Origin of the sequence: Nostoc sp., assembly GCF_036916735.1 — a bacterium.
Lineage (GTDB): Bacteria > Cyanobacteriota > Cyanobacteriia > Cyanobacteriales > Nostocaceae > Nostoc.
On the sequence record NZ_JBALFV010000072.1, the window covers coordinates 1 to 57,671 of the forward strand.

General features: G+C 40.9%; 47 protein-coding genes, 5 pseudogenes and 2 riboswitches. Of the genes and pseudogenes, 27 read left to right on the forward strand and 25 right to left on the reverse strand.

Going from position 1 to position 57,671, the window contains the following annotated elements; all coding sequences use genetic code 11:
• Positions 1 to 337: 337 nt before the first annotated feature.
• Positions 338 to 586, forward strand: a complete 249-nt coding sequence (locus V7L20_RS17475) for a hypothetical protein (RefSeq protein WP_334745306.1) — start codon at positions 338 to 340, stop codon at positions 584 to 586.
• 98 nt (positions 587 to 684) lie between these two features.
• On the opposite strand, the gene V7L20_RS17480 is transcribed toward V7L20_RS17475, so the two are convergent.
• The gene (locus V7L20_RS17480; protein WP_334745307.1) at positions 685 to 1,299 is read right to left on the reverse strand and encodes a TetR/AcrR family transcriptional regulator; all 615 of its coding nucleotides are present in this window, start codon (positions 1,297 to 1,299) and stop codon (positions 685 to 687) included.
• Positions 1,300 to 1,716: 417 nt separating this feature from the next.
• Here V7L20_RS17480 and V7L20_RS17485 point away from each other — a divergent pair, with 417 nt between their 5' ends.
• The 4 genes from V7L20_RS17485 to V7L20_RS17500 all read left to right on the forward strand — a co-directional run bounded on the left by V7L20_RS17485 (position 1,717) and on the right by V7L20_RS17500 (position 6,711).
• A complete protein-coding gene (locus tag V7L20_RS17485) occupies positions 1,717 to 3,027 on the forward strand; it encodes an HlyD family efflux transporter periplasmic adaptor subunit (RefSeq protein WP_334745308.1) in 1,311 nt (436 codons plus the stop codon).
• A complete protein-coding gene (gene devC, locus V7L20_RS17490; protein ID WP_334745309.1) occupies positions 3,024 to 4,199 on the forward strand; it encodes an ABC transporter permease DevC in 1,176 nt (391 codons plus the stop codon). The genes V7L20_RS17485 and devC overlap by 4 nt, the downstream gene beginning before the upstream one ends.
• Before the next feature lie 119 nt (positions 4,200 to 4,318).
• Positions 4,319 to 5,047, forward strand: coding sequence for a DevA family ABC transporter ATP-binding protein (locus V7L20_RS17495; RefSeq protein WP_334745310.1), 729 nt, complete (start codon positions 4,319 to 4,321; stop codon positions 5,045 to 5,047).
• A gap of 134 nt (positions 5,048 to 5,181) precedes the next feature.
• A complete protein-coding gene (locus tag V7L20_RS17500) occupies positions 5,182 to 6,711 on the forward strand; it encodes a YifB family Mg chelatase-like AAA ATPase (RefSeq protein ID WP_334745311.1) in 1,530 nt (509 codons plus the stop codon).
• A 27-nt stretch (positions 6,712 to 6,738) separates the two neighbouring features.
• Here the strand turns inward: V7L20_RS17500 and V7L20_RS17505 are convergent, their stop codons facing one another.
• Together V7L20_RS17505 and V7L20_RS17510 are read right to left on the reverse strand one after the other, a co-directional pair.
• Positions 6,739 to 7,155: a hypothetical protein gene (locus V7L20_RS17505; protein WP_334745312.1), complete on the reverse strand. Its 417-nt coding sequence runs from the start codon at positions 7,153 to 7,155 to the stop codon at positions 6,739 to 6,741.
• Positions 7,156 to 7,195: 40 nt separating this feature from the next.
• Positions 7,196 to 7,516, reverse strand: a complete 321-nt coding sequence (locus V7L20_RS17510; RefSeq protein WP_334745313.1) for a hypothetical protein — start codon at positions 7,514 to 7,516, stop codon at positions 7,196 to 7,198.
• 377 nt (positions 7,517 to 7,893) lie between these two features.
• On the opposite strand from V7L20_RS17510, the gene V7L20_RS17515 reads away from it, so the two are divergent.
• The 4 genes from V7L20_RS17515 (at position 7,894) to V7L20_RS17530 (ending at position 11,859) form a co-directional block, all read left to right on the forward strand.
• Positions 7,894 to 8,910 (forward strand): YihY/virulence factor BrkB family protein, encoded by a 1,017-nt coding sequence (locus V7L20_RS17515; protein ID WP_334745314.1) that lies wholly within the window; start codon positions 7,894 to 7,896, stop codon positions 8,908 to 8,910.
• Between the two features lie 156 nt (positions 8,911 to 9,066).
• Positions 9,067 to 9,618, forward strand: coding sequence for a DUF421 domain-containing protein (locus V7L20_RS17520; protein WP_334745315.1), 552 nt, complete (start codon positions 9,067 to 9,069; stop codon positions 9,616 to 9,618).
• Positions 9,619 to 9,658: 40 nt separating this feature from the next.
• Positions 9,659 to 10,954, forward strand: coding sequence for an adenylosuccinate lyase (purB, locus tag V7L20_RS17525; RefSeq protein ID WP_334745316.1), 1,296 nt, complete (start codon positions 9,659 to 9,661; stop codon positions 10,952 to 10,954).
• 356 nt (positions 10,955 to 11,310) lie between these two features.
• Positions 11,311 to 11,859: a DUF4126 domain-containing protein gene (locus V7L20_RS17530; RefSeq protein WP_334745317.1), complete on the forward strand. Its 549-nt coding sequence runs from the start codon at positions 11,311 to 11,313 to the stop codon at positions 11,857 to 11,859.
• A gap of 124 nt (positions 11,860 to 11,983) precedes the next feature.
• On the opposite strand, the gene hemH is transcribed toward V7L20_RS17530, so the two are convergent.
• Complete coding sequence (gene hemH / locus V7L20_RS17535; protein ID WP_334745318.1) at positions 11,984 to 13,150, reverse strand: ferrochelatase; 1,167 nt, start codon at positions 13,148 to 13,150, stop codon at positions 11,984 to 11,986.
• 93 nt (positions 13,151 to 13,243) lie between these two features.
• Here hemH and V7L20_RS17540 point away from each other — a divergent pair, with 93 nt between their 5' ends.
• Complete coding sequence (locus V7L20_RS17540) at positions 13,244 to 13,867, forward strand: class I SAM-dependent methyltransferase (RefSeq protein ID WP_334745319.1); 624 nt, start codon at positions 13,244 to 13,246, stop codon at positions 13,865 to 13,867.
• Positions 13,868 to 14,113: 246 nt separating this feature from the next.
• Positions 14,114 to 14,635: a DUF29 family protein gene (locus tag V7L20_RS17545; RefSeq protein ID WP_334745348.1), complete on the forward strand. Its 522-nt coding sequence runs from the start codon at positions 14,114 to 14,116 to the stop codon at positions 14,633 to 14,635.
• 173 nt (positions 14,636 to 14,808) lie between these two features.
• On the opposite strand, the gene V7L20_RS17550 is transcribed toward V7L20_RS17545, so the two are convergent.
• Entirely contained in the window at positions 14,809 to 15,705 is an 897-nt protein-coding gene (locus V7L20_RS17550; protein ID WP_334745320.1) for a WD40 repeat domain-containing protein, read from the reverse strand.
• 313 nt (positions 15,706 to 16,018) lie between these two features.
• Between V7L20_RS17550 and V7L20_RS17555 the strand changes: the two genes are divergently transcribed.
• Positions 16,019 to 16,849 (forward strand): dienelactone hydrolase family protein, encoded by an 831-nt coding sequence (locus tag V7L20_RS17555; protein ID WP_334745349.1) that lies wholly within the window; start codon positions 16,019 to 16,021, stop codon positions 16,847 to 16,849.
• A 10-nt stretch (positions 16,850 to 16,859) separates the two neighbouring features.
• Here V7L20_RS17555 and V7L20_RS17560 read toward each other — a convergent pair whose 3' ends face one another.
• From V7L20_RS17560 to V7L20_RS17575, 4 genes are all read right to left on the reverse strand, one after another.
• Positions 16,860 to 17,735, reverse strand: a complete 876-nt coding sequence (locus tag V7L20_RS17560) for an extracellular catalytic domain type 1 short-chain-length polyhydroxyalkanoate depolymerase (RefSeq protein WP_334745321.1) — start codon at positions 17,733 to 17,735, stop codon at positions 16,860 to 16,862.
• 184 nt (positions 17,736 to 17,919) lie between these two features.
• Complete coding sequence (locus tag V7L20_RS17565; protein ID WP_334745322.1) at positions 17,920 to 18,162, reverse strand: hypothetical protein; 243 nt, start codon at positions 18,160 to 18,162, stop codon at positions 17,920 to 17,922.
• A 274-nt stretch (positions 18,163 to 18,436) separates the two neighbouring features.
• Positions 18,437 to 18,709, reverse strand: coding sequence for a hypothetical protein (locus V7L20_RS17570; protein WP_334745323.1), 273 nt, complete (start codon positions 18,707 to 18,709; stop codon positions 18,437 to 18,439).
• Between the two features lie 460 nt (positions 18,710 to 19,169).
• The gene (locus tag V7L20_RS17575; RefSeq protein WP_334745324.1) at positions 19,170 to 22,295 is read right to left on the reverse strand and encodes an MFS transporter; all 3,126 of its coding nucleotides are present in this window, start codon (positions 22,293 to 22,295) and stop codon (positions 19,170 to 19,172) included.
• Between the two features lie 485 nt (positions 22,296 to 22,780).
• Here V7L20_RS17575 and V7L20_RS17580 point away from each other — a divergent pair.
• The 3 genes and pseudogenes from V7L20_RS17580 to V7L20_RS17590 all read left to right on the forward strand — a co-directional run bounded on the left by V7L20_RS17580 (position 22,781) and on the right by V7L20_RS17590 (position 24,231).
• A pseudogene (locus V7L20_RS17580) lies at positions 22,781 to 22,984 on the forward strand (high light inducible protein).
• Positions 22,985 to 23,025: 41 nt separating this feature from the next.
• Positions 23,026 to 23,238, forward strand: coding sequence for a high light inducible protein (locus tag V7L20_RS17585; RefSeq protein ID WP_334745325.1), 213 nt, complete (start codon positions 23,026 to 23,028; stop codon positions 23,236 to 23,238).
• A gap of 465 nt (positions 23,239 to 23,703) precedes the next feature.
• Positions 23,704 to 24,231, forward strand: coding sequence for an adenylate kinase (locus tag V7L20_RS17590; RefSeq protein WP_334745326.1), 528 nt, complete (start codon positions 23,704 to 23,706; stop codon positions 24,229 to 24,231).
• A 269-nt stretch (positions 24,232 to 24,500) separates the two neighbouring features.
• Here V7L20_RS17590 and V7L20_RS17595 read toward each other — a convergent pair whose 3' ends face one another.
• The 4 genes and pseudogenes from V7L20_RS17595 to ntrB all read right to left on the reverse strand — a co-directional run bounded on the left by V7L20_RS17595 (position 24,501) and on the right by ntrB (position 28,393).
• Positions 24,501 to 25,121, reverse strand: a complete 621-nt coding sequence (locus V7L20_RS17595) for a universal stress protein (RefSeq protein WP_334745350.1) — start codon at positions 25,119 to 25,121, stop codon at positions 24,501 to 24,503.
• 244 nt (positions 25,122 to 25,365) lie between these two features.
• Positions 25,366 to 25,582: riboswitch (cyclic di-AMP (ydaO/yuaA leader) on the reverse strand.
• 38 nt (positions 25,583 to 25,620) lie between these two features.
• On the reverse strand, positions 25,621 to 26,481 hold the full coding sequence (locus tag V7L20_RS17600; RefSeq protein ID WP_334745351.1) for an ABC transporter ATP-binding protein: 861 nt from the start codon (positions 26,479 to 26,481) through the stop codon (positions 25,621 to 25,623).
• Positions 26,482 to 26,881: 400 nt separating this feature from the next.
• Positions 26,882 to 27,463: pseudogene (locus tag V7L20_RS17605) on the reverse strand (ABC transporter substrate-binding protein); the annotation flags it as partial.
• Positions 27,464 to 27,541: 78 nt separating this feature from the next.
• A pseudogene (gene ntrB, locus V7L20_RS17610) lies at positions 27,542 to 28,393 on the reverse strand (nitrate ABC transporter permease).
• 97 nt (positions 28,394 to 28,490) lie between these two features.
• Positions 28,491 to 28,708, reverse strand: a riboswitch (cyclic di-AMP (ydaO/yuaA leader).
• A gap of 411 nt (positions 28,709 to 29,119) precedes the next feature.
• Here ntrB and V7L20_RS17615 point away from each other — a divergent pair.
• Entirely contained in the window at positions 29,120 to 30,298 is a 1,179-nt protein-coding gene (locus V7L20_RS17615) for a sensor histidine kinase (protein WP_334745327.1), read from the forward strand.
• Between the two features lie 75 nt (positions 30,299 to 30,373).
• Here V7L20_RS17615 and rnc read toward each other — a convergent pair whose 3' ends face one another.
• The 3 genes and pseudogenes from rnc to V7L20_RS17630 all read right to left on the reverse strand — a co-directional run bounded on the left by rnc (position 30,374) and on the right by V7L20_RS17630 (position 33,155).
• Positions 30,374 to 31,060, reverse strand: a complete 687-nt coding sequence (rnc, locus tag V7L20_RS17620; protein WP_334745328.1) for a ribonuclease III — start codon at positions 31,058 to 31,060, stop codon at positions 30,374 to 30,376.
• Between the two features lie 846 nt (positions 31,061 to 31,906).
• Positions 31,907 to 32,335 (reverse strand): hypothetical protein, encoded by a 429-nt coding sequence (locus V7L20_RS17625; RefSeq protein ID WP_334745329.1) that lies wholly within the window; start codon positions 32,333 to 32,335, stop codon positions 31,907 to 31,909.
• A gap of 278 nt (positions 32,336 to 32,613) precedes the next feature.
• A pseudogene (locus V7L20_RS17630) lies at positions 32,614 to 33,155 on the reverse strand (Uma2 family endonuclease).
• An 89-nt stretch (positions 33,156 to 33,244) separates the two neighbouring features.
• On the opposite strand from V7L20_RS17630, the gene bchD reads away from it, so the two are divergent.
• On the forward strand, positions 33,245 to 35,269 hold the full coding sequence (gene bchD / locus V7L20_RS17635; protein ID WP_334745352.1) for a magnesium chelatase ATPase subunit D: 2,025 nt from the start codon (positions 33,245 to 33,247) through the stop codon (positions 35,267 to 35,269).
• A gap of 43 nt (positions 35,270 to 35,312) precedes the next feature.
• On the opposite strand, the gene V7L20_RS17640 is transcribed toward bchD, so the two are convergent.
• Positions 35,313 to 36,098, reverse strand: a complete 786-nt coding sequence (locus tag V7L20_RS17640) for an RNA polymerase sigma factor SigF (protein WP_334745330.1) — start codon at positions 36,096 to 36,098, stop codon at positions 35,313 to 35,315.
• Positions 36,099 to 36,435: 337 nt separating this feature from the next.
• On the opposite strand from V7L20_RS17640, the gene V7L20_RS17645 reads away from it, so the two are divergent.
• Both V7L20_RS17645 and V7L20_RS17650 read left to right on the forward strand, forming a co-directional pair.
• On the forward strand, positions 36,436 to 37,164 hold the full coding sequence (locus tag V7L20_RS17645; RefSeq protein WP_334745331.1) for a Bax inhibitor-1/YccA family protein: 729 nt from the start codon (positions 36,436 to 36,438) through the stop codon (positions 37,162 to 37,164).
• Between the two features lie 529 nt (positions 37,165 to 37,693).
• Positions 37,694 to 37,864 (forward strand): hypothetical protein, encoded by a 171-nt coding sequence (locus V7L20_RS17650; RefSeq protein ID WP_334745332.1) that lies wholly within the window; start codon positions 37,694 to 37,696, stop codon positions 37,862 to 37,864.
• A 239-nt stretch (positions 37,865 to 38,103) separates the two neighbouring features.
• Here the strand turns inward: V7L20_RS17650 and V7L20_RS17655 are convergent, their stop codons facing one another.
• Positions 38,104 to 38,415 carry a threonine dehydratase gene (locus tag V7L20_RS17655; RefSeq protein ID WP_334745333.1) on the reverse strand — a complete coding sequence of 104 codons (312 nt, stop codon included), beginning with the start codon at positions 38,413 to 38,415 and terminating at the stop codon, positions 38,104 to 38,106.
• Between the two features lie 507 nt (positions 38,416 to 38,922).
• Between V7L20_RS17655 and V7L20_RS17660 the strand changes: the two genes are divergently transcribed.
• Entirely contained in the window at positions 38,923 to 41,253 is a 2,331-nt protein-coding gene (locus V7L20_RS17660; protein WP_334745334.1) for a glycoside hydrolase family 10 protein, read from the forward strand.
• Positions 41,254 to 41,307: 54 nt separating this feature from the next.
• On the opposite strand, the gene V7L20_RS17665 is transcribed toward V7L20_RS17660, so the two are convergent.
• Both V7L20_RS17665 and mnmG read right to left on the reverse strand, forming a co-directional pair.
• Entirely contained in the window at positions 41,308 to 42,828 is a 1,521-nt protein-coding gene (locus V7L20_RS17665; protein ID WP_442943572.1) for a hypothetical protein, read from the reverse strand.
• Between the two features lie 72 nt (positions 42,829 to 42,900).
• Complete coding sequence (gene mnmG, locus V7L20_RS17670; RefSeq protein WP_334745335.1) at positions 42,901 to 44,823, reverse strand: tRNA uridine-5-carboxymethylaminomethyl(34) synthesis enzyme MnmG; 1,923 nt, start codon at positions 44,821 to 44,823, stop codon at positions 42,901 to 42,903.
• Positions 44,824 to 45,274: 451 nt separating this feature from the next.
• Between mnmG and V7L20_RS17675 the strand changes: the two genes are divergently transcribed.
• The 4 genes from V7L20_RS17675 (at position 45,275) to V7L20_RS17690 (ending at position 49,051) form a co-directional block, all read left to right on the forward strand.
• The gene (locus V7L20_RS17675) at positions 45,275 to 46,147 is read left to right on the forward strand and encodes a D-alanyl-D-alanine carboxypeptidase family protein (RefSeq protein ID WP_334745336.1); all 873 of its coding nucleotides are present in this window, start codon (positions 45,275 to 45,277) and stop codon (positions 46,145 to 46,147) included.
• A 63-nt stretch (positions 46,148 to 46,210) separates the two neighbouring features.
• Positions 46,211 to 47,545 carry an NYN domain-containing protein gene (locus tag V7L20_RS17680; protein WP_334745337.1) on the forward strand — a complete coding sequence of 445 codons (1,335 nt, stop codon included), beginning with the start codon at positions 46,211 to 46,213 and terminating at the stop codon, positions 47,543 to 47,545.
• 8 nt (positions 47,546 to 47,553) lie between these two features.
• A complete protein-coding gene (locus V7L20_RS17685) occupies positions 47,554 to 47,751 on the forward strand; it encodes a hypothetical protein (RefSeq protein ID WP_334745338.1) in 198 nt (65 codons plus the stop codon).
• 538 nt (positions 47,752 to 48,289) lie between these two features.
• Positions 48,290 to 49,051: a DUF2996 domain-containing protein gene (locus V7L20_RS17690; RefSeq protein WP_334745339.1), complete on the forward strand. Its 762-nt coding sequence runs from the start codon at positions 48,290 to 48,292 to the stop codon at positions 49,049 to 49,051.
• A gap of 145 nt (positions 49,052 to 49,196) precedes the next feature.
• Here the strand turns inward: V7L20_RS17690 and V7L20_RS17695 are convergent.
• Both V7L20_RS17695 and V7L20_RS17700 read right to left on the reverse strand, forming a co-directional pair.
• Positions 49,197 to 49,690, reverse strand: a pseudogene (locus V7L20_RS17695) (TM2 domain-containing protein).
• Between the two features lie 283 nt (positions 49,691 to 49,973).
• Positions 49,974 to 50,126 carry a hypothetical protein gene (locus V7L20_RS17700; protein ID WP_334745340.1) on the reverse strand — a complete coding sequence of 51 codons (153 nt, stop codon included), beginning with the start codon at positions 50,124 to 50,126 and terminating at the stop codon, positions 49,974 to 49,976.
• A 46-nt stretch (positions 50,127 to 50,172) separates the two neighbouring features.
• On the opposite strand from V7L20_RS17700, the gene acsF reads away from it, so the two are divergent.
• Positions 50,173 to 51,249 (forward strand): magnesium-protoporphyrin IX monomethyl ester (oxidative) cyclase, encoded by a 1,077-nt coding sequence (acsF, locus tag V7L20_RS17705; protein WP_334745341.1) that lies wholly within the window; start codon positions 50,173 to 50,175, stop codon positions 51,247 to 51,249.
• Between the two features lie 328 nt (positions 51,250 to 51,577).
• On the opposite strand, the gene V7L20_RS17710 is transcribed toward acsF, so the two are convergent.
• The 3 genes from V7L20_RS17710 to aroA form a co-directional block, all read right to left on the reverse strand.
• Positions 51,578 to 53,167, reverse strand: a complete 1,590-nt coding sequence (locus tag V7L20_RS17710) for an alkaline phosphatase D family protein (protein WP_334745342.1) — start codon at positions 53,165 to 53,167, stop codon at positions 51,578 to 51,580.
• A gap of 221 nt (positions 53,168 to 53,388) precedes the next feature.
• Complete coding sequence (locus V7L20_RS17715) at positions 53,389 to 53,919, reverse strand: PEP-CTERM sorting domain-containing protein (RefSeq protein ID WP_334745343.1); 531 nt, start codon at positions 53,917 to 53,919, stop codon at positions 53,389 to 53,391.
• Between the two features lie 793 nt (positions 53,920 to 54,712).
• Positions 54,713 to 55,993 carry a 3-phosphoshikimate 1-carboxyvinyltransferase gene (gene aroA, locus V7L20_RS17720; protein ID WP_334745344.1) on the reverse strand — a complete coding sequence of 427 codons (1,281 nt, stop codon included), beginning with the start codon at positions 55,991 to 55,993 and terminating at the stop codon, positions 54,713 to 54,715.
• 595 nt (positions 55,994 to 56,588) lie between these two features.
• Between aroA and V7L20_RS17725 the strand changes: the two genes are divergently transcribed.
• Complete coding sequence (locus V7L20_RS17725; RefSeq protein WP_334745345.1) at positions 56,589 to 57,263, forward strand: carbonic anhydrase; 675 nt, start codon at positions 56,589 to 56,591, stop codon at positions 57,261 to 57,263.
• Between the two features lie 22 nt (positions 57,264 to 57,285).
• Positions 57,286 to 57,438 (forward strand): hypothetical protein, encoded by a 153-nt coding sequence (locus V7L20_RS17730; RefSeq protein WP_334745346.1) that lies wholly within the window; start codon positions 57,286 to 57,288, stop codon positions 57,436 to 57,438.
• Positions 57,439 to 57,671: the final 233 nt, after the last annotated feature.

Genomic DNA, 57,671 nt, shown 5'->3' on the forward strand with positions numbered 1-57,671 from the left:
GTGCTGGTGATCCACTCACAGAATCTATCCCATACGTTGGCGCTTGAGCGCTGTTGTAAGGTTGCTGTCATGGTTTTATAAGTGCGATTGGTTGTGAATAAATTAGGTAGGTTTGACTACCTGTTACATATCTTAAATAATTTATTGCGTTTTGTAAAGTACTTTTATAAAAAATTTTCTCTTGGGATTTACACACTAAGAGTGAAAAATCCCCAACTCATTGAAAAAGGAGGCTTTACATAATCAACACTAGTGATAAGAGCGATATCTAAGATGGTCACTGAGTGGTTGGTGAGCATCTCGGCTTACTTCGACTAGCGAGCGTACAAGTCGCTCGATGGAGCCGGAGTCGAACCATGCCCAAGTACACCCGAATTTCTTACCACATCTCTCAAAGCCTGCACCTCAAGCTTGTGAGAAATATGGGTACAGGCTACCCCACCACCTTTATCATCTAGGTGCTTTTTCCCAAAATTCTCACACTTCCTCTTGGCATTGGGTGGAGTCGATGGTGGGGATTATTCCTGTAGCGACGAGCAATATCATCGCCAAGGATTGTCGGGAAAAAAAGACAGTCGCAGACTAGGAACGAGGCGACGAGGCAATCTTTTAAAGCCCTGTCTAGACTGGTTTTTATGTTAAGTTGACATCTCCTATGCAATGCCTTGCGCCCCTACTAATAATCTAATCAGCGCATTTATTGATTAGGTGTGTTAAGGCATCAATTAGGCGATCGCTTTCCATTGGTACAATGTCCTGTCCATGCATCACATTTTGAGTAATATGAAAATGCACCAATGCTCCTAAGAAAATTCTTGCTGTTGCCTCTGGGTCAGGTATGTTTAATTCAGGAGCCGCCAAGTATTGAGTGAGAGTTTGGGCTACTGGCTTAATCATCGCTTGAACACAAATTTGAGCTAACTCAGGAAAACGCCCAGATTCCCCAATTAGTACTCGCATAAATGCACTATGTTCTTTGTCGTTAAGCATCTGCTCTAATGCTTTGGTTGCTACTTGGTGCAGTATGACGCCTGGTTCTCCCTCAATCGGTTCTGTGCCAAAAATGGAGCTATTCTTTTTGCTTGTCAGTTGCTCTAACAGTACTTTAAAAAGTCCTTCTTTATCTTGAAAGTGGCTGTAGACTGTCGCTTTAGAAACACCTGCTGCTACCGCTACCCGATCCATGCTTGTACCAGCATAGCCATGTTGAAGGAATTCTTGCATTGCCCCTTGCAGAATTTGCTCCACTTTATCAACGGAATTGTCTCGATCCACTTCGCCAGCTTTAATGCGTACCATTTATTAATCATCCTTTCTCATAAACAATATTAATAGATGCTGCAAAATGCCCAGTACAAAATGGCGAAAATAAACATAAATAGGTCGGCGGAAAAATTTATCGTTAGAATAAGGCAGGAGGCAGGAAGGAAGAGGGTTTTAGTGTAGTTTATCGTTCTTCACATAGTTTAGTTTAATTGTGCCAACTTACTACCCTTCGATAAAGCTCAAAAGCCTCTATTGTCAACTCTTTTCTGTTCTACTTTCTTGTAGTAGACAATCAATCCTAATAGGGAATAACATTCCGCTGCATGATGCCTTTGCAAATTGATGACAAGTTTAGTTATATCATGTTGACTAAACTAGCCCGTTTAGTTTAGCATAAATTGAACTGTACAGTTTAGTACAAGTTGCTACTGGTGGTCAGGGGAAAATAGTATGGAGCAATACAGGAATTCAGAGGGTTTAAGGTCTTCTCAGAATCTTTTGCGATCGCCTCTTCTATTTGCAATAATTGCAGCTTTTGCCATAGGCGGGTTCAGTGTTTATACAGTAATGAAGCTTCAGGCTACAGGTAATGAAAAGCAAAAAGCACCAGTAGCAGTTGTGCCTGTGGTAAAAACAGTAACAGCATTAGGGCGGTTGGAACCAAAGGGAGAGGTAATAAAACTGTCAGCGCCTTCTTCAATGGGTGAAGGAAATCGGGTAGAGCAACTATTGGTGAAAGAAGGCGATCGCGTCAAAGCTGGGCAGGTAGTTGCGATTATGGACAACCGCGCTCGCTTACAAGCTACTTTGGGTGAAGCACAAAAACAAGTTCAAGTTGCCAAATCTCGCCTTAACCAGGTAAAAGCTGGAGCTAAACAGGGAGAAATTGGAGCGCGTCAAGCTACAGTGAATCGTGTACAAGTAGAACTACAAGGAAACATTAAAACTCAGCAAGCTACAATTAATCGTCTAGAAGCAGAACTCCTTGGGCAACAACGCAGCTTGCAAGCAACAGTGGCTCGCGTCGCAGCCGAGAAAGGTAATGCCCAAGCTGACGTGCAGCGCTATGAGACTTTATACAAAGCAGGAGCAATTTCTAGCGAAGAAGTTGATAAAAGACGCCTAAGCGCTGAAACTTCTACTCAAGCCTTAATTGAAAGCCAAGCCACCCAGACAAGAACTGTAGCGACCCTACAACAGCAGCTTAACGAAGCAAAAGCTAACCAAAATCAAACCCTCGCCAGCTTGCAACAGCAGATTAACGAAGCAAAAGCTAACCTAAATCAAACCACTGAAGTTCGTCCTACAGATATAGCAAATGCCCAAGCAGAGATAGACAGTGCTCAAGCCACTGTGGAAAAAATTAGAGCAGAACTGGCAGAGGCATACGTTCTGGCTCCTAAAGCCGGTCGAATTTTGGAGATTAATACCCGAGCCGGAGAAACTGTTGGCAATGAAGGAATTGTGGCTCTAGGTCAAACCGACCAGATGTATGCAGTAGTAGAAGTTTACCAAAGTGATATCAAGAGAGTGCGTCCGGGACAATCGGTACTAGTAAGCAGTGATTCCCTCCGCAATCAATTAGGGGGAAGAGTCGATTGGATTGGTATGCAGGTAAAGCGGCAAAATCTGATCAATGCTGACCCCTCTAGCAATATTGATGCCAGAGTAGTGGAAGTCCATGTGCAACTAAATAAACTATCCAGCCAAAATGCTTCTAACTTAACTAATTTGCAAGTCAAGGCGGTGATTGAACTGTGATTGGATTTATCCAGCAACTGCGGCGGCGAACGCCTTTAGGATGGCTGCAACTGAGTCATGAAAAAGGTCGTCTTTTGGTGGCATTGTCAGGTATTGCCTTTGCCGATGTTCTAATGTTCATGCAGCTAGGGTTTCAGAATGCCCTGTTTGAAAGTAACACAATGCTGCATCGGAGTATGCAGGCTGATATGTTTGTCATTAGCCCCCAAGCACGTAACCTAGCATATATGTCTAGCTTTACGCGGCGGCGGTTGTATCAAGTAATGGATGTACCAGGTGTAAAGTCGGCAGAAGGAATGTATGTCAACATTGTTGATTGGAAAAATCCCCAAACACATCAGAAAACGACAATATTAGTTATGGGGTTCAATCCTGATCGGCAAGTGTTGAACTTAGCAGATGTGAATCGCCAGATAGATGCTATTAAGCTACCAGATACTGTTCTGTTTGATCGCGCCTCTAGAGGAGATTACAACGAAGCGATCGCCAAAATTGAACAAGGTAAAACTGTCACAACCGAAATAGAACGGCGGACAATTACCATTAGCGGCTTATTTTCAGTCGGGGCTTCCTTCATAGCCGATGGTACTTTGATCACCAGCGACCAGAACTTTCTGCGACTATTTCCCAGACAAGAAGCCAGCAGTGTCAGTCTAGGTTTAGTGCAGCTGCAACCAGGCTATGACCCACAACAGATGAAAATAGCTTTAAAATCTCATTTAGATGATGATGTTAAAGTTTTAACCAAAGCAGAATTTCTCGAATTTGAAATAAATTACTGGAAAACAAATACGGCTATCGGGTTTATCTTCAGCTTGGGTGTAGCAATGGGATTTCTGGTGGGCGTGATTATTGTCTATCAAGTTCTTTCTACAGATGTGAATTCCCATATCAAAGAATACGCCACTTTTAAAGCAATGGGATATAACAATCTCTACTTATTAGGTGTAGTGTTTGAAGAGGCGATAATTTTGGCAGTTTTAGGTTTTATCCCAGGAGCGATCGCACCTTTAGGACTTTATCATTTAACTCGTAATGCCACCAATTTGCCGGTTTACATGACTGTAGCACGAGCCTTGACGGTATTAACACTGACAATGATTATGTGCATAATTTCTGGTACGATCGCCACCCGGAAATTACAATCTGCCGACCCCGCAGATATGTTTTAGAAAATGGGCTTTGGGCATCCCTTCGGCTTCGCTCAGGGCAAGTGGGCATTGGGCATCGGGCATAAAGATACTTACCCAATTCCCAATCTAAAATCTAAAATTTAAAATTTAAAATTGGTATGCCTCCTGTAATCTCTGTTAAAAATCTTGACCACTATTTTGGTCATGGTCAACTTCGCAAGCAAGTTCTCTTTGATATCAACCTGGATATTTATGCCGGCGAAATTATTATTATGACTGGGCCTTCTGGTTCTGGTAAAACTACACTTCTGACTTTAGTCGGCGGCTTGCGTTCTGCCCAATCTGGCAGTTTGCAGATATTAGAACAAGAACTGTGTGGCGCTAACAAAGCACAACTTACCCAAGCACGACGCAATAACGGTTATATTTTCCAAGCCCACAATTTGCACGGTAGCCTAACAGCGCTCCAGAACGTCAGAATGGGTTTGGAAGTGCATAAGAATATTTCGGCGGCAGAAATGAAAACCCGGTCAGCCCTAATGTTAGAGGAAGTAGGATTAGGAGAGCGCCTGAATTATTATCCTGATGATTTATCTGGGGGACAAAAACAAAGAGTTGCGATCGCTCGTGCATTGGTCGGTCGTCCTAAAATTGTCTTAGCGGATGAACCCACCGCCGCCCTTGACAGTAAATCGGGACGAGATGTGGTTAACCTGATGCAAAGCCTAGCTAAAGAACAGGATTGTACTATTCTCTTAGTTACTCATGACAACCGCATTTTAGATATTGCCGATCGCATCGTTTACATGGAAGATGGCAAGTTAATAAATGACCAGAATGAAAAAGGTACAGAGCAAGTATCTTATCAGGCCAGGCTTTCATATTAATTTGACACCGCATGGTCTATTTATTTGAAAATTGATGTAACTACTTTACTCAAAAAATTGTCTCTGTAATTTCACTAATGCCAATGTAGGGACTCATCTGCTAAAGATTTGAAAGGTTTACTGTTATATAATAAATGCTTGCCAGAGTTTGGAGTGCATCAATTGTGGGCATCGATGCCGTCAAAGTCGGCGTGGAAGTCGATGTTTCAGGGGGATTACCGGGAATTGTTGTCTTGGGATTGCCAGATTCAGCGATTCAAGAATCAAGAGAAAGAGTCAAAGCAACGCTGAAGAATGCAGGTTTCGCCTTCCCCATGCGAAAAATTGTGATCAATTTAACTCCGGCAGATTTACGCAAAGAAGGCCCCTGTTTCGATTTGCCTATTAGTGTGGGAATTCTGGCAGCTTCTGAGCAAGTTAGCGCTGATTTGTTGGGGGATTATCTATTTTTGGGTGAAGTCTCTTTAGATGGCAGTTTGCGTCCGGTGGCTGGTGTCTTGCCGATCGCAGCAGCTGCTCAAAAGATGGGAATTGCAGGTTTAGTTATCCCTGCTGATAATGCCCAAGAAGCGGCAGTGGTTCAAGATTTGGCTGTTTATGGCTGCAAACATCTGTCTGAGGTGGTAGATTTTTTAAATAATCCGGGGCGTTACAAGCCTGTGCAGATAGATGGCACAACGGAGATAGCAACAGTATCCTACCCTGGCGCAGATTTGCATGATGTTAAAGGACAAGCTCATGCGCGTCGTGCTTTAGAAATTGCTGCTGCTGGCGGGCATAATTTAATTTTTGTTGGGCCACCTGGTAGTGGGAAAACCATGTTAGCACGGCGCTTACCAGGAATTTTACCGCCTCTAAGTTTTGCCGAATCTTTAGAAGTGACTCGCATCCATTCGGTGGCTGGTTTATTGAAAAATCGCGGTTCGTTGGTACGCGATCGCCCTTTTCGCAGTCCTCACCATTCAGCATCCGGGCCTTCTCTGGTTGGTGGCGGTAGCTTCCCTCGTCCTGGGGAAATCTCATTATCTCACAGAGGTGTGCTATTCCTTGATGAACTCACGGAATTTAAACGAGATGTGTTGGAATTTCTCCGCCAACCTCTAGAAGATGGCTACGTCACAATTTCCCGCACCAAATTATCAGTAATGTTTCCCGCGCAGTTTACTTTGGTGGCGAGTACCAATCCTTGTCCTTGCGGTTATTATGGCGATACCATCCAACAATGTACTTGTTCTCCTCGTCAACGTGAGCAATATTGGGCAAAACTTTCTGGGCCGTTGATGGATCGTATTGATTTACAAGTTGCGGTGAATCGCTTGAAACCAGAAGAGATTACCCAACAACCTACCGGAGAAGCATCAACATCAGTACTACAACGAGTGCAACAAGCAAGCGATCGCGCAATTACTCGTTTCCAAGCAGAAGCGAATCTGCGTTGCAATGCCCAGATGCAAAGTCGTCATCTCCAGAAATGGTGCAAGTTAGATGATGCTAGCCGCAGTTTATTAGAAGTAGCCATTAGAAAATTAGGTTTATCGGCAAGAGCAAGCGATCGCATTCTCAAAGTGGCACGAACTATTGCAGATTTAGCGGCAGAAGATGAGGTAAAAACCAATCATGTAGCAGAAGCAATCCAATATCGCACAATCGATAGAATGCAGTAAGAATCTTGTGATGATGGCTTAAGTCTGTTAATAAGGGTTGAGGTTTCTGACTTTCAAAACTAGGCACAAGGGTTCAGTGAATTCATAGCCCACTTGCTCTATTGAACTCGGCAGTTGAACCTTTTTACTCGGCAGTTGAGCCTTTTTACTCGACACTTGAGCCTTTTTACTCGGCAGTTGAGCCTTTTTACTCGGCAGTTGAACCTTTTTACTCGGCAGTTGAGCCTTTTTACTCGGCAGTTGAGCCTTTTTACTCGGCAGTTGAGCCTTTTTACTCGGCAGTTGAGTCTTTTTACTCGGCAGTTGAGTCTTTTTACTCGGCAGTTGAACCTTTTTACTCGGCAGTTGAACCTTTTTACTCGGCAGTTGAACCTTTTTACTCGGCAGTTGAACCTTTTTACTCGGCAGTTGAACATTGACGGGGCTAAGTCTCTGACTTCTCAAACTAGGCAGAAGGGTTTAGTGAATTCGTAGCGCACCTGCTCTATCCTTCTCTACCTGCGATATTACACCTATTTTCAAGGAGAATATCCTGACGACCACTTAAGAGGATGTTTAAAGGTCTAAACCCACGGAGGTGGGTAAAGTCTTGTGTAGCCGCGACTTCTAATAAATCACCTCCGGCACGGTGATAGAGATATCTGCGCCGCACGACATCCACAGAGACTTTATCCGCTTCTGTAATTTCAGACAATCCCTCATACCACTCTGGGAAAAATTTCTCGTCTTCAACATGAACAAAACCGAATCGATTTTCTGCATCCTGAAGAGTGGTAATCGCTTCTGTAATTCTATCGTTAAACACCCTACGTAGTTTAGAACAGGCAGGAGAATCGGTTACTGAATCGGAACCCTTATATGAGTAAGTATAAATTTTCAATAGGATGCTTTAGATAGCTAACCAATGAATAAATCCCAAATTTTAGCGAAACGATATTAGAGAAATCAATCAAGGGATTATGCGATCACTCTCAATGTATTTTATATACTAAAGCGATCGCACTACCTATTGTTTAGAAAAAAGCAAATTATTTATAGATATTTCTGTCAAGTAAATTATCGACTCTGCTAAATTCCTCCTTCAGGACGCTTTAAAAACTCCCTTGGATGGATGCTGCTACTTATGAAATCAGTATCCAATATATCAGGAAGTAACCGATACCTTTTAAGGAGACTGATTGGATGAATTTGCAGGCAATTTGGAAGTTATTACAAGAGACGTTCAAAGAATGGAGTGAGGATAAAGCCTCACGGTTAGCGGCGGCGTTAGCTTATTACACGATTTTTTCTATTGCACCGTTGCTAATTATTGTAATTGCGATCGCAGGGGCAGTATTTGGAGAAGAAGCGGCAAGAGGGCAAATTGTTGGACAAATTCAAGGCTTAGTCGGCAGAGATGGGGCACAATTTATCCAAACAGCTATTAGCAATGCTAATAAACCACAAACAGGAGCGATCGCTTCTATCATTAGTGTCATAGTTCTACTAGTGGGTGCTACTGGTTTATTTACCGAGTTGCAAGATTCCCTCAACACGATTTGGGAAGTGAAACCGAAACCCGGACGCGGCATAACTAACATTATTCGTCTACGCGTTTTGTCCTTTGCAATGGTGATCGGGATTGGCTTTTTACTTTTAGTTTCTCTAGTAATTAGCACGGCATTAGCAGCATTAGTAACATACTTTAGTAACTTGCTGCCAGGTGTCGATTTCCTCTGGCAGATTCTCAATTTCATCCTTTCCTTTGCCATCACTACGTTCCTGTTCGGACTCATTTTTAAAGTACTACCAGATGTCGAAATTGCTTGGAGTGATGTTTTAATTGGAGCTATGCTCACCTCCTTTTTGTTTTCTATCGGGAGATTTTTGTTAGGACAATATTTAGGTAATGGCAGTTTTGGTTCAGCTTATGGTGCTGCTGGTTCACTGGTGGTAATCTTAGCTTGGGTTAACTATGCCGCGCAGATTCTTTTCTTCGGTGCGGAGTTTACTCAAGTTTATGCCAGAAGGTACGGTAGCGGCATAACCCCATCTAAACATGCCATACCTTTATCTGATAACAGGGAATATAATGGTAAAGCTCCAACGGGGCAATCGTCCACTAATAAAAAGCCTCCTTCTAATTTTATTAATCGCTTATTCCAGTCTTTCAAGAAGCCCAAGCGCTTAAAACAGAGAAGAAAAAATCAGCGATTTTAATTCCTGATTGTTAGGAATTTAGTTTTATAAATCTGATAGATGTTGAAGTATTTAACCTCTAATAGAAGTTAGTCTTATGAAATAAGACCACAGATAAATAACCTGATACTGGATTTTTTCCAGAAGTCTATTGAGAAAGGAAAAAAATCAGTGCTAATGGAAAAATGGTTTTTTATCAATTGGCAGGCAATCTTTGTTCCTAGCATCAGCGTCTTTGAGTTAATTATCCGTGGTTCACTGGTTTATTTAGCGCTGTTTTCAGTGCTACGTTTTCTTCCTAGCCGGCAATTAGGAACACTAGGAATCACTGATTTACTCGTAGTTGTGTTATTTGCTGAAGCGGCCCAAAATGCTATGGCAAGTAATTATACATCGATTACTGAAGGCGCAATCCTGGTAGGAACTGTGATTTTTTGGAGTTACTTGTTGAACTGGTTGGGCTATAAAATACCTCAGTTCCAACGTTTTATAAATCAGCCACCATTGCTACTAGTAAAAAATGGTCGGATGATTGAGCGTCATTTGCAACGAGAGTTAATTACAGACGATGAGTTGATGAGCAAGTTACGCCAGCAAGGTGTAGAATTTTTAGCAGATGTGAAGTTTGCATATATGGAGGCTGATGGCAGCATTAGTATCATCACTTTTAACTCTAAAACTAGTCCTGTCCCTGAGCAAAAAGCAGTACTAAAAAGCGATCTACATTAATTAAACTGTAAAATATGACGGTTGTATTCTGTGCCGAACTGTGATTGAGCGTTATACTTTGCCCGAAATGGCTAATCTGTGGAGTGAAGCCTATAAGTTAAAAACTTGGCTGCAAGTCGAAATTGCTGTTTGCGAGGCTCAAGCTGAACTGGGTTACATTCCATCTCAGGCGGTTGAGGAAATTAAAGCCAAGGCAGATTTTGACCCCAATAGGGTGCTGGAAATTGAGGCTGTAGTCCGCCACGATGTTATCGCTTTCTTGACAAATGTCAACGAATATGTAGGTGATGCAGGACGCTATATTCACCTGGGTTTAACTAGTTCGGATGTTTTGGATACAGCTTTAGCACTGCAATTAGTTGCCAGCCTAGATATATTATTGCAACGTCTAGAAGATTTGATTCAGGTAATTCGCCAAAAAGCACGGGAACATCGTCATACAGTGATGGCTGGTCGATCGCATGGTATTCATGCTGAACCGATTACTTTTGGTTTCAAGCTAGCTGGCTGGTTAGCAGAAGTGTTGCGACACCAAGAACGCCTGAAAATTCTCCACGAAACGATCGCTGTGGGTAAGATTTCTGGTGCGGTGGGAACTTATGCAAATGTTGAACCGCGTGTAGAAGTGATCGCTTGCCAAAAACTCGGACTCAAACCCGATACGGCCTCAACGCAAGTTATTTCCCGCGATCGCCACGCTGACTATGTGCAACAATTAGCTTTAGTAGCGGCATCCATCGAACGTTTTGCTGTAGAAATTCGTAATCTACAAAAAACAGACGTTCTGGAAGTTGAAGAATTCTTCTCCAAAGGTCAAAAAGGTTCCTCGGCAATGCCACACAAGCGCAATCCCATTCGTTCAGAACGGCTGACAGGAATGGCGCGACTTGTCAGAAGCCATGCAGGTGCAGCTTTGGAAAACGTTGCTCTCTGGCATGAAAGGGATATTTCCCATAGTTCTGTAGAACGGGTGATTTTGCCAGATGCTTGTACTTTGACGCATTTTATGTTGATAGAAATAACCGACTTGGTGAAAAACTTGTTGGTTTATCCTGAGAACATGGAAAGAAATCTCAATTGCTACGGCGGCGTTGTGTTCAGCCAAAAAGTGTTACTTGCCTTGATAGATAAGGGAAGCAGCCGAGAAGATGCTTATGCGATCGTTCAAGAAAGCGCTCACGCCGCTTGGAACAAGCCAGAAGGTAATTTTCAAGACTTGATTAGCCAAGATCCTCGCGTTACCGAAAAGTTGTCCTCAGCAGAATTAGAAGTCTGTTTTGACCCCCAGCAGCATCTGAGCCATTTAGAAGAGGTTTATCAACGGTTGGGAATTTAGGATTAATTTACTTGTAGTGAGCGCTTAAGCGCTTACTATAAACCCGTTACTCAAAAAATACGCAAACTTTTTCAAAAAAGAATATTTGAAGAAGAATTCAGAAGTCACAATTCAGGAGCAAAGCTAAAGACGCTCCTCCTTCGGTCAGAATCAAGACACTGTGTACCAGACGCTATCCACCACTTGCACAGAATTCAAAATTGAATTCTGGCTCCTGAATTCTTTTCTGATAAAAATGCCAAAAATCTTTAGTATTGCATTACTGAAAACTGTTAGTTTGGTGCTGGAATTTTTATCATTACTGGGTAGTATAAATAACACAGATTTACTTATTTATTAGTGCTTCGAGTGCCTTAATGATTGAAATCCTAGCCACACTTTCAGCCTCGGCGGCAGCAGGAATGAGAATAGCTACACCTTTGCTGATTATTGGATTGTTGCAGGGTAGTAGCTTGTGGTCGCAAGTTCCAATTTTATCTCACATTTCTCCACCAATCTTGTTAGCCTGCCTCAGCTGTTGGTCTTTAGTTGAATTATTCGCCTCAAAAAAGCTATGGGGGCAAAGATTGCTACAACTAGTTCAATTACTCATGTCTCCTATTGTGGGGGCAATTATGGGGTTAGCAGTAGCTAGTGCAACAGCACCAAACTGGATGATTGCGTGTATTGGGGGTTCTTTAGCTTTAGTACTCCAGCTAGTTCAAGTTGGTTGGTTCTATCGGTTACGCGGTTTACCGTTGTGGGCAGTCTTTCTTCAAGATACCTTGTGTGTTGCTTTAGTACTTTTTGCCTTTGACGCTCCCTGGCAAGGAGGAGTAATTGCTTTAATACTGCTCTGGTTTGCAGTTCGTAGTGCGAAGCATTGGTATGACTGGTATCGGCAGGGATTGGGGGCTGGGGATTAGGGACTGGGGATTGGGGAAGGTGGGACTTTCTCTGGGGATAAGAGGTAATGGGGATTGTAAATTATTCTTCCCTTGGCTCCCCTACTCTTATCCCCTCTCCCTCTTCCTTAGTCCCCAGTACCTTTTACTGCAAAAGTCCAATCATGTGCAAGAAGCCATGACCAGTAATTAACTCAATGATTAAGGCAATAAAGCCCAGCATGGCGATCCGCCCATTCCATACTTCAGCGCTAGTAGTCAAACCCCATTCCCAACGTTCTTGGGGGTACATTTTCACCCTTTTTTTCATTTGGGCAGCTTGCGAAAGCTTGAAACTAGGATTTTTTAGCGCATCAATCACCAAATCTGCAAGTGCATTAATAAATACTGGGTGGGTATTGGGAGCAGGAACGCGACGGAAGTTGTGAATTCCTGCTTCTTCTGCTACTTCCCGATATTCAATATCAATTTCTTGCAGTGTCTCGATGTGTTCTGAAACAAAACTGATTGGCACGACAACCAAATCTTTCACGCCTTTTGCACCTAGTTCTTTGAGGGCATCCTCTGTATAAGGTTGGAGCCATTCTACCGGGCCGACACGACTTTGGTAAGCTAAGGTGTGGGCATTAGGTCGATTGAGCGTCTGCATAATTAGGGCAGTACATTCCTCAATTTCTTGCTGGTAAGGGTCGCCAGCCTCTTTAACGTAGCTTTTAGGAACGCCGTGAGCACTGAAGAATATATGAACCTCATCCGGGTTCGGATACTGTTCGAGTTCTTGGGCGATGAGTTCCGCCATTGCTTCCAGGTAGCCTGGTTGTTTGTACCAGGAAGGAATGACGGTGTATTCAATAGGTTGAAGCTTTGGGTCTTCTTGCCAAAGTTTTTCTAAAAGCCGGAAGCTAGAACCACTCGTGCTGATAGAAAACTGGGGATACAGTGGCAAAATTACCAGGTGTTCTATATTATCTTGGGTGATCTGTGCGATCGCCTCTTCTGTATAGGGATTCCAATAACGCATTCCCACGTAGATATTGGCTTCTTGCCCTAAATAACTCAACTGTTCTTTTAAAGCTTCCCCTTGGGCTTCTGTGATCCGTCGCAGTGGAGAACCACCACCGATTTGCTTATAATTCTCTTGAGATGTTCTGGTTCGCCGCGAGGCAATAAACCAGGCTAGGGGCTTTTGCAACCAGCGAAATGGTAGGCGAATAATTTCCGGATCGGAAAATAGGTTGTACAAAAACGGCCCGACATCCTCTAGCTTATCGGGGCCACCGAGATTGAGTAATAAGACGCCTACACGACCCATAGCAGTTACTTTCCCCCAATCTTTTCAGGTTTTTTACTAATGTTAACAATATATCTTTATTAAATATAAAGCTTAATAGCAAGGAAATATGCAATGGCAACAATTTTAAGGGATTGGAGTTACCGTTATCAGTGGCTGTATGATGGTATCTCTCGTTTAGCAGCCTTAAGTGTAGGTGGTGAAGCCCGTTTTCGGCAACTTGCTTTGCAAGGCTTAACAATTCACTCAGATACTCAGGTCTTAGATTTATGTTGTGGTAGTGGTCAAACAACGCAATTTTTGGTAAAATTATCACAAAATGTAACAGGATTGGACGCTTCACCCAAATCTTTGCAACGGGCCCGGCAAAATGTACCATTAGCAGTCTATCTCGAAGCTTTTGCAGAGAAGATGCCATTTGCAGATAATCTATTTGATGTGGTGCATACCAGCGTTGCATTACACGAGATGCAGCCTGAGCAATTGCGAAAAATTATTAGTGAGGTTTATCGGGTGTTGAAGCCAGGAGGAGTGTTTACACTGGTGGATTTTCATGCTCCTACGAATCCGATATTTTGGCCTGGGGTATCAGTGTTTTTGTTATTGTTTGAGACAGAAACAGCTTGGCAATTGTTGAAAACTGATTTGCCTGGATTGTTAACTGAGACTGGGTTTGAAGCAAGTGAGCCAACTTTATATGCAGGTGGTAGTTTACAAGTGATACAGGCTCATAAGTGAACAATACTGCTTTATTAATGGCAGGTAAAATACTCTGCTATTAATAAAATATAGGCGATTGTTATATATCACTTTTGATTTACATGCTACTGAAATGTTAGATATAAACCAGGTAATTCAGACTGCTTTGAAGTTTTTGGCGCTAACTTATTCTTATTCAGCTAAGGAGTTACCCACAGTTTTAGCTGAAAACTTAACTCAGCTACAACTGTGGGTAAGATTGAAAATCAAGTAGGCGATGAAAAAATGACACAAGAATTAATAGACCTCAAAAAGAGCATTTTAGAAGGACGTTATACAGATGCCTTAGTAATTGTAGATGAACTAGAAGGCATGAGTAAACAAGCTATTTTGCGGAATATCCAAGCTTATTTAAACATTCTACTGATTCATTTAATTAAGAACCAAGTAGAACAAAGATTAACTTGTTCATGGGCGGCTTCTATTCGTAATTCAATTCGAGAAATTAAAAAGTTGAATATCAAAGATAATAAAACATCTTACTACATTAATTTAGATGAATGGGAGAATTTCATAGAAGAGGAAGTAATTGAAGATGCGATCGCTGATGCTAGCGAGGAAGTGATGAACAGCAAATTTACTCGTTCTCAGTTGTCTGGAATGCTAAATAAAAGCCAGATTTTGACTACAGCTACTAGTTTATTGGCTTTAACATATACTTATTCGCCAAAGGAATTACCAGCGATTATGGATGATTATCTCAGTCAGTTAGCTGGTGGTGAAGATTGGATAAATCGGGGAAAATAAAGTGATCGCTCTTTGTTCAACAGTGATGTCAAGTGTTAAATTCAGATTATTACTGTCAACTTTTGAAGGTAATACAAATTACAACAGATTATACTGTGAAAATATCAAATCTTCAAGACAGTAGAGGAGATGCCCCAGGATGTTAATTTTGAGGAAGTGATGGAATATTTTTATTAGATTTCATTAAGGGTTGCCGCTGCCCTATTTTTGAATGCTTCTCCCTGAATTTGATCTAATTCTATCTCTTGTTGAATTTCTAGATTTTGCAGTTGAATTTCTTGAGGACTTAAATCAAGTAACGCCCAACCATTGCTTGGAGTAAAAGCTATATTTATTAAACGGTATCCTGCCTTAGAATCGTTCACAATTGTACTAGTAGCAAGTTGTGAAATACCGGAACTATAAGCATAACCAGTATTGCCATAGCCATTTGCATAGAAAATTACCCACGCTCCATTGGGAGTGAACGCAATAGTCTTGATATATGGATATATTTTATATATAGCCTTTATTTCATTAACAGCATCTTTGGGAAAATTGGTACTCCAATTAGCAGTGTTACCACCGTTAGAGAGAATTATCCACTGTCCATTAGGTGTAAAGGCAACAGTGTTGATAGTTGATTTGTTTTGATTTAGAGTCTTTAGTTGATTAACAACATCTTTAGGAAAATTGGTACTCCAAGAAAAAGCATTACCGTCATAGATAATTACCCACTCTCCACTACGTGTAAAGGCAATAGTGTTGATGGTTGAATTTTGTTTATTTAGAGTTAGAGTAGAAAGTAGCTTCGTAGCCTCTTGTGGAATATTTTCAGAGTTCCAACCATTGTTACCATTGAGAATTACCCACCCTGCATTGGGAGCGAATGCAATAGTTTTAGGAGTTATACCTTGATTAGCTAGAGTTTGAAGTGCGGTAGCTGCTCCGGTGGGAATACCAATCTGGCTAGAAGCAGCCAAAGCCCGTGAAGAAGTAAAAATTATAGGAGATAAAATTCCTATTGATGCACCTACAAAAAAGCTAGTGGTAACTTTTTTAAATTTCCCTAGTGAAAGAATATTAAACATGGTGAAAATTTACATTTTGCTATTTTAAACTTCAAGTAAAATACAATTTTACTTGAAGTTTGTCAATTGCCTAAAATAAAATATTTAGACAGTCTAAGGAGAAATTAAATAATTCGTAATTAATTTTTGTAACGGTTTCAAATCCTGTGAATGGTTACTTTTTATATAGTGATCGCTATTTCTATACAGGCGAAAACTGAGGTAGCAAACAAAGCCAATATCGCGGTAAATTGATTTATAAACCGTAATATTACATTGTAGTATTATACGGATAAGCAATAATAAAGTTTTCGCCAATTGTAAAGTAGAGATGATGCAAGAAATAACACGTCGTAAATTTATTGCAACAGCCACTGTGGCGGCGGGTTTTGCCCTCGCAGTACAACCCATTTCTGCCGAAGTCATCACCACTGATGCCAAAGGGTTGATAGCTGGTGCGGTGAAAATTCCCGTCAAAGATGGCGAAATCCCTGCCTATAGAGCAGCACCAGCCACCGGTGAAAATTTCCCAATTGTTCTGGTGATCCAAGAAATCTTTGGAGTACACGAGCATATTCAAGATATCACCCGTCGCTTTGCCAAGTTGGGGTATTTAGCGATCGCACCGGAATTATTTATCCGTCAAGGTGATGTCTCGAAGTTAAGCAACATAGACGAAATTCGCCCAATTGTCGCCAAAGTGCCAGATGCCCAAGTGTTATCTGATCTTGATGCCACGGTAAACTGGGCTGTGAAATCAGCTAAGGGGAATGCCAGTAAATTGGCAATTACAGGCTTCTGCTGGGGTGGTCGCATTACCTGGTTATATGCTGCACATAATCCCAAAGTGAAGGCTGGTGTGGCTTGGTATGGACGACTTGCAGGCGATGCTACCCAACTTCAACCCAAGTATCCCATCGATATTGCATCAAAACTGACAGTCCCCATTCTCGGACTCTATGGTGGCAAGGATACGAGTATTCGCCTTGATACAGTAGAACAGATGCGCGATCGCTTAAAGTCCAGCAAAAGCAAATCTGAAATTATCGTCTACCTTGATGCACCCCACGCTTTTTTTGCCGATTATCGCCCCTCCTACCGCGAGAAAGATGCTAAGGACGGTTGGAAACGTCTTTTGGCGTGGTTTAAGCAAAATGGTGTTTAACGGTATCGGTTTACGAACTGTGACTTTCAAAAAAGTTCCAAATTGTTTCACTGGCATTCAGCCTCAGATTTGCATTAAATTTGTTTAGACTTTTGTCAGTTGAGGAACCACCAGGCCAGAAATGTCCGCCGTTTATTACCGCTAGCTGCCAGACTTCTGAGTTGTCACTACAACCTGTGTAGATAGCGGTTTTCACTTTATCTTTAGAAAACTCAGGAGATTCATTTGATGAAGTACATTGATCGTGCGATCGCCAAAAATCTACCATCTCTGAGATAGAAAGCAGCGCTCCTCGTTGAGTGCGATCGTCACCTTTATAAAGGACATCGCGATCATTTGTACCATTGATCGTTAACATCGATATAGAAGTTCGAGGCTGGCAATTAGGTTTGAGTCTAACTGGGAGCGAACCAGCTACTGATGCAAAACTAGAAATTTTATCAGGTAATTTACAAGCCAGTGCTTGGGTAAGTATCGCACCTCTAGAAAAACCGGTGGCATAAACTTTATGGTTATCAATATTGATTTGCTGCTGAAGATGATTAATTAAAGCATTGACAAACGCAACATCATCTACCTTTCCTTGAGCGTTACCTCTAAGGCTCCATTTTTGGTTAATTCCATCTGGATAAGCAACAATAAATCCTTTTTTATCTGCTAATTCATTGAAGCGAGTCACATTACTGATAGACCGACCACTACCATCATCTCCGTGAAACACTAAAACTAACGGCATTGGGCGGTCTGGATTATAAGATTTCGGAGTATACAAATAGTAAGTACGTAACTTTCCTTGGTCATATAGTTCTCCATAATTATCACCACTCAATATTTTTGCTTTAGTTATACTTTTTTCTTCAGCCTGAATGGAATCCCAACTTGTCAATAAAGTAATGCCAAGTAGAACTATTATAAGTTTTTTTAATATCCGATAATTTTGATATATATTCATATTAATTAAATTGACTTATGTCAAATACTTTTATTTTTTTATAAGTTTTATTTAGCAAAAAACTTATACCTAATAGAGGTTAACAACCTTACTTGAGTTGTTAGCCTCTATTTAGATATTAAACTCTTACATATACATGACGAGCAGGAACTCTAACCTTAACCCATCTGTTACCGCGTCGTACTGTTTCCCAATGTGCAGGAATGAACCTTTGTTTATATCGGGCAACAACAGGTCTATGCACAAAAGCAGTTCTGTGAACATTGGGTCTGACAAGAATTTCTGCTGCCGATGCCTGTGATGGCAAGGAGGAAATTGCCAATGGGAGAGCAAGTAATGTACCTAATAAAATACGTTTCATGTTCAAATGTCCATCAATCTAGTTTAGTTTTCTACGGCATTTATCAATAATTTATGAACAAATCCTCTTACTTCTACGTTTTATGTAAGTTTAGTTTGGTACATATCTTAATTGATTTGCTGTATTGCTCTCAGTTTAAAATATTAAACAAGGATGCACATTGTAAAAAAGTCATAATTCAAGCATGACTTTATTCACATTTCGGACTTTGAACAAAAAAATATAATTTAGTAATCTTTCGTATTATCCGTATTATTTGCTACTCGACCGTTACTCACAAAATTTTTGATGCAATAAGACCAATCAACGCGGCAAGACCTAGCGCTCTGCGAAAATAATTAACACCTTGAAATAGTTCGAGCCACGCCCAAGTAAACAAGGAACCAGTTGCCAAAACGTCTAATACTGTATTAATTTTACCACTTGGAAAAATTAAAGTCAGTAAACTAGCTCCTATCCAAAGAATAAGTGGTGGGTTTGGCATTTGAGCTATAACAATATTCCCATTGCTGTCACGGAAGGTTTTATCAACTAATGTATTTTCCATGATTTGAAATTGCCACTTAGGTAAAAATTATTAACTTGCAAAAATTACGAGGCGCTCTATTGAGAATAGGCTCAGATTTTATTGCAAGTTATTTAATCACATTAAAGCATTAAAGAAATCTATTTTCACCCATCTAATTGCTGAGATTAGAGTGGTAAAGGATATTCATATATGACTATATTTAAAGGCATAGTTATAGTAATTACAGATTCCAAAAGCCTTATTTAATCTGGGTTTATTCGGTTTTAATAAGCTAATACGCTTGGGTTAAAGATTTTTGGCATTGATTTTAGGTATGTAGAGACGTTGCAATGCAACATCTCTTGCATTGGATTTGGGGCTGAACCCAAGCGTATTGTATTGTTTAATAAGCAATCAAGCAGACATAATATGATATCCCAAATATAAAAAAGCCTCCTAGTATAGGAGGCTTAAAATTTAGCGGAGAAAACTTGTTAAATTACTGCGTAACTACAGCGATTACTCCTCCTAATGCTGAGAAAATCGCGGAAACTGATGCTGTAGCAAATAGCCACCAAGCTGCTGTCGCTGCGGCTTTGCGGGTTTCTTCTGCTTGACGCTGTGCTTGATGTTTTACCTGTTCTAGGCGGCGTTGGGCTTCTTGCTGTATGCGTTCTGCACGTTGCAATACTGTGTTGCGGGCCCGTTCAATTTGATCAATGATCCGGTTGGCATCTTCCTCAGAGATGTCCTCACGAGAACTCATTATTGCCACCAGGGTATCACGGTCGAAAGAGGAGAGGCGATCGCGCAGGGCATCAAACCCCGCTTGCGGATCGTCAAAAAATGTGCGGACATCGCCCTTGATACTATCATAGTTAAGTTCTGGGCGATCCAAGGAGTTGAGATAGTTACGGATGCGGGCAAAAACCCCATCAATCGCATCTTGAATACCTCTTTGGATATTCCGCACTTGTTCTACAAATTGCTCCCTTACGGATACGATGTTATCGGCAATCCGCGCTGCTTCTTCATCGGAAATATCTTCGCGAATTTTCAGCAGAGCGATGATCGTAGAACGGTCAAAATGCGAAAGGCGATCGCTAAAACTTTCTACCCCAACTCGCGGATCGTGCAAAAGTAGTTGTAAGTCGCGTTTAATACCTTCAGGATTAAGTTCTTCTTTACCAGTTTGGCGTAGATACTCTTCCACATTATTTTTGAATGTTTCCACTCTTTGCTGTGTGCGGGTAGCTAAACGACGAGGCGCACGTACAAAGTTGCGAATCGAATTTTGGGTAGAATCAATGATTTCATTGACTTGTTCTTCACTCAAGTCTTGACGTTGACTGAGCAACTTCACCAGTGTATCCCGGTCTACCTGCGATAATCGACGGCGCAGTGCTACGGCTCCCTCTTGGGGATTTTCAAACAATCTGGTCAAATCTCGCTGGATACCTTCTGGGTTCAATTCTTGTTTACCAGTATTCCGCAGATAATCTGCGATCGTGGTAGTAACAGAGTCGTATTGCTCTTTGGCTTTATCCACTACAGCTTGGGGTGTGTGGCGAATGTTATACCACGACTCCTCAGCAGTATTGATGATTTGATTAACTTGATCTTCACTCAAATCTTCGCGCTGACTCAACAATTGCACCAAGGTATCACGGTCAAAGCGAGACAACCGCGCCCGAATTGAGCTAATTCCAGCTTGCGGATCTTCCAGTAGCTTTTTGAACTCTGCGCGGATAGCATCAGGATTCAGTTCTGATTTCCCAGTATTACGCAGATATGATTCTACATTCAGCCACAGGGTTTCTGCTTGATATTGCGCCTGTTCTGCTAGCCCTTTGGATTCTACCAAAACGCGATCGCGTTGTTTTTCCAACTCGTCGAGAATGCTATCTACTTCATATAGCTGGACATCATTACGTTGCAGCAATATTGACCGCATTTCCTGACGATCAAGGTGGGCTAGCCGCAATGTCAGAGTTTCATAATCTGCATCTGGATCTTGGATCAGTGGTTTGAAATTCTGCTCAATGCCTTGTACTGTCAATTCTGCTTTCGGGGTAACCAGCAGATAACTTTCCACTGCCCGTTGCAAGTCTTGGACTATTTCTCTTTCTTCAATACCTGTGACTATCACTAGCACATCTTTGCGAACAGTTTCTAACTGATCTGCAATGCGCCGAATTTGGGCTTGGGTAAGGAGTCCGCGTTGTTGCAAGATATTGGCGAAATCGTTACGGGATAATCGTTCTAGTTCCCTGCGGACTATTCCTGGGTCACCTGCTGGGTCGTAGAGGACATCACGAAATTCTTGGGCAATTTTTTCCTGGCTTAGTTGCCAAGCATAAGTGTTATGTAGGTAGTTTTCGACATCAGCCCGAATTGGGCTATAGGGTTCTGATGGTGTTGGCAACCCTAGCTTATCTGCTTGTTGGGTGACTTTATCTTTGGCAGTAGTGAGACTACGCAAGATTTTTTCCACATCCAAATCAGGCAAATCTGCCCGTCCCAGCACAGTGGCGGTTAAAGCGGATAGTCCTTGCTGGATTGTACTTTGTATTGGGCCTGCGGCTGCCTTTTGGTTTTGGTCAGCTTCTTTAGAGCCACCCTTTTCTGCTAATAACCTATCCAGTTTGGCGTTGAGTTCATCTGTCTTGTTTTGTCCTGCTGGAAGTGATTTCAGATAATCCATTAACTCACCCAGGCGGTCTTCGGTGGGTGATTGCTGACTCACTACTTGCTGCCAAACTTTATACAACGTATCAGCAATGCGGCTAACATCTTTTTTGGAAAGGTCGGTGCGACTGCTGACTAACTCGATAAACTTTTGACGGTCGATGTTGCGAATATCTGAAGTCCCCGCGATCGCTTTTAATTGCGGATCGTTGAGTAAATTTTCAAAGTCACTCCGAATCTTTGACAAATCTAGCTCTGGAGGACGCAACTTGTCTAAATAATCTTCTATATTCTCCCGGATACTTGAAGGGTCGATGGCGCTTCCTAGTTCCCGGCGAACGGCAGCTGCGGCGGCTTCAGCTGTTGCTACAACTTGGTTATTAATAGCCTTTGCGCCCAGTGCGGCGGTGGCTGTGCCCATAATCGCCTGAAAACCAGAAGTTGCCGTATTGACAACTGAACCAATTAAGGAACCTACGGTAGTGGAACTAACCCAGACCAGGAGTAAAAAGTAAGCACCCCAAATTACCAAACCGAGAATCGCTCCCAATGCTGGGTCTAAGATTACCAGGCTCAATTTTACTGCAAGAAAACAGGCAATTAATAAGGCGATCGTCACAGTGACTAATGTCCAAATCCCCACTGCGGTGCCAATTTTGCGAATGTTACCGCCCAAACTTCCAGCTTCCCCACTATCTGAATCCGACTCAGATGAGTGCCCCAGGTAGGAAATACCGGCTGCAAGGGAAAGATTAGTTAGAACTAATTGGAAAGCAAAGGCTAAAATCACGCCGGAGATTAAAGCCACAAAAAAGCGCGGCCCTGAAGTGAGAACCGATGCCTGTGCTGGGGTGACGTTTGAGGATTCTCCTGGAACCTGTGCCAACCACAATAGTGGTTTGTAGAGTCCCAGGATGATTTCCGTACTTTGGAACATTGTATTTCCTTCTTCTAAGGTTTAAGTTTGGGGATTAAGATTTTGTTGAGAAGCAACTCTTAGTATTTATGTATGTTTGTACCTATGGCAATACCTAACTCATTAGCTCAGAATCCTGGAAGTCCCCTATTTAAAGCATCTCTCTAAAGATTGAAAAGTGTATCCAGCGAAAGATATAACTTTTATGATCTTCAGTGAGAATCTTATCAAATTACCACCTAATTTTAATTATGTATAGCTAATTTTTACTTTTTTATTGCTGATTTGTAGCGATTGATTCTATTTGAATTATAGTTTTCTTTTCAGGTCTTTACATTTGTTTACATATTTGTTTTTGGTCACCCTCTCAAGGTGGATTTGTTTAAAAAAATACGTATCTGATAATCGTCCAGAAGAAGTGCCTACGGTTTGTACCCAGAGACAGAAATAAGTCTAATTACAAATAGCTACATTAAAGTTAACAAATGAATTGTTGAGGATAAAAAATGGCAAATCGTTATTCCATAGATTTGCCACTATTTCCAACAGAATGGAATGGTAAAAATCGCAATGAAATTCTGTTTGGTTAGACTCCTCAAGCGAAAATTTGGAAAGGTCATTTGGCAATGATTGGCTTTTTTGCCTATTTACTTTGGGATTTAGCTGGTTATAGCGTCTTAAGGGACGTTTTACACATAATTGGCTACTAGACATTAAACACTTGAAAAACCACTAGATATTGGAGAAAAAAATGGCAACTCAAGAGACTCGTCCTTCTACAGATTTACCACCTGTTGCAACAGAATACAACGGACGCGATCGCAATGAATTTCTGTTTGGCTGGACACCCCAAGCCGAAATTTGGAATGGTCGTTTTGCAGCAATTGGTTTTCTAGCCTATTTACTTTGGGATTTAGCTGGTTATAGCGTCTTAAGAGACGTACTACACCTAATTAAATACTAGGAATAACTCAGGATTGATAAATAATTGGGTATAAATAAAGATAATACCTAGAAACCCGGCTTATCACCAAAAGTCGGGAATTTATCTCCTGAGCTATTCCTAACATTTAATTAGATTAGGTTTATCTAAAGCAAAAAGCGAACTAACACGTACAAAACCGAAGCTACTAGTTGCAATACCACTTGAATTCTGCCCCTAATTTACTTTCTGTTGTAATTAATATCAATTATCAAAGAATTATTATAAATATTTTTGCAAATAATCATCAAATGACTTACTAGCAATCTTTTTGAGATATTTAATCAAGATAATTTTTCATATAAATACGTATATACTTAAATATAAAATTACTTCATTATACTTAAATATAAGTTTTAGCGTAGGCGTAGCCCGCCAAAGGCATCGCATCCTTTTTATTCGTAGACATCTCTCTATGCTATATATTGCATTAAAAGGAGAGTGGCGATGAAAAAAGTAGCGGTGTTTGGCAATGCTGGAGGCGGGAAATCAACTCTAGGCAAAAGATTATCTCAAATCACAGGTTTGCCACTTTATGTCTTGGACAAGATTAAATATCAATCAGGAGGCACAGAGGTTCCACATGAAGATTATAAGCACGCCCATCAGCAAATTTTAGTTACTGACCGATGGATTATTGATGGGTTTGGTTGCATAGAAACTCTTTGGCTACGACTCGACGAGGCGGATACTCTGGTTTTTGTCGATTTACCGCTATATATGCATGGATGGTGGGTAACTAAACGACTAATCACAGGTTACTTTAAACCGCCAGAAGGCTGGCCCTCCAATAGTCCAATATTAAGAAGTTCACTTAGTAGCTACCGCGTGCTTTGGTTGTGTCATAAATATTTAACCCCAAAATATCGTGAATATATCGAGCAGGCTCAAAGCATCAAAAATGTTTATCATATTCGCTCGACTAAACAAATTTCGCAATTTTTTAAATTAATTAATGCAGGAAACTTATTTTAAAGATGGTGCATCAGCCTAAAAGAGCTTCTAATATCATGTCCAGGTAAAGACTTATTATTTAGATCGCAGTTCTTGCTGGGAGCAGGGGGCAGGGGGAAAGAGGCTTTTGGGATTTTTGCACAGATGCAGTAATCATAAGTGATTAACCGGACTTGCTATAAAACGAATCTTGACCCCAGATTTCCCACTAACAAAAAAAAGTCACCTAGTTGTAGGTGACTTATCTATCATTACAATTAGATAAAAATTACTAAAATCTTGAACAGTAATTATTCATCAATACAACTGGGAATACCTAAAACGGCACAGGGGAAATTAGAACCTAGTGCCTCAATCATCGGATGATTTACAGAGTTGCAACCGAGAAACAGAATATCGGCAGCTTCTGATTCAACAACTTTTTTAAGTTCTGTAGAAATGCAGCCAAACCGTAAATGAGATTTGAAGGAACCTTGCCATTCTTCAGCCAGACTTCGGGCTTGCCAGAGAATTATATCTGCTTGTTGCAGAGGAGTTACCACTGTCTGCAATTGGGGTTGAGTTAATACCTGTATGGCAGACTTTGATATTTCACTGATTTGGCACTCAAATGGAGGCTGTTGTATTGGTAAGCTCAAGACATTTGGATACTGGCTTATTGAATTGTCTTCTAGTACATAAACGGCTTGAACTGTGACTTCTGCATTAGTAGCTAAACGCGTTTGATGGGCAATCCAGAAAGCAATATCTAGCGCTGTATGACTGTTAGGAGATGCGTCATAAGCAACAATTAAATTAACTGCTTTTGCTTGTTGAGGTTTTTTAGAAAAAGGTTTTTTTGGTTCTGGCAACAGTACCATTTGTTCAATTAAGTCATCTCGGCCTGTGGCACTTTGCAGACGTGTTAACATTGGCTTAATTTGCACAGCTTTACTTCTCCCAATGAAATGAATTAACAATGAGAAGCAGGGCGATCAATTTGAGATTTTGGACTTCGGCTCCTTTCGGCTTCTCTACGAGACGCTGCGCGAACGCTTAAGGCAAGTCGCTCAGTCGAACGATTTTGGATTTGAGATTGAGTGACGATAACCAAAATTTAAAATCTTAAATCAATCAAGGAAACCCCAATAATAACTGTATTACAGCCAAAGTCTTGGGGGTTCCTTCCATTGCCTACGGAGTTAGCTGACGGGCTAAGACTGGAAGGTGTCTCTCTCTTAGGAGTGCTGAGTGCTGTTAGCGGTAGAGGGGCGTTTAGCCCGTGCTGAGTTAAAGATTAATTATTCTTCACTTTTTACTCTCAAATAGCCGCTCTCTGCAAGATACGCCCCACAATATGGTTCCTCCGTTCCAAATTCAGCTTTCATAAATTTGAATTAGGCTACCCACTAAAAAAAATGATAATCTAATTTACTCCTCTTGAGCAAAATATCGATCAAGGAAATTTCGGGCATGATTGCGAAGTTCAAAATATTCTTTTGAGTTTCGCATGGCCGCGCGAGCCTCTTTCATAGGAGCTTCGCTAACGCGTGGATGCTCAAAAGGAACTTCTAATATCTCTCCTATACTAGCAGCCGGGCCATTGGTCATCAATACGATGCGATCAGACATATAAATTGCTTCATCAACATCGTGGGTAATCATCATCACTGCTTGACGATTATTTTCCCAAATATCCAATACCTGCCGTTGCAATTTGCCACGAGTTAGCGCATCTAATGCCCCAAAAGGTTCATCCATTAGCAACATTTTAGGACGAATTGCTAAAGCTCTAGCAATACCTACTCGTAGTTTCATACCTCCAGAAATTTCATCAGGATATTTGTCAGCCGCCGCCGTCAAGTTTACCATTGCCAAGTGTTGATTTACAATGCTAATTTTCTCGGCACGATTAGCATTTTTTAACACTTCATCTACGGCTAAACGGATATTTTCTCGTACTGTTAACCAAGGTAACAGCGAATAGTTCTGAAATACCATCATCCGCTCGGCTCCTGGCTGACGAATTTCTTTTCCATCTAGCCGTACTGAGCCGGAAGTGGCTTTTTCTAAACCAGCTACTATCTTTACTAGGGTTGATTTTCTACAACCTGAGTGACCAATTACAGAAATATATTCATCTTCACCAATCGTCAGATTAACTCCATCTAAAACGATAAAGTTATCTTTATCAGGTGTCGGATAAGACTTGACTAAATTTTCAATTTCTAAAAATCCAGGGCGGGGCAGAACTTCGGTTTGGGTATTAATAGGTAATGAGGTATATTCCATCATCAAAATGCTCCGGGAATAATTTAGTCAATCAATTTTGGATTTTAGATTTGCAATTTTAGATTGTTCCTGATCAAAAGAATGCTGGGCTGCTGATAGCGCATCGTAAAGCCTTCTCTTCGAGAGGCTTGTCTGCGACACGCTAGGCGAACGCCAACGGCATGGCTTCGCTTAGAGCGACGTAAAAGCGTCGGATTCTATGTTTATTCCACTCAAAAGCGACAGAGCAAAAACCAAGGAACCCAAATCTAAAATCTAAAATCTAAAATCTAAAATCCCAAATTGGCAGGGATTTAAGACATGAAAAAGTTAGTGGGAGCGTTAGCCCTGATGGCAAAACTATTCAGATAACCCACAGGATCGCTGGGGTCGAAGCCTTTGTTATCTATAAATACTTCTCTGCCCAAACTTTGCCTTCTGGCGGTTGCTGGTCAAAGTAGCCTCGGAAATCGCGTCCAAAGGCTTCCAAAGCACCATCGCCATATTTTTCTTGATACTCGTACCACGGACGTAGCCCAAAATCCCACATGGCTTTGTTCATCGTCATGGCGTTACCGTGGCGGTGAATGGTCATGGCTGCACACAATGGGGCGTGGCGTGCGCCTTCAGCACCAATTCTGGCGTTGGTAATGGCACCAGATACTACAGGTGAAGCATCCAGGCGACCAAAAATTAAACCGTCGCGAGAGGTAGCCCAACTGGCTTCGCGGTTGAGTGTGATTTTCAAACCATATTTGCGGAAGAAGCCTTTTTTCCAGGCGATCGCAAATGGCGCACAATCATTAACAGGAATGTAACCAACTGTAAGATCAGCTTTTTCTAACTCGCCGCTTTTAACTACTGGTTGCACAGCTAAAGCTTCTTCGGTCAATCCTTTGGCTGATCTATCTCCTGAAATACTACAGGAGGACAGCGCCATTCCCGCCGTTGTTGCTCCTATTCCCTTAATAATATCTCGTCGAGTCCAGTTAATATCACCCATTCTTGTAGTTCCATTGGTGATTAATTACTCACGCTTCAGGCGCAAAGTCTCTGCTGTTTTGATAGCAGCCAAATTTTGTTAGTTGGAAGTTTTAGGGCGATGAGTTACTAATTCTTGAATTTTACCCACGGTGTAATCTAGAATTAACCCAGTTAAGCCAATTATGAACACAGCTAAAAATACTGAACTCAGGTTTAAGCGACTCCATTCATCCCAGACAAAAAAGCCGATACCAATACCACCTGTAAGCATTTCTACGGCAACGATTACCAGCCAAGCTATCCCTAAACTAATTCACAAACCTGTAAAAATATATGGTAAACTTGCAGACCAAATTATTTTTATAATCCGTCGCCAACGGGGCATTTCTAACACTCGTGCCACATCTAAATAATCTTTGGAAACGCTAGAAACTCCTAAAGCAGTATTAATAATTGTCAGCCATAAAGAAGTAATAAAGATGACAAAAATGGCTGAAGGATCTGCTAAATTGAAAATTGCTAAGGCGATGGGTAGCCAAGCTAAGGGTGATACAGGTTTAAAAATTTGAATGATCGGATTGAGCGCTAACATTGCCGATCTAGACATGCCAATTAAAAACCCCAGAGGAATTGCTACTACCGCACCTAACAAAAAGCCTATTAATACCCGGCGCAGACTTGCAATCAATAGCCAACCAATTCCTAAGTTGCCCGGGCCTCGCTGGTAGAAGGGATTTAAGATGTAGTCTAGATTAGCAATTAACGCTTCTGGTGGGGTGGGCATCAATTCATGGTTAGCAAGTGCAATAATCCACCACAACACAATTATTCCTAAAAATCCCAACACAGGTAGAAAGAAGACATCTCTAACTATGACAGGTTTTGCCTTTTTCCAAGCAGCTTGTCTGGCGATCGCTGCGACCGCTGCTAAATTTAATAGAAATATCATTTATGACCTCAACAGATTTAAGTGCAGGTACAAAAAATCCGAGCAGTACCAGCCTTGGACACCGATGAGATCGGAACACTATAAAAATGCCGTCTCTTCAGTCTCCTCTCAATGCCTACGAAGTTAGCTGACGGGCTAGGGCTGAGAGATGCCCTTCTCTAGAAAGTTATGAGTTATCAGTTATGAGTTAAATGTATTAGTAACTTCCAACTTCTCACTTTCAACTCCTCACTTTCTAGGAGATACGCCCCACAATTTGGTTCCTCCGCTCCAGCGTTATGCACTGTGACACGCTGAATTAGGCTGACTTACTCTAATGGATACTAAATTATGCACAATATAACATCAATGCTCAGTAAAAGCCATCTGTCTTATGATAAATATTGTTAATTTTAATACCAGATTTAAGCATTTAATTTTAATTTATGGTAATAATTAAAACTTGCTTTTTAGTTATGTTGTGAGTGAACTCCTTGTACAGACAGCTAAACAATACAGTTGAGCCAAGCAACAAGAATATTACATATTTAAATAGTATTTTTAAATACAACCTGTACTGAAGATTTTTTAGATAGGGTTAGTTAATCAGCAAGCAAAAGAGTATATATAATCTATTCCTTTTGGTAGGTGAACTAAATTGTTAAATTTGATATTTACTCCCTGCACTCGCTAAACTAGTTGGATATAGAAGTTTACTTATCTATCTCCTAGCTGATATTTAACATAATGGATTTTAGTCAAGTACTGGCTGAAAAAACGGACACCATCCTCGATAAATGGGTTGCAGCAGTTCGTAAGGATAGACGGATTGAAAGTGCTGATGACTTATCTTACACAGCAGTAAAGGATCACATCCCTGATGTTTTGAAAGCAATGGTGACAGTGCTTTCAAAACATCAGGAGAATGATATTGAGTCAATAGTTACTGCCAGTTTTCAGCATGGAGCTATTCGAGCCGAACAAGGCTTTGATACAGCAGAAATTGCCAGAGAATATCATCTGCTGCGAACAGTAATATTTGATGCTCTCCAAGCAGATTTATTGGATGGAACACCTGTAGAGATAATTCGTTCCATGCGTTTGATTGACGCTATCATAGACGAAGCGATCGCTCGCTGTTTCAAGAGTTATGTTGAGGAGCGGTTGCGAGAATTACAGCAGTTGCAGTTATCACTAACACTTCATAATGATGAACTCACGCGCTTGATTAGCGCAAATCAAGAGTATCTTTCACAACTAGCCCATGAATTGAAACATCCTTTAACTTCCATTATTGGTTACTCGGATTTGTTTTTACGCCAACAACGACGAAAAACTCGGCTAAAAGACACTTCTGTCAATCTAGAACATATTGAACGTGTACTACGCAATGGTAGACAATTACTCCACCTGATTAATGATGTATTAGAACTTTCGCGGTATGATGCAGGGCAGATAAAACTCCAACTAGCACCCACCGATGTGCGTGAATTAATTAATAATGTGTGTGAAATGTTGGAACCTTTAGCTGGTGGGAAAAATTTAAAAATCGTAGTAGATTGCGATCGCGCTCCCAAAGAATTAATCACAGATGTTTTTCAATTTAAACAGATTGTCACAAATCTTATTAGTAATGCGATTCGTTATACAGAGTCGGGGACTGTTATGATCATGTGTCAGGTGTTGGAGAATCAGAGATGGGCGATCGCAGTTTCTGACACTGGAATTGGCATTGCACCCGAAAACCAAACCCAGATATTTGAACCCTACTTTCGCGTAAGTGCTAGCGATCGTCCCTATCTTCCTGATAGTACAGGATTGGGATTAGCGATCGTCTCCCGCTTGGTAAAACTACTACAAGGTCAAATTAACCTAGTCTCTAAGGTAGGCGTTGGTTCCACTTTCACCGTAATTTTACCCTTATAAATAAAAAGTTGATTTCGCGCAAAGACGTAAAATTATTCTATTCTTTACGCCTCTGCGTGAAATCAAAAAACATTATTACAACAAACCTTGTTTTTTCAACATAGCTAGCGCATCCTCAGCAGCAGCTTTTTCTGCATCTTTCTTGTTGCGTCCCTTACCTTCGCCGTAAATTTTTCCATCTACCAATACTTTTGCGATGAATTCTGGCGCGTGAGAAGGCCCTCCTATTTGTTCTGTGAAATATTTAGGAGGATTTGGAGTAACGTTGCGTTGCACCCATTCTTGAAAGCGATTTTTTGAGTCTACATTAGAACGAGACACAACTATATGTTTAGGATCTACAGAATCAAACAGCGGTTCTATAATTGCGCGAACTGCTTCGATATTAGAATTATTATCTAAATAGTAAGCACCAAGTACAGCTTCAAAAGTGCTACTGAGCAAATTAGGATTTTGGTAGCCTCCATCTCGAATTGCGCCTTTTCCTAACCGCATCCTAAAGTCTAAACCTACTTCCTCGGCGAACTTTGCCAATTGCTTCTCATCTACCAGCGCCGAACGCCGCCGGGTTAATTCATCTTCTCCCATTTCTGGATGACACTTGTATAGATACTCACCACTTAAGAAATTCAGCACAGCATCACCGAGGAATTCTAGGCGTTCATTGTGTTCGCCTTCTCCAGGGTTTTCATGGACATAAGAACGATGTGTAAGCGCACGGCGTAAAAGTTTTTCATCATGGAATATCAAAATTTTGTGCATTTTTAATATCTACTTTCTCTGATATTTAATAAAATGGAAAAGGTAGGCAAGACGCCCACCTTACAAGATAAAAGCCTAATACAATTGGGGCAGTAACTAAAAACAGTTAAGCTTTTTGCTGCCAGGGGGGTAGAGACTGTTTCCACGAGAATTATTGCATGGAAAACAAGAAAGTCGTAAGTTTTAAAAAGAATTAGAACCGCCACGACTCTTAGGTAAGAGGTGATCAAATGTCAAAATTTTTTGTGGTAAATTTTGACAACACCACCAACAGTAATATCCATACAAATTAAGGAGTTGCTGCTTCTTATTGCGCTTCTGTTTAGGATTCATTTAATTGATTTTCCATTTTGCTTTTGTGTGCAACAGCATTGGAATATCACGCATCTAGCTTGAACAAATTTCTTTCGAGGTAAATTATCGAAAATGAATCTTCCTCTCTGAAAAAATTTGCTATCTAAGCTTTGGTTTGGTTTAAGTCTTAGCTGTATAATTCCTGGCTTCCTACCAAGTTCCGCGTCATCCTTTCCCCTGAATATTCATCCAAACATCTTGTTTTCCCGTTAAAAGTCTAGTCAATCAGTTAACTTTAAATTGGGCTAAATACTCAACCGAAGGGATGACACGAAGCTCGGCAGGAAACTAGGAATTCTGCTGCTAAGACAGTTACCAAAACCAGCGCTTTAGAGTGCGGTTACTTTGCTGTCTTAAATATACATTTGCATAACTGTTCCTGGATGTCAATATAGTTATTTATGAAGATTTAGTAAAAGCACTCACTCATATCCATGAACTTTAAAAATGCTTTATGGGATTATTTAAAAAATATGTAAGCTAATAAATAATTTATAGTTTACTTTGGGCGATCGCACTATACAAAATACCTAAATTTTTCTTAACATCTTTAATATAATATTCACTCAAATCAATCGAAACTATATTACCTTCAAGCTTGAGAAATTGCCAGATAGTACCGATAGTAACAGCACCATATATAGCTTTGATTTGATTTCCACCTCTCTCGTTAAATAACTGGGCAGCTACCATTTCGGCAATACATTGTGCTAAACCAGACCTCAAATTCTCATTTTTACTTTCTACTAAGACAATTACCGGACTACGTACAAGCAATTGCTCGCTAGAAAGACTCAAAATAAAATCACAAAAGCCATTTAGTCCTCGTTGGCTATCAACAGTAAAATCAACTCCTGAAAAAAAGCTGATTTCATAATTAAATTTGCGTCTAATTTCTAATAAAATTGGACTTATTATCATTTCACTTCGAGCTTTTTCAGAACTTATTGCTACTGATAAATCAACATTTTCCCTAAGAATAATAGATAATAAATTACTACATTATTGCTCCTGTACATTTATAAACAGTCCAGATGACTCGTGGATAACTAAACCAAAAGAATCAATAACTTCAATAAGTTTAAAATCACTATAAGCCATAAAAATTAGTCCTGTCTCTCATGACTTATCCTATATCCTTGCTATAGCCAAGTATAAAAATTCAGCTTTGGCGGAAATACCCTAACTAAATCCAGAAATCAATCAGGAAAACAAGTAAAATTTATAACCTGATTTGATAAGATAATTCGCTTATTTAAATAACCATATTTACATTGATTATCCTGATATGCTTCACTGAACATTCCAAATGATTATCGAATAAATTAAATATCCAATAATCAGCACTAGCTGCTTTAGCATAGAGAGGAATTTTCACATATTGGTCATAATCCAAAGAAGAATCTGAAACCTCCATCACCAAGAACACATCAGCCGCTTTAAGGTGAGACGATAGATAATTATCATCTCGGTTTTGAAGAATAGCAAAATTCGGTTCAGGTTCGCTATTAGGTGGCAAAGCAATTGGAGCTTGAGATTGCAAAGTTGCCCTATCACCTACAATTTTTAGAAGTTCCTGCAACAAGTTTCGCAAACAAGTTTCATGAGCTGTACCTTTAGATGCCATTTCAATAATTTCCCCGTTAATTAATTCAATGTGGTCATCTTCATGGAAAAAGCCCAATTCTCCCAGCCTGTGGAATTCAGCTAGTGTGAAGCGTTTAGCCTGAGCAATACTCATAACCTTATCTTTGTTTCATTACCATAATACTTATTCTAAATGTGTCAGAAATTGGTATGCTAAAGGCCGAGACTCGCTATGAAAAAATAATGCCTGCGCCTACTATTAATCCCACGATCGCGGCCTTTCCTTTGAGTGCCGTAGTCGGTCAAGAAGCAATAAAATTAGCCTTGCTGTTAGCCGCAGTTGATCCTGGTTTGGGAGGAGTGGCGATCGCAGGTCGTCGCGGTACGGCAAAATCTGTGATGGCTCGTGCTATCCACGCTCTACTACCGCCGATTGAAGTTGTCAAAGGCTCAATCAGTAATTGTGACCCCAACCACGCCGAAGAATGGGACGATCAACTGTTGGCTGAGTACGCAGACAAAGACATTCAAGATGTGCCCGTCGAAATTATCCCCGCACCTTTTTTGCAAATTCCTCTAGGTATTACAGAAGACAGACTCCTCGGTTCAGTGGATGTTGAAAAGTCGGTAAAACAAGGTGATACCATTTTTCAACCTGGGTTACTCGCTACAGCAAACCGAGGTGTACTGTACGTAGATGAAATTAATTTATTAGATGACCAAATATCAAATCAGCTTCTAATAGTATTATCTGAGGGACGCAACCAAATTGAACGGGAAGGAATTAGTTTTCAGCATCCGTGCAAATCCCTATTTATTGCCACCTACAATCCAGAAGAAGGCGGATTACGGGAGCATTTGCTAGATAGAATTGCGATCGCACTCTCTGCTGACGGTGTACTCGGCTTAGATCAAAGAGTAGAAGCAGTTGAAGTTGCGATCGCCTATTCTCAATCTCCTCAAGACTTCCTTCAACAGTACAACGAAGACTTAGACTCCCTGAAAACCCAAATCATCTTGGCACGGGAATGGTTGAAAGAAGTAACCATCACCCATGAACAAATTGCCTACTTAGTGGATGAGGCCATTCGCGGAGGAGTTCAGGGACATCGCGCCGAGTTATTTGCTGTGCGGGTAGCCAAAGCTGCTGCGGCAATGGATGGACGAACAACAGTTAATGCCGAAGATTTACGCCGTGCTGTAGAACTAGTGATTGTACCACGGGCAACAATTGTGCAGACACCGCCACCAGAACAACAAGCACCACCGCCGCCTCCACCGCCGCAACAGAACCAAGAAGAACCCCCAGACGAATCAGAAGAGGAACAAGAAGAACAGGAAGAAAATCAAGAGCAAGAACCCCCTAGCATCCCAGAAGAATTTATATTTGATCCAGAAGGGGTTATCCTTGATGACAACGTGCTGTATTTTACTCAAATGGCGAAGCGGCAAGGTAAATCTGGTAGTCGCAGTGTCATCTTTTCCGATGACAGGGGACGCTACATTAAGCCAATGTTGCCCAAAGGGAAAGCGCGACGCATTGCAGTAGATGCTACCCTGAGAGCTGCGGCTCCTTATCAAAAAGCACGAAGAGAAAGACACCCAGATAGAAAAGTTATTGTCGAACAGGCTGATATTCGCTCGAAACGCCTGGTACGTAAAGCGGGGGCGTTGGTAGTGTTTGTGGTAGATGCTTCTGGTTCAATGGCCTTGAATCGAATGCAGTCAGCTAAAGGTGCGGTGATGCAACTCTTAACAGAAGCTTATCAAAACCGCGACCAAATAGCATTAATTCCCTTCCGGGGAGAACAGGCAGAGGTATTATTGCCTCCAACACGTTCTATTGCTCTAGCGCGTAACCGTTTGGAAAGGTTGCCCTGTGGTGGGGGTTCGCCCTTAGCACATGGTTTAACTCAAGCTGTGCGCGTCGGCTTAAATGCTCAGATGAGTGGAGATATTGGGCAAGTTGTCCTTGTAGCAATCACTGATGGGCGGGGTAATATTCCGCTAGCGCGTTCTTTAGGTGAACAGCTAGAACCCGGAGAAAAGCCAGATATCAAAGGAGAATTATTAGAAATTACTGCCAGAATCCGGGCTTTGGGAATGCAACTATTAGTAATTGATACGGAAAGTAAATTTGTGTCTACTGGCTTTGCCAAAGAATTATCGCAAACAGCAGGCGGTAAATATTATCATTTGCCGAAAGCGACAGACCAAGCTATTGCTGCTATGACCAAAGGTGCGATCGCTGATTTAAAATCTCGATAACTAGTCATTAGTCATTAGTCATTGGATTTTTGACTTAGCACGACTACGATCCGGTAGGCATTACCTGTGGTTGCAAATAACAAATCAAATCTTGAATTCCCTTTTGCAAATACCGCGTTACTGTCATTGGACTAGTGCCAATGTTTTTAGCAGCATCCTTGCGAGAAAGTTCCTTTAAGAACACCATTTCAACTGCCATGCGGGGCTTTTCTTCCAACATATTGATTGCACCTTGGAGTTGTTGGCGTTCTTCTTCTTGTTGTAGAAGTACATGAGAACGAGGACAAGGAAGTGCTTCACCCAAGGTTATTTGGCAATCAACATAGTTAACTGCGGTTGCATCTAAACTCAAAGGCATCCGATTTTGAGCAGCTAACTTGGTTTCTTGCCATTCTTGCACAGATACCCGGAGGTAGCTGGCAATTTCAGCGTCTTTGGGCTGGCGACCTAAAGACATTGCCAAGTCCTTGCGAATCTTTTGCCCTTCATTGTACAATTCTTGCCAACGACGGGGAATTTTTAATAGAGTACTGCGATCACGCAAAAAGTGCAGCATCTCACCGCGAATATATGGCACTGCAAAGGAACTAAAAGCATATCCTTGGCTAGGATCGAAGCGCTCAATTGCCCTAATCAAACCAAAATAACCGATTTGTTCTAAATCTTCATAAGGTTCATTACATTGATGGCTAAATTTATGAGCCATCTTCCGCACTAAGCCAGTATGTAACTGTACAAGTTTATTACGAAGTTTAATAGAAGGATTCTGGTGGTACAAGTGTAATAATTCTATACCATCAGTTCGTAAAGAGGACTCACTTGCTGCCATATACATTCCTTTGTTATAACTCCTATTCTTGGGAAAATGGAGTTGCGTATATTTTCTTCTAAGCTGTTATTATTTTCCTCAGCAAGGGCAGAATAAGCTATCGTCGTTTCACTGAACTTGTCAGGGGTCGCACTCCATAATTCAGTATTTGTACGCATGATTTTATTGCCGTATGTGTTGCAGGTTATGTTTGTTTTTGAGATAAAAATTTCCACCTTATACAATCTTCTTTGTTTAGTTGTCTTCTACCTTACGTAACCCCTTACTGGTTTCTTGCCCTAAATCTTGGTAAGAATAGAAATAAGCAGAACGTTTTCCTAAAAAACAGTTTTTCAATATGAGCAATACCAGTAATTTTCGTGAAGCTTTCCGTGAGGCTAAATCTCACGCCCTCGTTGGCCCAAACGTAATCGCCAACGCCCTCCCCTACGTCGGTGGTGGATTGGTGCTAACGGCATTAGGAACCTACGGCGGTTTGGGAGTTATCCGTACTAACCCTGGAATCTTCTTTCCCACCTTCATTGGTGCGGTGATTGTAGAGTTAATTTTGTTCTTTGTTGCCCAAAATGTTGCCCAAAAAGGTAATAAGGGTCTTGCACTACCCCTGCTGGCAACCTACAGCCTCTTGTCTGGATATACTCTCAGTGGTTTGGTATATGTCGCTTTGAGATCCCAAGGTGTTGGCATTCAAGGCATTGGTTTAGCTGCCCTTGGTTGTGGTGTCACTTTTATTGCTGCCCGTCAAATTGGTTCAAATCTTTCTGAACAAGATGGCATGGCTTTGACGAAAACCATCAATCTTGGTGTTATAGCCTTGGTGGTTGTCTGCCTCACCCAATTTGGGTTTGCTATGTTTGGTGTTTACACACCAAATTGGTTAGAAATTGGCATCTCCGGTTTAGGAGTATTCCTGTTTGTTGGGGTTTCTGTTGTCGATTTCTACATCTTGCCCCGCACTTACAGCGATGAACAATATCTGCCTGCTGCTTTGTCGATGTACCTTACTTACATCAACTTGTTCGTCTTTATCTTGCGGTTGCTAATTGCTATCAATGGCCGCGATTAATTGTCTGTAGACGCTAACAAAAGTAAAGTTTTATAAAGTAAAAACTGTGGTTAAATTTTTAGCAACCACGGTTTTTTTCATTTGTTTAACAGTAGAATATGTAGATAAGTTAAGCCTCAAGTGAGCAAAACTATGCTTGAATTCTTAAATATCAAAATCGAAGTAGAAAGGTTGTTTAATATCTTGACTAAGGCTGAAGGCTGTCTTTGACCTCCCACAAGTGTGTGCAAGAATAGAAGAGTTGAATCAATTGATTTATCAAGCTAATTTCTGGCATAATTCTGTCACTTTTTATCAGATACTTCAATAAATTGAATTCCTCAACGCTACAAAAAAAAATATCAGCGCTCGCACTTCATTATAGAAGATATCAAGGCTGCACTAAAACTACTAGAATTGTTTATATTAAGGATATGTCTATTCAATTACTCCAAAATGCTCATGGGATTGGAGTTTCAGTTATTAGCAAAATTGAATTTCTGGCTTTGCTGGGCTGAGTCAAGAGGATCGTCAGCTTTTTGAGCAGTTTTTGCAACGAGTTGAAGTTGTCAATTTAGTGGCGAGTGATACTGTTTTGATTAAAAAAATCATTAAAATTTGCCAGCAATATTGGTTTAAACTACCAGATGCAATTATTGCAGCTATGGCGATCCAAAATTCAGCAAGTTTGGTGAGTGCGATCAAGAGTTTGCAAAGGTAACAATTTTAACAGTAATTAATTGGTAGCCTCTACCTTTTCCTTGCACTGCTAATCGACAAAGCATGGTGCAGGCTAAAAGTCTTGTGAATCCTTATGTCAAGCCTAATTGAGATGATCTTACCCTGGCAAAGCGATGCCTACGGCAAGCTTCTCTACGAGACGCTTTGCGGTAAGCGAAGCTATGCCGTAGGCTTTACGCTAACGCTGTACTAAGATCACCCTGCAATTGATGGCTTTTGTTAGTTCTTTTTCACATCACGAGCCATATTGAGGAAGTAATCGTCAATTTTAGCATTAGAACGACGGCGGTTAGTGGCGGTAATTTTAGGAATGTTAGCCTGATTCGTTTCAATTGGCTCTTTTCTAGAAGCTTGTTTTATACCTTGCTCCTGATTAGAATCTAAGAAATAACCAGAGCTAGTAAATCCGAACAGCTTGGCAAATAAACCAAATAAATTTCCAAAAAAATTGGAAACACTTTGGAATAAAACACCAAACAAGCCTTGAAAACGAAGGAACAAGTTCCGAACAGTTTGAGTTAGACGAAACATAACAGCACCCTCTATGATTGCCTATTATCATTGTGACTTAATTCCAATAGCAAGAATGCTGCTATGCAAAAAATTTACCAGGCATAGGCGTGATACTATTTTGGATTTTGGACTTTGGCTAGGCTTAGTCGAACGATTTTAGATTTTGGATTGGAAACCGCTAAATCTATCTGGGTTTTCTCTGTACATCTGTCGCAATCATTTTTATAACTAGCATGAAAGCAGCAAAAATACAGCAGATTTCAAGTTGGTGAAGTACAGAAGCTAAGTTTGTTACCCAGGTATAAAGTGTGTTTTACTCCTAAATTCTAGATTCTGAATTTTGCATTCTGAATTCTGCTGTATATTGCAGATTATATTTGAAACATTTATACTTGGCACTACTAACCCTATAACTGCGTCAACTATTTTGCAGCTAAATTAATGTATCAGTTTTCCTGGTGCAGCAATTTAACGTTGATATGGAATGAAATATAACCAATTAACCTCATTTAGTAAGCAGAAGTAATGACAACTCAGTTCTGGGAAAAAACTATAAAAATTAATGCTACTCTAACTAACTTACTATTTAAACCTATATGTAGAGGCTTACTCTTATGTCGCAGCAAGCTACACAAAGCGTCTGGTATTGCAGCTAGTCGCCAGACATTGCCTTTGATTCATCAAGGTTGGTGGCTTTTAAGGAAGCGTCTGCTGCCATTATTATGTCTGATATCATTCCTTGCGGTATTGCTAGTCAACACTTTTGCCCCTGCTGTTGCCCAACTACCTGCTCAACCTCGTCAAGAAATTCGGGGAGTGTGGCTGAGTGGTAATGATTTTAGCGTTTTCCGAAATCGCTCGCAGGTGCTTGCAGCCATGAGTCAACTGCGGCAGTTAAACTTTAACACTGTTTATCCAGTAGTGTGGAACGATGGCTATACATATTACCCAAGCGCCATCATGAAAAAAATGGGTATTCCCTTCTTCTTCAAGGGAACAGATGGACAAGATGTGATTGCAGACATTATTGGCCAAGCCCGTAGAGAAGGCTTATTAGCAATACCTTGGTTTGAATTTGGTTTCATGGTTCCCCTAAGTTCGGAACTTGCATCCCAGCATCCAGATTGGCTGACACAAAAGCCGGATGGGACTCAAACTTCAATTAGTGCTGCGGGTGAAGTAGCCTGGTTAAATCCTTTTCACCCGGAAGTGCAAAAGTTTATCACCGAACTCGTGATGGAAGTCATTACTCAATATGATGCTGATGGCGTTCAATTTGACGACCATACAAGTTTACCTGTGGATTTTGGCTACGATAAATACACAATTAGTCTATATACTCAAGAAACTGGCAATCCTCCCCCACCCAATCCCCAAGCCCAAGCATGGATAAAATGGCGGGCAGATAAAATTACTGCATTCATAGTAGACCTCCAGCAAACTGTGAAAGTTAGAAAGCCGAATGCTATCTTCTCAGTTGCTCCTAATTATTATGATTTCGCCTACAAGCTGCAACTGCAAGACTGGCTGAACTGGGTACGGTTGGGTATTGTCGATGAGTTAGTCATGCAAGTATACCGTAATGATTTAGATAGTTTTATCGCTCAAATTAACCGCCCAGAAATTTTAGAAACAAAACAAGTCATCCCAACTGGTATCGGTATTATGGCAGGGTTACGAAATCGCCCAGTTTCCATACCACAAATCGAATCCCAGGTACAAGCAGCGCAACAACGCGGTTTAGGTATCGGCTTTTTCTACTACGAAAGCCTTTGGGATATCGCACCTGAACCAGCAGAGCAACGACAGTCAGCATTTGCGGCTCTTTACCCAAACCCGGCGTTGCGCGATATCTCTCAAAATACACCCCGTAAGCCAACTTTTGATACCATATCCCTACCTTTATACACAAAACCTTCTCTTGGTCAACGTGTTCGCGGGTATTTTTTGGAAATGGCGATCGCAGGTGGTCAACCAAGACGTATCTTATTAGATACTGGTTCAGCAGGGCTGCGAGTTCCTAAAGAGTTTTTAGGTAATGCTCCTATCCGCAGAACGGGACAAAATATCAAGGAGGTATTAAGTGATGGCACTATCCTAGAGGGAGAATTAGTTTATACTAATATCCGATTTGGTTTGCTTCCCGCCGCAGAACCCGTTCCGGTACAGATTGTTACTAATCGCCAATGTACTGCCCAAAAGCCTAATTGTTCAGCAAAGAGTGGTGTGCCATTTTCTGGTATTATTGGTGTTAACTATTTTGAAAAATCACTTCCCTATAATCCGTTGAGAAAATTACCAGGCAATCTGAGTAACGGATTTATCGTGATTGGAAATGGTGGTAGTAATAAGAATGGCAGCCTAATCCTCGGTTTAACTGCTGATAATCAAGCAAGTTTCAAAATGGCTACTTGGAGTCAACAAAGCGAAATTAATGGTGTACCCGGTAATATATGGGACTCTCGACTGAGTAAAGTTTGTTTAACTCTTGCTGGGAGTTCTGCTAAAAATTCTTGTAATGGCACAATGATCGCTGATACTGGAACTATTAATGGATTAACTCAATTCAAGTCAGCTTCCACAGCAGGTAAACTCAAACCAGGAATTTTGCGCTCAACAAATGCTTTGAAAGTAGCAATTAATGGCATTTTTGATTACAGCTTGACACCAGGAACCCGCGACGGATTTAATCGGTGGAATTTGAGTATCTCGCCACAGGCAGAAGTTCCTATATTTATAAATACTGGCATCGCATTTTTTGATAAATACGATGTTCTCTTTGACCAAATTAATGGAAGACAGGGTTTTCGCACTCGCGGTTCCGAGGAAAATAAAGATTTGCTCCCTGAGAAATAATTATACAGACCACTGTTGTCTATCAAGCGAAGTTAGAGAGGTTTGAACAACTTATCATAATTTCTGCCCTGCGTAAATCGATCGCACTTCGCCATTACGGCGGATAACAGCTTCACCATTACTCACATCTACTAATGTCCAACCGCTTGAGCCGATACTTTCACCCATATTGATACGGCGAGTCACGCCCTCAATTTTAAACAAAGCAGCAGATTTGTTGCCTAACTCTAGTAATCCTTCTAAGGTATTACTAGGAGCATCTGCGATCGGAACTGCCGGATATACTTGTTCCTGGGTAATAGTTGGTTCTGACTCTGGGACAAGAGCTGCACGTAATGGAACTACTGGTAATGCAGGCAGAGGGCTAGGTGTTTGCCGCACGGTAATCGGTGCAGTTTTTGCAGCTACAGGTTTAAGTTCGGTTCTTACAGCCGCAGCTAACATGTTGACAGTTACAGGCTTGGCAGCTTGTCGCACCGTATTCAAGGCACTTTTCACAACATTCGGTTGAGATCCCTGTAACGTACTCGCAATTTGTGGTAAAAGTGTAGGACTACCAGGAATAGCCGGCAGTGCGTAGCGCATTGGCGACGGCGCTTGATAAACGGGAACATAGATGCGCTCAACAACGCTTCCAGAACGCTTGGGGGCTGATAGTGTATTGTTAGCAAGAAGTGGAAGTGATGGTAGATTACCAGTTGTTTGCCTGTTACTAAGGGCTATTTGGTTAGTATTTGTCTGAGTAGAAAATCTAGGTATGGGAGATTTTTGATTGAGCGTTGCTTGTTGCTTATCTATAACTGCCAGCGATTGGAGCATGTAGTCAACCAAATCTGCCTCAATTTCTACTTTTGTTGGTAAGTGTGACTGCGGTTGCGGTATTAGAACAGCTGGCTGGGTCAAGTTGGTATTGAAAAGATATACGATTCCAGACTGTACCAGGTAGATAATACCAGCGATCGCCACGCCTAAAGTTGTTCCCACTATCAGCAGTTTGCCCAAATTATGACTACTTTTCTGACGCTTTCTACTAACTCTTTTGACGGTGGCGGTGTCAAATACAACGGTACTCAAGTGTTTGTAGTTATCTTGAGCAACTGACTGCATTGGTTGGTTTACTGTGTTCGGTAAGATAATCTGCGGCATTGTCATAACAGTTTGCACCACGTTTTCTGGAGGCGACTGGCGTTGAGGTTGGGGAGAAACTCCAGCAACAAACTGGTTCGATTTCTTCTGCCTACTGTGCCTAACGGTTTGAGAAAGCAGATTAGTACTAACATCCAGAATGGAGTCGATATCGGCAAAGAGTTCATCCATTAGACTATCAGCATAGTTTTCTATCGACCAAGGTTCGTTGGCGATTAAGTCTTCTGATGGTTCCGGTACTATGAGACGGGTGCTGGCTTCTTGTAACATAGACTTTCTATCTTTGTTGCTAGGACGAGGAAACGCCGCGCCTACTGCCTGGGAATTAGGATTACAGATAAAATATCCAATCTGCCGTCTGATTGAGACGAGTTGGTTGAGCGTTGGTATTAAAGTCAACTTTAATTTGGGGACTGTTGATGATGCCATTACTAATATTTATGTCATCTATCATACCAATCCCCCTCACTACTACTATACTCAGTCTTTATCAAGTTTTTATTAAGCTAACGCTGAAAACTCCGGCTGGCTCTTGGTTTTACGCAATTCTAAATATAATAATAAAGCGTTAACGTCTGCTGGGTTCACACCACCAATACGTGCAGCTTGACCAAGAGTAAGTGGTTTTACGTGAGTTAGCTTTTCCCGTGCCTCTTTAGAAAGAGTATCAATTGTTGTGTAATCCAAATCCGCAGGTAACTGACGGTGTGCTTGGCGGGCAATTTGGTCAATCTGATTTTGTTGCCTAGCGAGATAGCCAGAATATTTGATGTCAATTTCTGCGCCTTCTTTCTCAGCGCAGTTGAGGTCAGCGTTTCCTAATCCGAACCTGTCGAGGTCAACGTAATGGAATCCGGGACGGCGCAGCAAGTCGTTGAGGGTAATTGAACCTTTAATTAATTGCTGGGTATTAGATGCGATCGCTATTCCTATTTCATCATGTTCTTTGACTCGTGTAGCTTGCAATCTTTGCTTTTCTGTGGTAATATTGCCTTGCTTTTGGGTAAATAGATCCCAACGGCGATCGTCAATTAAACCAATTTCCCGTCCCAAGGGTGTCAAGCGTTGGTCGGCATTGTCAGAACGTAATATCAATCGGTACTCAGACCTACTGGTAAGCATTCGGTAAGGTTCTCGTAGGTCTTTTGTACATAAGTCATCAACTAGCGTCCCAATGTAACTTTGCTCGCGGGCAAACACAATCATTTCTTGAGAGCGAACAAATCGAGCGGCGTTAATTCCCGCCACAAGCCCTTGAGCTGCGGCTTCTTCATAACCTGTGGTGCCGTTAATCTGCCCAGCACAAAACAGTCCAGCAATCTTCTTAGTCATCAGTGTGGGGTAACACTGAGTTGCTGGTAAATAGTCATATTCCACAGCATAGGCTGGGCGAAGCATCACACATTTTTCTAAACCGGGGAGAGTCCGTAACATTTGCAATTGCAAATTTTCTGGCAACCCTGTGGAAAACCCTTGGATATAAAGTTCAGGTATATCCCGTCCTTCGGGTTCAATAAAGATTTGATGGCTTTCCTTATCAGCAAAGCGCACAATTTTATCTTCAATACTGGGACAATAACGCGGCCCTTTTGCTTCCACCCAACCGCCATAAACTGGCGACAGGTGCAAATTTTCCTGAATTAGGCGATGGGTTTCGGCAGTTGTGCGGGTAATGTAGCAAGGCATCTGTTCCCGTTTTACCCACGCATCTGGGTCAAAGCTAAACCAGCGTACATCTTCATCCCCTGGCTGGATGAGCATTTTACTATAATCCACCGATCGCTTGTCTACCCGTGCTGGAGTTCCAGTTTTGAGCCTACCGATTTCAAATCCTAGGCGATTTAGGGTTTGTGTCAATCCCTCAGCCGCAAATTCCCCAGCACGTCCGGCTGGCATTGATTTGTTACCAACCCAAATTTTACCCCCCAGGAAAGTGCCAGTCGTCAAGATGACTGCTTTACACTGGAACCCGACACCAAAATAAGTTTTAACGCCGATAACTTCACCGTTAGCACCCAGTACTAAATCTGTTGCCATACTTTCGCGGATTGTCAAGTTTTGTTGGTTCTCGACAATATTCTTCATCACTGCTGCATATTCGCGCTTGTCTGTCTGAGCGCGTAATGCCCAAACAGCAGGCCCCCGTGAAGAGTTGAGGATACGTTTTTGTAGGTAGGTGCGGTCTGCTACTTTACCAATTTCTCCGCCGAGTGCATCTACCTCATGAGTCAACTGAGATTTGGCTGGGCCACCCACTGCTGGATTACAAGGTTGCCAAGCGATTTTATCCAAGTTGAGCGTCAATAGCAGGGTACGACAACCGAGGCGTGCAGAGGCAAGAGCTGCTTCGCAACCGGAGTGACCTGCACCGACGACTATGACATCAAAAGCGTCTTGGAATTCAACGGAATTGTGCATGGTCATACTTACAGGATCAACAAGCTGAGAGTTATTTTCAATTTTAACTGTTCCAGTGGTTTACTGGATGTATCTTTATGATAAAAAAGTTATCAAATTTACTAGTACTAAATTAAAGACAAGTTTCTTTTTTTTACTTGAGCAACAAATTAAAAATATAATGTCTTTTAAAATTTATGACAAGTTTCCGGGTTATTGATCACAACTATTGTTCACATGTTTAGCCATTAGCACCAATTTAATTTATTACTGGTAGATATTAGATATAGGATTCAAATTTGATTTATGAAAACATACTGAGATTAAAAAGCCTGTTCTCTCCGGGTTTTATCTAAAATTTGTTTAAAGACCAGAGATGAGTCCTATCTGCATAAAGTTTTAGATCAATAAACATGAAGAATTTGTGTTTTTAAGTCATTCATAAAAAATCTGGAATTAGAACAGGAATTATTTAAAAATGAAACTTACTCTTAAAAAACAAAGAAGTATTACTAAAATTATCAGAAAAGCAACTTTCATCAGTATAGTTATTTTGATTATTTTTGTATTAGTAGCTAGTAATGAGATTACCCACCACAAAGTTGCTATAACCGCCCAACCATTAAACGGCTGCTTGAGTACTGATTCGTTACCTTGTATAGATACTTCCGAAAAGACAACATCAGAAGTATTTATTCCTGATGCCAAATTAAATGCTCAACAGCGTTTTTTATCTGCGATCGCTAGGAAGTTACCCACAGTTCCCCAGCCTGGTACTTATGAATATATTTTGCTGCGAAACTATGGTGCAGTCTTTGTAAATCAAGATGTCAGAATTAAACTTCCGCAAAAAGATATCTTTGCAAATGAACAAGAAACCCAAGAGTTTCAAGGTAGTTTAACAATGGGTCATGTTGATGGCACCAAAGACTGTTACTTACAAAAATCGGCGGCTGATGCTTTAAATAAAGCGCGAGTTCAACAACAGATCCCACTAAAATCTGGTTATGGCTCTGGTGATTGTACTCGCACTTTCAATACAAATTTGAGATTTTGGCACAAATATGCTAATAATCAAGTTTTGGCAAAAGTTCAACAAGGCAAAGAAACAAAAGTTCTCGGTTTAGTTGCACCTCCTGGAACTTCACAACATCTCTGGGGATTAGCGATTGATTTACGCATAAGTAGTAAAAAACAAAGAAAAGCTCTTAATCAAAATGGTTGGTTTCAAACTGTACAAAATGATGTTCCACATTGGACTTATGTGGGTTTAAGTGAAGAAAAATTACCTATGTTTGGTTTTAAAAAACAAGTTGTCCAGGGAATTATTTATTGGATTACGCCACTATAATTGTTAGCTAGGATGAGAACTTGGGAATACTAAACTTAAATATGTATTTTCAGGGATTTAGCTATGCCAAACGAAGCTGCTAACCAAGAGCAAGCCTTCCTGATTAAATTATTAAAAGCAATTTATCAAAATCAGGAAGTATATTCAATTCTGGAACAGAACTTAAGCAAACTCAATGATAATTTAGCTTTTATATTGCGGAAATGGATAAGCGATCGCTTTGTTAAAGAGCCTGCTAATGCTGTTAATATAGCTAAAGTTATTATCCAACTAAGTAAAATTATTCAAGGGTTTGAACAAGGTAACCTTGCAAGTAATTTGGAAATTGCGATCGCAGGTTATGAAACAGTTTTGCAAGTGTGTACCCGTGAGGCTTCCCCCAAAGAATGGGATGCCGTCCAGCAAGCTTTGGTAACAGCTTATCAGCAACGCCAGCTAATTCTCTCCAGAACCATTGGGGAACTTCGGAACCAGACTATCCAAACCCAGACTCAAATCAATACATTAACTGAGCAATTACAAGAAGAATTACAACAAGCAAAGCTGCAAATCAATGACTTCAAAACAACAATTACACAGTTAAAACAGGAAGAAGCTAATTCTGAATCAAAAATAGAGATAACATCTTTAATAGCTGAGTTTAAAGAGTTAAAGCAACGTCAGAGTCGTGTAGAGCAGTTTACTACAGCTAATATTTTACCTAAGACTGAGCAGTTCAACACAGCTATTTTTTATGATATTGAAAACTTAACAATGGGTAGAAACAACCCTAACTTAAATTTTTCTCTAAAAGAAATTCAAACAAATCTGGAAAACACTACCCTAGTTAATAAAATAGCTATCCAATGCGCTTATGCTGACTGGAGTGATTCTCGATTAAGGCCACTCAAGAATGAAATTCAAGAACTTGGCATCGAAGCAATTCAAATTTTTGATTATAGTCACAAACGCAATGCACCAGATATGCAACTAGCCATTGATATCATGGAATTAGCCCAAAATCGTCCTACACTGCAAGTTTTCGTTATTGTATCAGGTGATGGTGCATTTGCCGCTTTAGCTAAAAAGCTTCATGAATATGGAAAGACTGTAATTGGATGTGCTTATGAAGGACAAATTAATCGTATTTTCAAGTCTGTTTGTGATTGCTTTATACCTATACCTGATCCCCAAGTAAAAATAGAGGATATTCCAATTAATGAAGTAACTAGCGAGAGTACATTAAATGATGATATTTTAGTAGTAACTAATAAAATTTTACAGGATTTCAAGCAAAATTTTGAGCAATTAAGTCAGCTTCAAGAAGGTGGTATTCTTCTACCTCAAATTAAACAATATTGGAAGATTATATCCCAAATTTTGACCAAAAAATTAAAAAGCATGGTTATAATAAGTTGAACACTTTTTTGAAGAAAGTCATTGAAGGAACAGATATTTGTTTATCGAGTGACAACAATAAATTACTTTTGAGAGAAACGTTAACTTTAGGCTCTAATGGCTCATCAAATAAAACTTTAAATGGTGGTGGCCCTTATTTAAGAAATAAAGTGCTTACTACAAACTCCGTTAACCTGTCACAATCCAATACAGTTCAATTAAAGTAAAACTCTTTCTCAAAGTCAATTTTTTTAACGTAGACGCTGCATCGGCTTGCCGCAGGCTACCGCCAAGGACGCAAAAAGAAGAAAGAAATGCTTAACTGAAGTGTATTGTGTCATAAACGTGCCTGGACAAGCATAAATTCATTGTTTTAATAGATATTAAACGATTGAATCTTCACAGGCGATCACTATTGGAATTAGGACTTATGCATTGAGAATAAATCCCCAATAATAATGATTGAAAAAATCACATCTGTCTTAGGGCTAATTTATTAATTACCCAGATGCAAAACTGTAGACATAATAAAACCAAACTATGTAAACAAAGATAAACTAGGCTAAAACCTTCTTCCCTCCTGCCTCCAGCAAGAACTGCCTTATCCCAACGACAAATTTTTACGCCGACGTACTTAAGTCTTTGCGTTATTTCTAATTGCACAGTTATTTTTGCCCTGTTGCATTAGTATGTCAAAATAAAAATATCCGATACATCAAGGTGAGCGATCGCTCCCAAAGCTAGATTAAAGGATTGACCTGAGCAATGGCAGACCCAACCAATCACAATCAAGCGGGAGAAGTAGCTCCCAGCACTGTTGACAAGCAAGCTCCCAGTGTAGCTGAAGAACACGCTCCTAGTACAGATTCACCCGAAGCCACAGATATTCCTACTGCCAACGCGCCAGATCCTAAAGCTGCAAATTCTGAAGATAACCCCAATACTGCTAAACCAGCTGTACCACCCAAGCGAGAAAAACCCGCCGCCGCAGCTAAAGCCGCAAAAGGAGAAAAACCCCCAGCCGACGACGATGAAACAAAAGAACAACCCGCCGCCGCAGCTAAAGCCGCAAAAGGAGAAAAACCCCCAGCCGACGACGCAACAGAAGAAAAACCCGCCGCAGCTAAAGCCGCTAAAAAGGAAAAAGCCCCAGCTGTTGAAAATAAGCCATTTGTAGAGTTCATTGAGCAAGACTATTTGCCAGCTTTACAAAAAGCGATCGCTCAACAAGGCGTGAAAGATTTACAAGTGTCTTTTGCCAAGCAGAAAGTGCCAATCACTGGCTTTGAGTCCGCCGAAGAATGCTGGCAAATTATCGGTAGTTGGAAAGAAACAGGTCTGCGTCAGTTTAACCTGTATTTCCCAGAAGAAGATATTCAGGGGAAAAAGGGATTTTCCTGTAATGAAGGCAAAAAACCTAGCACTCTTGAGTCATTCTTAATCGATGAACGCAAAATTACCCTCGATTTGTTGGTATATGGCTTAGTTCAGCGCTTGGGTGGTCAAAAGTGGCTAGGTATAAATTAGTCATTAGTCATTAGTCATTAGTGAGCCAGCGCTATCTTAAGGGTTTGCCCGATGAGCGACTGGTGAACCCTAAAGGGGTCATCAGTCATTGTTTTTTAACAAAAGACAAAGGACAAATGACAGATGACAAATGACAAAGGACAATTTAAAGCTCATGGAAATGGTAGGTAACGGCTCCAGTATTGGGGTCGTTATCAATTCTCACATAATCTGATTTGTACATTTCATTGAGAGTAGCTTCTACTTGGGCAAAGCTAGCTCCTGTGAACTTTACGCCTTGAGTGACAGTTAAAATACCATCTTTGCTTTCTGCTGCTTCGATCAGTTTAATCATGAGTTGATTACCTGTTGGGTGGTGGACTTGAGAGGCAACTACTGCTTGATTTAACGGCACACCAAAGGGAGAGACACCCACTTTTAGTCTCAGTTGTGTTCGTAGTTATCAACCATGTTGGTGATAAAGAACAAATCCACGATCTGCCCTATACCAAATACACCACCGGTCAACAGCCACACCAAACCAGTCCCGATCTTGCCATTGTAGAAACGGTGCAATCCTCCCAACCCGAAAAATCCGACTGCACACAAGATGTAAGAGACAATAAGTCGGTCTTTATGCTGATTGTTTTGAAGATTCATCTCGTTTTCAACCCTTTGGATTTGCTCTTGTTGTCTGAGATGGGTTTTTTATATTAATTGTAGTAACAACCACTGAAAATTACTGAGATAACAGTGCTTTGAGAATACAATAATTACGTGTTACTCTACTTATCGTAATAGTGCTGATTGCTGAACTACGTTTATTTGACTACTAATCGGGGATTTTTGGTTCCAGAAATTTTGAATGATTGTTGCAACTCTTAATCTTTTGCTTACGAATTTCTAACCCGCACCTTGGTAGACTGAACTTTATACAATTCCATTATTGTGGGCTGTTACGCCTTAACAGAGCATTACCCTTGGCTTTGTGGTAAGACAGTCCTGTCTTCTCCCAAAGGGAGAGGCTAGCGCCAACGGGGTTTCCCTCATGAGAAACTGCCGTTAGCGTAGCGGTAGCGACTGTGCGTAGCTTCACCCGAAGGGTCTACTTAAGATAATAAAGACGAAAGAGCAATCAAGACATGGTAGATTCCCTCAAAAAACCAGGCTTTGAAGAAATCCGGCCAGGGATTAAAGTCCCGGCAAAAGAAACCCTGTTAACACCTCGGTTTTATACTACCGATTTTGATGAAATGGCGCGGATGGATATTTCCGTCAATGAAGACGAGTTACAAGCCATTCTCGAAGAGTTCCGCACTGACTACAACCGCCATCACTTTGTTCGGGATGCCGAGTTTGAACAATCCTGGGATCATATTGACGGGGAAACTCGCCGATTGTTTGTTGAGTTTCTAGAACGTTCTTGCACGGCAGAGTTTTCCGGCTTTTTGCTCTATAAAGAACTTGGTCGTCGCTTGAAAGGCAAAAGCCCCGTCTTGGCAGAGTGTTTTAACCTGATGTCACGGGATGAAGCTCGTCATGCTGGCTTTTTGAATAAAGCTTTGTCGGACTTTAATCTGTCCCTAGATTTAGGGTTTTTGACTAAGAGTCGTAGTTATACCTTCTTTAAACCGAAATTCATTTTCTACGCTACTTATCTTTCTGAGAAGATCGGTTATTGGCGCTATATCACCATTTATCGCCATTTAGAAGCACATCCCGAAGACCGGGTTTATCCAATCTTCCGGTTCTTTGAAAATTGGTGTCAAGATGAAAACCGTCACGGCGATTTCTTTGATGCGATCATGAAATCCCAGCCGCAAATATTAAATGATTGGAAAGCCCGGCTGTGGAGTCGGTTCTTCTTGTTGTCAGTGTTTGCGACAATGTATCTCAATGACATCCAACGCAAGGACTTTTATGCCACCCTTGGATTGGATGCGCGAGAATACGACATCCATGTAATTAAGAAGACTAACGAAAACGCAGGTCGAGTATTCCCATTGATGCTGAATGTAGAGAATCCAGAGTTTTATCAACGGTTGGATATTTGTATAAGCAATAACGAGAAGTTAAGTGCGATCGCTAACTCTAGCACTCCCAAATTTCTGCAATTTTTCCAAAAACTGCCGTTTTACATCTCCAGTGGCTGGCAGTTATTACGGCTGTACCTGATGAAACCGATTGATACTGTTTCTGCTCAAGGGGCAGTTCGTTAAGTTAGAACAGGTTTGCAAAAGCTTTAGTGGTTCTGCTAATTGCAGAGCCACTTTTTTGTACCAAATATTACACGTTAGCCAGTTAGTACTGCGCTCGCTAATTTAGATTGGGTTGATGCTCAAAATCAATTTTCTGAAAATGAAAACACAGATAAATACAGATAAACACTGATATTCATCTGGATTCATCTGTGATTGTCTAGTTTCAACGAAGAGGCAAAAGAAACAGTTCAGCCCCAACTCTTGGAGACGCACTGGCATTCGGGGAAGTCAAAAGTCATTTCCCACTGCTTCGCTGCATATTTTTCAACACCTGGGAATTAAACGATTAAGCTTTTTGTATTTCTGGACGGCCATCTTCAACCACAAATGAAGCCCGTTTACTAATTGTGCCAAATGGGGTTGTGACATTTGACATAACTAGATAATCTGACTTCCAGGTTGTAGGAGTTAGCGCACAGCGAACATATCCCCGTTGACCGTTGAAGAACTTAATGTGTGGGTTATCAGGTAAGTAAGCTTCAACATTTGGGGTGGTATCTGCCCCATCTCCACCGGAGGTTATTGAGGTACAGACGAATTCACTCCCGACTGTAGCAGATTCTGGATTATTAAAGTCAGCCTTTAAATTCATTGCCCAGTTGGAATGGATATCGCCTGATAACACTACTGGATTAGAGGGTTTGCGCTGTTCTAAGAAACGCATGAGGCGATCGCGGGAAGCCACATAACCATCCCACTTATCCATGCTGTAGGTTCCGCCTTCCCCTGGTTTTGTGTCTATCTGAGCAACTACAACTTGCTGGGCTAAAACGTTCCACTTAGTTTGTGAGCTATTTAAACCATCGTATAGCCAATCTTCCTGACGCTTGCCAGTAATCGTTGCATTCGGATCTAAGTTTTCTGGGCAACGTTCTTTGGTACCATCACCACAGGGCTGATCGGTGCGATATTGGCGGGTATCTAGCACATGGAAGGTGGCTAAGTTACCAAAGGAGAGCCGACGGAAAAGTTGCATATCGGGGCCAACGGGACGTGAGAAGGGGCGCAGTGGCATGTGTTCGTAGTAAGCTTGATAAGCAACAGCCCGGCGTTGAAGGAAAATTGCCCGATCCTGATCTGGCTCAGTATCAATTTCTGAGATGTTGTTGGCGTAGTTGTTTTCCACCTCATGGTCATCCCAAGTAACAATCCAGGGAAAGGCTGCATGAGCTGCTTGCAGATTGGTATCGGTTTTATAAAGGGCGTGACGGTTTCGGTAATCTTCTAAGGTTAGAATTTCTGCACTGTTGTGCTGTCTGGGGCGATTTTCTGTGATTCCCCCTTCGTAGATGTAATCGCCAACATGCACTACCAGATTGAGGTCGTCTTGGGCGAGATATTTGTAGGTAGTATAGTAACCCTGCTCATAGTGCTGACAAGAGACAAGGGCAAAGTTCAATTTACTTAAGTAGCTATTTGCTAAAGGCGCTGTCCGAGTGCGACCAATGGGGCTAGCGTCTTGGCCGACAAGAAATCGATACCAATACCAAGTATCAGATTGTAGTCCTTCTACCACAACTCGAACTGAGTGAGCTAGTTCTGGAGTTGCAAGTACCGTACCTCTGGAGACAATGCGCTTCATGTCGGGATCGGTTGCCACTTCCCAGCGAATTGGCACATTAACAGGTGGCATTCCACCTCCGTTTAAAGGTTCAGGAGCGAGACGAGTCCAGATTACTACGCTGGTAGAATAAGGATCACCTGACGCTACGCCTAAAGTGAAAGGATAATTAGAAAATCTGCTTGTAGCGATTGTTCTTTGAGGAGAAAATTGGTTAGCGATCGCTAAACCAGACAATGCTCCTGCCCCGATAATTAAGTTCCGTCGTTTCATTCGACTGTGCAGGAACTGCTCAAAATTCCGGTAATTTACCATTCTTTACTCCTGGCTAACAGGTCAGTTAAAACACAGCAACAGCTAACACAAAGGAGGCAGGGGAATCGTAGACAAACTTCGTAAAATTCTCTTACCATCAGCTTTTAATTCCCAATTTTTCCCTTACTACCATTGTGTTAGATGTTGTTTTGCCACATAAAAGCCTACTAATAAGAGATTAATCCTTGGCAAAGAAAGCGTTAATATCAACTTAACTAAGGTTAGACTTTAACCTTTTTCTTTATCATCCAGCCAAGGCTACAAGCAAAAATAGTGCTAACTAAAGGTGTAGGTTCAGGTACTTGTGTATACGAAACTCTACCTGATATAGGTTCAGCATCTGGAGAAGTTCTAGAGAAAGCTGTAAAATCCTCACCAATGATTTCGTAACTAATAGAACTGGAAGGATTAGATTTATCATTGAATAAATAATCTAATCCGAAATACGTTTGTCCTGTTGAAGATGTGGCTGGAAAGACAAGAGGAAACTCTGGATACTTAGTATCATCTTGTTCAGTGTAAATGGTATCTCCGTCAAATTGAAAAGAGAGTGATTTAATGGCGGCTACGGGATTAACTTCATTACTAAAAGTTGAGTTATCAAAACTAAAGAAGCCATTTCCTTTCTTTACTGGGCTATCAACTGTGAAAGCATAATTAATAATTGCAGCAGATACAGATTTTGCATCTACAGTAACAAGGGCTAAAGTAAGACTAGCAGCAGCAAGCACTAATTTTGGAACCAATTTCATTTCAGTTTTCCTCATCATAAACTTCTGTAACTAATGCACACTGCAAATTTATCAATGTTTAGTTTCTAACTTACTTGTTTTCTAAATTGGTATTTATCACTGATTAGAATAGCGATCTAAATCAATGATTATTGCCTTTTTAAGAAAAAGAAACTAAGTTTGCGAAGTAATTGAAACTACCACATTTTAGAATGAGGAGTTTAAGTAAAGTTTAATTAGAGGTAAAAATGAAATCAATTGTTGAGATTGCAGGGTGTCAAAACTTGCGATCGCATTCTATGAATTTTTTTACGTTCAACCAGTGTATATCCTCTGTAAACCTTCTGTGAATTGAACTAAATACAGTTTTGCGGTCAATTGTAGCGTTTTTAAACGCAGAGTCTTTCGTAATTTTATATCTTTCACCTACCCACTTTGCCCCCAGAGAATAAATTCTCTGGCTAATAGCGCAAATCCACTCAAGTAAACTCGAATCCTGATTGAGTCTTTCTTCTTTAGAAAACTTTAGCTAGTAACCCCAGAATTCATTCTGAGTGGGTTATTAGGACTGGTGCATCTTCTAAATATTACGAACTTGCGAATTCCTATATTAAGACATTTAAAAAGTTAACTACTCTCCAAGTTATTCACCAAAAAAGAAAATGGACAGATATGACTTATGTAAAAGTTAACTAGACAAAGACGAGCAAGGTAAGTAGTTATTCAGCAGAAAAAGAATGAAAAACAATCTTTGATTACCTTTTAAGTTACTTCTGTTTTCCAGCAATCAAGTAAATTTTGCTGTTAGACTCTTTTATTGTTCTAACATTTGGAAGAATCGGGTAAAGTAATCTGGAAAAGTTTTCGCTGTACAGCCAGGATCTTTAATTACAATCCCTGGAACCTTCAAGCCAGTGACAGCAAAAGCCATCGCCATTCGATGATCGTGATAAGTTTCAATCGCCGCCGGGGTAATGGGCCCAGGCTCAATTTTCAGTCTATCTGGAAATTCCTCAACCTGGACTCCTAGCCGACGCAACTCTGTTACCACAGCTTTAATCCGATCGGTTTCCTTATATCGAATATGTTCTACGTTCCGAATAGTAATCGGTGAACTGGCAAAAGGTGCGATCGCTCCTAATGTTTGCACCAAATCTGATATATCATTCATATCAATATCGATGCCTTGCAATTGCTTCGGCCCTGTCACTTCGGTGTAATCATCCGAATCCTTAATTTGGCAACCCATCTGTTCTAAGACGTTCAGCCAAAGAATATCGCCTTGACAGGATTGTTTCGTCAAATGTTTGACGCGCACCCGTCCACCTGTGACGGCGGCGGCGGCAAAAAAATAAGAAGCATTTGACGCATCTGGTTCTACTGTATAATGTCGAGCTTGGTAACGTTGACCCGCTTTGATCTGAAATTGATTATCGCCGATTTGAATCACCTCCACGCCAAAATCTGCCATCAGACGACAAGTCATTTTGACGTAAGATTGAGAAACTAATGTCCCTTCAACCTCAATGTTCGTATCTTGTTGAGCATAAGGCGCAATCATCAGCAATGCCGAAAGTTGCTGACTTGTTTGGTTAGCTTTCAGGCGAAAATTTCCGCCAGTGAATCCCTGGCTATTGACGGTGTAGGGCATAAACCCAGAATTTCCCTCAAAGTTAACGGTTGCTCCACCCGTTTGTAGCACCGTCAGCATGTCGCCCATCGGCCGTTCTCGCATCCTGGGAACGCCATCTAGGCGATATTGGCCGTTACCCAATGCCACCAGCGCCGAGATAAACCGTGCTGCTGTACCTGCCAAACCCACAAATAAATCTGCTTGTTTAGCTGGGATGTTGCCTCCTCTTCCCGCCACTTGGATTTCTGCCAGATGAGGATTTAGCGTAATGGGAATGCCCAATTGTTCTACGCATTTGGCAAAATACTCGCTATCTTCACTAAATAAAGCATTTTCTAAAAGGGAGTCACCTTGTGCCAAAGCTGCGACAAGCAACGCCCGATTAGTAAGACTTTTAGAACCAGGAATTTCTACCGTGGCATCCACTGGCCGATTTAGAGCAGGAATTGCAATGGTATCCACGTTAAACCTCTACGTAGGCGGTTAGCTACAACTTTATATAATATTGCCATATTCTGACCAAAAGAGGCAGGGTAAGACATTTTCATAGAACAAATGTCATCTCCTGCCACTCATATAGACTACAAAAAATCTTCAAATACTATTCAGTTTTACCTAAATTAGGACTTACTCAGTACTGTTTCGGTGATGTGAATCATTCCAGATTGCCTTACTCTGTGCGACCTAATACTCCCAATTACTAGATAATTTGTTATGGATTCAAGTCTGAATTTTATCTAAGGTATCGATGATTTAGAGACACGGGCGCTCATCAATGGATACATATTAAGTGTATGTACTTAAAATTGAAGTATAAACTATTAAAAATCATCAAACCTCTTCTCAAAAAATTTGGACAAGTATGTATTGTCTCTGATGCCAAATTGATTGCACATTAAATAACTTTAATAAAGTCAATTTTGTATTGCTACTTTTCAATCTTCCTAAAAGTAAGCGTTTATTCTTCCATCTTAGTGCCGGGAGTATGTGTAGGTAAAATTACTGGATTTAAAATTTAAATAAATACAAATTATATTTTAATCAGAAAAGTTGAACTATGTCTATTAAACGTATAATCAAAGGTCTAAATGAGTTTCATGATAACTACTTTCTTACACATCGAGAGTTGTTTGAACAACTGTCTTACGCTCAAAACCCTGAAGTATTATTTATAACTTGCTCTGACTCACGCATCGATCCATGTTTAATTACTCAAAGTCAACCAGGAGAATTATTTGTTATCCGTAATATTGGTAATATAATTCCTGCTTATGGAATGATGAATAACAGCGAAGGAGCAGGTATAGAATATGCTGTCCAAAGTTTAGATATTAAAGTTATTGTCATCTGTGGTCATTCCCACTGTGGAGCAATGAGAGGGTTATTACAAATAGGTAGTCTTGCTCAACAAATGCCTTTAGTTTATGACTGGTTAAAGCATTATGGTGAAGCTACTCGCCGCCTTGTCTTAGATAACTATAAAGATTACCCCAGCGATAAACTATTAAAAATTGCAATTGAGCAAAATGTATTAACTCAGATAGAAAACCTAGAAACATACCCAATAATCCGCTCTAAACTGCATAGTAATCAGCTTACTCTTCATGCCTGGATTTATGAAATCGAAACTGGTGAAGTGTTTGCTTATGATGCAAGTGTGAGTAAATTTAAAGTTTTGCAAAACCGTCCCTTTCCTGTACCTAATCTCCTGACCCGATTACCATCAGAATAATGAGGATGATTATGTAGAACTCTTGAGTGAGATCAAACTGGCTACAGAAGAAGAACACATCTATGCCAAGGTTATCCAACAGTCTAATCTTGACGAGCATCTTTTTGTGCTTCAGTTTACAGTTGTTCTCTCAAAAGCAATGGGGATTCTCAATGCACTCTGTCGGGCTGGGTGAGATTAGGGCGTCAATATTGAAATGGTAACAAAGGGAGGTGTATATAAATACAGTTAACCGAAAAAGTAGGTAATCTAAATTTTTTAAAAAGTAACAATTGTTGCTGATAGAAGCAGGCGATCGCGCTAAGATTTTGGACTTAAGCCCGATCCAACTCCAAGAAATCCTTAATAATTCGTAATTTATGGCATGAACCAGCTAAGTTGAGTTATGAAGATAAAATTATGATTTTT

Bases quoted from the DNA above. Each gene is read 5' to 3' on its own strand.
- V7L20_RS17540 (WP_334745319.1), top strand. From the start codon at position 13,244: ATGGCAACAATTTTAAGGGATTGGAGTTACCGTTATCAGTGGCTGTAT.
- V7L20_RS17655 (WP_334745333.1), bottom strand. From the start codon at position 38,415: ATGTTTCGTCTAACTCAAACTGTTCGGAACTTGTTCCTTCGTTTTCAA.
- V7L20_RS17645 (WP_334745331.1), top strand. From the start codon at position 36,436: ATGAGCAATACCAGTAATTTTCGTGAAGCTTTCCGTGAGGCTAAATCT.
- V7L20_RS17500 (WP_334745311.1), top strand. From the start codon at position 5,182: ATGCTTGCCAGAGTTTGGAGTGCATCAATTGTGGGCATCGATGCCGTC.
- V7L20_RS17595 (WP_334745350.1), bottom strand. From the start codon at position 25,121: ATGTTAACACGTCTGCAAAGTGCCACAGGCCGAGATGACTTAATTGAA.
- V7L20_RS17530 (WP_334745317.1), top strand. From the start codon at position 11,311: ATGATTGAAATCCTAGCCACACTTTCAGCCTCGGCGGCAGCAGGAATG.
- V7L20_RS17675 (WP_334745336.1), top strand. From the start codon at position 45,275: ATGAAACTTACTCTTAAAAAACAAAGAAGTATTACTAAAATTATCAGA.
- rnc (WP_334745328.1), bottom strand. From the start codon at position 31,060: ATGCACAAAATTTTGATATTCCATGATGAAAAACTTTTACGCCGTGCG.
- V7L20_RS17715 (WP_334745343.1), bottom strand. From the start codon at position 53,919: ATGAAATTGGTTCCAAAATTAGTGCTTGCTGCTGCTAGTCTTACTTTA.
- V7L20_RS17600 (WP_334745351.1), bottom strand. From the start codon at position 26,481: ATGGAATATACCTCATTACCTATTAATACCCAAACCGAAGTTCTGCCC.
- mnmG (WP_334745335.1), bottom strand. From the start codon at position 44,823: ATGACCATGCACAATTCCGTTGAATTCCAAGACGCTTTTGATGTCATA.
- V7L20_RS17585 (WP_334745325.1), top strand. From the start codon at position 23,026: ATGGCAACTCAAGAGACTCGTCCTTCTACAGATTTACCACCTGTTGCA.
- V7L20_RS17625 (WP_334745329.1), bottom strand. From the start codon at position 32,335: ATGATAATAAGTCCAATTTTATTAGAAATTAGACGCAAATTTAATTAT.
- V7L20_RS17485 (WP_334745308.1), top strand. From the start codon at position 1,717: ATGGAGCAATACAGGAATTCAGAGGGTTTAAGGTCTTCTCAGAATCTT.
- V7L20_RS17550 (WP_334745320.1), bottom strand. From the start codon at position 15,705: ATGTTTAATATTCTTTCACTAGGGAAATTTAAAAAAGTTACCACTAGC.
- acsF (WP_334745341.1), top strand. From the start codon at position 50,173: ATGGTAGATTCCCTCAAAAAACCAGGCTTTGAAGAAATCCGGCCAGGG.
- V7L20_RS17690 (WP_334745339.1), top strand. From the start codon at position 48,290: ATGGCAGACCCAACCAATCACAATCAAGCGGGAGAAGTAGCTCCCAGC.
- hemH (WP_334745318.1), bottom strand. From the start codon at position 13,150: ATGGGTCGTGTAGGCGTCTTATTACTCAATCTCGGTGGCCCCGATAAG.
- V7L20_RS17475 (WP_334745306.1), top strand. From the start codon at position 338: ATGGAGCCGGAGTCGAACCATGCCCAAGTACACCCGAATTTCTTACCA.
- V7L20_RS17515 (WP_334745314.1), top strand. From the start codon at position 7,894: ATGAATTTGCAGGCAATTTGGAAGTTATTACAAGAGACGTTCAAAGAA.
- V7L20_RS17575 (WP_334745324.1), bottom strand. From the start codon at position 22,295: ATGTTCCAAAGTACGGAAATCATCCTGGGACTCTACAAACCACTATTG.
- V7L20_RS17555 (WP_334745349.1), top strand. From the start codon at position 16,019: ATGCAAGAAATAACACGTCGTAAATTTATTGCAACAGCCACTGTGGCG.
- V7L20_RS17565 (WP_334745322.1), bottom strand. From the start codon at position 18,162: ATGAAACGTATTTTATTAGGTACATTACTTGCTCTCCCATTGGCAATT.
- V7L20_RS17680 (WP_334745337.1), top strand. From the start codon at position 46,211: ATGCCAAACGAAGCTGCTAACCAAGAGCAAGCCTTCCTGATTAAATTA.
- V7L20_RS17480 (WP_334745307.1), bottom strand. From the start codon at position 1,299: ATGGTACGCATTAAAGCTGGCGAAGTGGATCGAGACAATTCCGTTGAT.
- V7L20_RS17660 (WP_334745334.1), top strand. From the start codon at position 38,923: ATGACAACTCAGTTCTGGGAAAAAACTATAAAAATTAATGCTACTCTA.
- V7L20_RS17665 (WP_442943572.1), bottom strand. From the start codon at position 42,828: ATGGCATCATCAACAGTCCCCAAATTAAAGTTGACTTTAATACCAACG.
- V7L20_RS17495 (WP_334745310.1), top strand. From the start codon at position 4,319: ATGCCTCCTGTAATCTCTGTTAAAAATCTTGACCACTATTTTGGTCAT.
- V7L20_RS17545 (WP_334745348.1), top strand. From the start codon at position 14,114: ATGACACAAGAATTAATAGACCTCAAAAAGAGCATTTTAGAAGGACGT.
- V7L20_RS17710 (WP_334745342.1), bottom strand. From the start codon at position 53,167: ATGGTAAATTACCGGAATTTTGAGCAGTTCCTGCACAGTCGAATGAAA.
- V7L20_RS17520 (WP_334745315.1), top strand. From the start codon at position 9,067: ATGGAAAAATGGTTTTTTATCAATTGGCAGGCAATCTTTGTTCCTAGC.
- V7L20_RS17725 (WP_334745345.1), top strand. From the start codon at position 56,589: ATGTCTATTAAACGTATAATCAAAGGTCTAAATGAGTTTCATGATAAC.
- V7L20_RS17640 (WP_334745330.1), bottom strand. From the start codon at position 36,098: ATGGCAGCAAGTGAGTCCTCTTTACGAACTGATGGTATAGAATTATTA.
- V7L20_RS17590 (WP_334745326.1), top strand. From the start codon at position 23,704: ATGAAAAAAGTAGCGGTGTTTGGCAATGCTGGAGGCGGGAAATCAACT.
- V7L20_RS17615 (WP_334745327.1), top strand. From the start codon at position 29,120: ATGGATTTTAGTCAAGTACTGGCTGAAAAAACGGACACCATCCTCGAT.
- bchD (WP_334745352.1), top strand. From the start codon at position 33,245: ATGCCTGCGCCTACTATTAATCCCACGATCGCGGCCTTTCCTTTGAGT.
- V7L20_RS17570 (WP_334745323.1), bottom strand. From the start codon at position 18,709: ATGGAAAATACATTAGTTGATAAAACCTTCCGTGACAGCAATGGGAAT.